The sequence below is a fragment of the Ruegeria sp. HKCCSP351 genome, from assembly GCF_017872535.1.
Taxonomy (GTDB): domain Bacteria; phylum Pseudomonadota; class Alphaproteobacteria; order Rhodobacterales; family Rhodobacteraceae; genus Ruegeria.
Genome location: NZ_JAEDOV010000013.1, coordinates 1 through 56,062 on the forward strand (window position 1 = coordinate 1; position 56,062 = coordinate 56,062).

At 54.8% G+C, this 56,062-nt stretch carries 54 protein-coding genes and 6 pseudogenes; 22 read left to right on the top strand and 38 right to left on the bottom strand.

The window, feature by feature from the left end:
• Nucleotides 1–24: 24 nt before the first annotated feature.
• Nucleotides 25–681: a transposase gene (locus tag I9182_RS19120; protein ID WP_209599312.1), complete on the bottom strand. Its 657-nt coding sequence runs from the start codon at nt 679–681 to the stop codon at nt 25–27.
• 63 nt (nt 682–744) lie between these two features.
• Complete coding sequence (locus tag I9182_RS19125) at nt 745–975, bottom strand: hypothetical protein (RefSeq protein ID WP_209599313.1); 231 nt, start codon at nt 973–975, stop codon at nt 745–747.
• Nucleotides 976–1,017: 42 nt separating this feature from the next.
• Here I9182_RS19125 and I9182_RS19130 point away from each other — a divergent pair.
• Nucleotides 1,018–1,772: pseudogene (locus I9182_RS19130) on the top strand (IS6 family transposase).
• A gap of 94 nt (nt 1,773–1,866) precedes the next feature.
• On the opposite strand, the gene I9182_RS19135 reads toward I9182_RS19130, so the two are convergent.
• Nucleotides 1,867–3,684, bottom strand: coding sequence for an amidohydrolase (locus tag I9182_RS19135; RefSeq protein WP_209599314.1), 1,818 nt, complete (start codon nt 3,682–3,684; stop codon nt 1,867–1,869).
• 457 nt (nt 3,685–4,141) lie between these two features.
• On the opposite strand from I9182_RS19135, the gene I9182_RS19140 reads away from it, so the two are divergent.
• Both I9182_RS19140 and I9182_RS19145 read left to right on the top strand, forming a co-directional pair.
• Complete coding sequence (locus tag I9182_RS19140; RefSeq protein WP_209599315.1) at nt 4,142–5,515, top strand: aspartate aminotransferase family protein; 1,374 nt, start codon at nt 4,142–4,144, stop codon at nt 5,513–5,515.
• A 329-nt stretch (nt 5,516–5,844) separates the two neighbouring features.
• Nucleotides 5,845–6,545, top strand: a pseudogene (locus I9182_RS19145) (IS6 family transposase).
• A 310-nt stretch (nt 6,546–6,855) separates the two neighbouring features.
• On the opposite strand, the gene I9182_RS19150 reads toward I9182_RS19145, so the two are convergent.
• From I9182_RS19150 to I9182_RS19230, 17 genes are all read right to left on the bottom strand, one after another.
• Nucleotides 6,856–8,121 carry a TAXI family TRAP transporter solute-binding subunit gene (locus tag I9182_RS19150; RefSeq protein ID WP_209599316.1) on the bottom strand — a complete coding sequence of 422 codons (1,266 nt, stop codon included), beginning with the start codon at nt 8,119–8,121 and terminating at the stop codon, nt 6,856–6,858.
• Between the two features lie 480 nt (nt 8,122–8,601).
• Nucleotides 8,602–9,285, bottom strand: a complete 684-nt coding sequence (locus I9182_RS19155; RefSeq protein WP_171181095.1) for an IS6 family transposase — start codon at nt 9,283–9,285, stop codon at nt 8,602–8,604.
• A 429-nt stretch (nt 9,286–9,714) separates the two neighbouring features.
• Complete coding sequence (locus tag I9182_RS19160) at nt 9,715–10,410, bottom strand: RraA family protein (RefSeq protein WP_209599317.1); 696 nt, start codon at nt 10,408–10,410, stop codon at nt 9,715–9,717.
• Nucleotides 10,407–11,102 (bottom strand): alpha/beta hydrolase, encoded by a 696-nt coding sequence (locus I9182_RS19165; protein WP_209599318.1) that lies wholly within the window; start codon nt 11,100–11,102, stop codon nt 10,407–10,409. The genes I9182_RS19160 and I9182_RS19165 overlap by 4 nt, the downstream gene beginning before the upstream one ends.
• Complete coding sequence (locus I9182_RS19170; protein WP_209599319.1) at nt 11,099–12,223, bottom strand: cobalamin-independent methionine synthase II family protein; 1,125 nt, start codon at nt 12,221–12,223, stop codon at nt 11,099–11,101. The genes I9182_RS19165 and I9182_RS19170 overlap by 4 nt, the downstream gene beginning before the upstream one ends.
• A gap of 102 nt (nt 12,224–12,325) precedes the next feature.
• Nucleotides 12,326–13,288 (bottom strand): cupin, encoded by a 963-nt coding sequence (locus I9182_RS19175; RefSeq protein WP_209599320.1) that lies wholly within the window; start codon nt 13,286–13,288, stop codon nt 12,326–12,328.
• Nucleotides 13,289–13,439: 151 nt separating this feature from the next.
• Entirely contained in the window at nt 13,440–14,414 is a 975-nt protein-coding gene (locus I9182_RS19180; RefSeq protein WP_209599321.1) for an ester cyclase, read from the bottom strand.
• Nucleotides 14,411–15,430, bottom strand: coding sequence for a LacI family DNA-binding transcriptional regulator (locus I9182_RS19185; protein WP_209599322.1), 1,020 nt, complete (start codon nt 15,428–15,430; stop codon nt 14,411–14,413). The genes I9182_RS19180 and I9182_RS19185 overlap by 4 nt, the downstream gene beginning before the upstream one ends.
• Nucleotides 15,430–16,197: an SDR family oxidoreductase gene (locus tag I9182_RS19190; protein WP_209599323.1), complete on the bottom strand. Its 768-nt coding sequence runs from the start codon at nt 16,195–16,197 to the stop codon at nt 15,430–15,432. Before I9182_RS19190 ends, I9182_RS19185 begins: the two co-directional genes overlap by 1 nt.
• A gap of 1 nt (nt 16,198) precedes the next feature.
• Nucleotides 16,199–17,248 (bottom strand): ester cyclase, encoded by a 1,050-nt coding sequence (locus I9182_RS19195; RefSeq protein WP_245222747.1) that lies wholly within the window; start codon nt 17,246–17,248, stop codon nt 16,199–16,201.
• A gap of 83 nt (nt 17,249–17,331) precedes the next feature.
• Complete coding sequence (gene hisD, locus I9182_RS19200; protein ID WP_209599325.1) at nt 17,332–18,672, bottom strand: histidinol dehydrogenase; 1,341 nt, start codon at nt 18,670–18,672, stop codon at nt 17,332–17,334.
• 11 nt (nt 18,673–18,683) lie between these two features.
• Nucleotides 18,684–19,214: an ester cyclase gene (locus I9182_RS19205; protein WP_209599326.1), complete on the bottom strand. Its 531-nt coding sequence runs from the start codon at nt 19,212–19,214 to the stop codon at nt 18,684–18,686.
• 132 nt (nt 19,215–19,346) lie between these two features.
• Nucleotides 19,347–20,375 carry an ester cyclase gene (locus I9182_RS19210; RefSeq protein WP_209599327.1) on the bottom strand — a complete coding sequence of 343 codons (1,029 nt, stop codon included), beginning with the start codon at nt 20,373–20,375 and terminating at the stop codon, nt 19,347–19,349.
• 179 nt (nt 20,376–20,554) lie between these two features.
• Nucleotides 20,555–21,436: a carbohydrate ABC transporter permease gene (locus tag I9182_RS19215; RefSeq protein ID WP_209507350.1), complete on the bottom strand. Its 882-nt coding sequence runs from the start codon at nt 21,434–21,436 to the stop codon at nt 20,555–20,557.
• A 1-nt stretch (nt 21,437) separates the two neighbouring features.
• Complete coding sequence (locus I9182_RS19220) at nt 21,438–22,466, bottom strand: sugar ABC transporter permease (RefSeq protein WP_209599328.1); 1,029 nt, start codon at nt 22,464–22,466, stop codon at nt 21,438–21,440.
• A 65-nt stretch (nt 22,467–22,531) separates the two neighbouring features.
• Nucleotides 22,532–23,758, bottom strand: coding sequence for an extracellular solute-binding protein (locus I9182_RS19225; protein ID WP_209507352.1), 1,227 nt, complete (start codon nt 23,756–23,758; stop codon nt 22,532–22,534).
• 82 nt (nt 23,759–23,840) lie between these two features.
• Nucleotides 23,841–24,890 carry an ABC transporter ATP-binding protein gene (locus tag I9182_RS19230; protein ID WP_209599329.1) on the bottom strand — a complete coding sequence of 350 codons (1,050 nt, stop codon included), beginning with the start codon at nt 24,888–24,890 and terminating at the stop codon, nt 23,841–23,843.
• Nucleotides 24,891–25,050: 160 nt separating this feature from the next.
• Here I9182_RS19230 and I9182_RS19235 point away from each other — a divergent pair, with 160 nt between their 5' ends.
• Both I9182_RS19235 and I9182_RS19240 read left to right on the top strand, forming a co-directional pair.
• A complete protein-coding gene (locus tag I9182_RS19235) occupies nt 25,051–26,052 on the top strand; it encodes an ester cyclase (protein ID WP_209599330.1) in 1,002 nt (333 codons plus the stop codon).
• Nucleotides 26,049–26,933, top strand: a complete 885-nt coding sequence (locus I9182_RS19240; protein ID WP_209599331.1) for an amidohydrolase family protein — start codon at nt 26,049–26,051, stop codon at nt 26,931–26,933. Before I9182_RS19235 ends, I9182_RS19240 begins: the two co-directional genes overlap by 4 nt.
• 75 nt (nt 26,934–27,008) lie before the next feature.
• On the opposite strand, the pseudogene I9182_RS19245 reads toward I9182_RS19240, so the two are convergent.
• A pseudogene (locus I9182_RS19245) lies at nt 27,009–28,149 on the bottom strand (IS3 family transposase).
• A 64-nt stretch (nt 28,150–28,213) separates the two neighbouring features.
• On the opposite strand from I9182_RS19245, the pseudogene I9182_RS19250 reads away from it, so the two are divergent.
• Both I9182_RS19250 and I9182_RS19255 read left to right on the top strand, forming a co-directional pair.
• Nucleotides 28,214–28,756 (top strand): annotated as a pseudogene (locus I9182_RS19250) (IS110 family transposase); the annotation flags it as partial.
• A gap of 270 nt (nt 28,757–29,026) precedes the next feature.
• Nucleotides 29,027–29,341: pseudogene (locus tag I9182_RS19255) on the top strand (transposase); the annotation flags it as partial.
• A 189-nt stretch (nt 29,342–29,530) separates the two neighbouring features.
• Here I9182_RS19255 and I9182_RS19260 read toward each other — a convergent pair.
• The 5 genes from I9182_RS19260 to I9182_RS19280 all read right to left on the bottom strand — a co-directional run bounded on the left by I9182_RS19260 (nt 29,531) and on the right by I9182_RS19280 (nt 33,965).
• The gene (locus tag I9182_RS19260; RefSeq protein WP_209599332.1) at nt 29,531–30,769 is read right to left on the bottom strand and encodes a DUF2254 domain-containing protein; all 1,239 of its coding nucleotides are present in this window, start codon (nt 30,767–30,769) and stop codon (nt 29,531–29,533) included.
• A gap of 67 nt (nt 30,770–30,836) precedes the next feature.
• Nucleotides 30,837–32,087 (bottom strand): cation:proton antiporter, encoded by a 1,251-nt coding sequence (locus I9182_RS19265; protein ID WP_209507357.1) that lies wholly within the window; start codon nt 32,085–32,087, stop codon nt 30,837–30,839.
• A gap of 99 nt (nt 32,088–32,186) precedes the next feature.
• Nucleotides 32,187–32,912: a Crp/Fnr family transcriptional regulator gene (locus I9182_RS19270; RefSeq protein WP_209599333.1), complete on the bottom strand. Its 726-nt coding sequence runs from the start codon at nt 32,910–32,912 to the stop codon at nt 32,187–32,189.
• A gap of 416 nt (nt 32,913–33,328) precedes the next feature.
• On the bottom strand, nt 33,329–33,655 hold the full coding sequence (locus tag I9182_RS19275) for a hypothetical protein (RefSeq protein ID WP_209599334.1): 327 nt from the start codon (nt 33,653–33,655) through the stop codon (nt 33,329–33,331).
• 16 nt (nt 33,656–33,671) lie between these two features.
• On the bottom strand, nt 33,672–33,965 hold the full coding sequence (locus I9182_RS19280) for a DUF883 C-terminal domain-containing protein (RefSeq protein ID WP_209599335.1): 294 nt from the start codon (nt 33,963–33,965) through the stop codon (nt 33,672–33,674).
• A 337-nt stretch (nt 33,966–34,302) separates the two neighbouring features.
• Here I9182_RS19280 and I9182_RS19285 point away from each other — a divergent pair, with 337 nt between their 5' ends.
• The 4 genes from I9182_RS19285 (at nt 34,303) to I9182_RS19300 (ending at nt 36,312) form a co-directional block, all read left to right on the top strand.
• On the top strand, nt 34,303–34,788 hold the full coding sequence (locus I9182_RS19285; RefSeq protein WP_209599336.1) for a hypothetical protein: 486 nt from the start codon (nt 34,303–34,305) through the stop codon (nt 34,786–34,788).
• Between the two features lie 10 nt (nt 34,789–34,798).
• Nucleotides 34,799–34,924: an entericidin A/B family lipoprotein gene (locus tag I9182_RS19290; protein WP_209599337.1), complete on the top strand. Its 126-nt coding sequence runs from the start codon at nt 34,799–34,801 to the stop codon at nt 34,922–34,924.
• 150 nt (nt 34,925–35,074) lie between these two features.
• Nucleotides 35,075–35,266, top strand: coding sequence for a PLDc N-terminal domain-containing protein (locus I9182_RS19295; RefSeq protein WP_209599338.1), 192 nt, complete (start codon nt 35,075–35,077; stop codon nt 35,264–35,266).
• Nucleotides 35,267–35,304: 38 nt separating this feature from the next.
• Nucleotides 35,305–36,312 (top strand): AI-2E family transporter, encoded by a 1,008-nt coding sequence (locus I9182_RS19300; RefSeq protein WP_209599339.1) that lies wholly within the window; start codon nt 35,305–35,307, stop codon nt 36,310–36,312.
• Nucleotides 36,313–36,316: 4 nt separating this feature from the next.
• Here I9182_RS19300 and I9182_RS19305 read toward each other — a convergent pair whose 3' ends face one another.
• From I9182_RS19305 to I9182_RS19320, 4 genes are all read right to left on the bottom strand, one after another.
• The gene (locus I9182_RS19305; RefSeq protein ID WP_245222748.1) at nt 36,317–37,828 is read right to left on the bottom strand and encodes a phospholipase D family protein; all 1,512 of its coding nucleotides are present in this window, start codon (nt 37,826–37,828) and stop codon (nt 36,317–36,319) included.
• 11 nt (nt 37,829–37,839) lie between these two features.
• On the bottom strand, nt 37,840–39,477 hold the full coding sequence (locus I9182_RS19310) for a sensor histidine kinase (protein ID WP_245222749.1): 1,638 nt from the start codon (nt 39,475–39,477) through the stop codon (nt 37,840–37,842).
• Nucleotides 39,478–39,557: 80 nt separating this feature from the next.
• Nucleotides 39,558–40,115 carry an RNA polymerase sigma factor gene (locus I9182_RS19315; RefSeq protein WP_209599341.1) on the bottom strand — a complete coding sequence of 186 codons (558 nt, stop codon included), beginning with the start codon at nt 40,113–40,115 and terminating at the stop codon, nt 39,558–39,560.
• On the bottom strand, nt 40,108–40,296 hold the full coding sequence (locus I9182_RS19320; RefSeq protein WP_209599342.1) for a NepR family anti-sigma factor: 189 nt from the start codon (nt 40,294–40,296) through the stop codon (nt 40,108–40,110). The genes I9182_RS19315 and I9182_RS19320 overlap by 8 nt, the downstream gene beginning before the upstream one ends.
• A gap of 93 nt (nt 40,297–40,389) precedes the next feature.
• Here I9182_RS19320 and I9182_RS19325 point away from each other — a divergent pair, with 93 nt between their 5' ends.
• A complete protein-coding gene (locus I9182_RS19325; RefSeq protein ID WP_209599343.1) occupies nt 40,390–41,205 on the top strand; it encodes a response regulator in 816 nt (271 codons plus the stop codon).
• A gap of 338 nt (nt 41,206–41,543) precedes the next feature.
• Here I9182_RS19325 and I9182_RS19330 read toward each other — a convergent pair whose 3' ends face one another.
• Both I9182_RS19330 and I9182_RS19340 read right to left on the bottom strand, forming a co-directional pair.
• Nucleotides 41,544–41,705: a DUF1328 domain-containing protein gene (locus I9182_RS19330; protein WP_209599344.1), complete on the bottom strand. Its 162-nt coding sequence runs from the start codon at nt 41,703–41,705 to the stop codon at nt 41,544–41,546.
• Between the two features lie 678 nt (nt 41,706–42,383).
• Nucleotides 42,384–42,584 (bottom strand): hypothetical protein, encoded by a 201-nt coding sequence (locus tag I9182_RS19340; RefSeq protein WP_209599345.1) that lies wholly within the window; start codon nt 42,582–42,584, stop codon nt 42,384–42,386.
• Nucleotides 42,585–42,804: 220 nt separating this feature from the next.
• Between I9182_RS19340 and I9182_RS19345 the strand changes: the two genes are divergently transcribed.
• Nucleotides 42,805–43,005 carry a hypothetical protein gene (locus tag I9182_RS19345; protein WP_245222750.1) on the top strand — a complete coding sequence of 67 codons (201 nt, stop codon included), beginning with the start codon at nt 42,805–42,807 and terminating at the stop codon, nt 43,003–43,005.
• A gap of 10 nt (nt 43,006–43,015) precedes the next feature.
• Nucleotides 43,016–44,026, top strand: coding sequence for a sterol desaturase family protein (locus I9182_RS19350; protein ID WP_245222751.1), 1,011 nt, complete (start codon nt 43,016–43,018; stop codon nt 44,024–44,026).
• Nucleotides 44,027–44,228: 202 nt separating this feature from the next.
• Here the strand turns inward: I9182_RS19350 and I9182_RS19355 are convergent.
• A pseudogene (locus I9182_RS19355) lies at nt 44,229–44,414 on the bottom strand (DDE-type integrase/transposase/recombinase); the annotation flags it as partial.
• A gap of 69 nt (nt 44,415–44,483) precedes the next feature.
• Here I9182_RS19355 and I9182_RS19360 point away from each other — a divergent pair.
• Nucleotides 44,484–44,891, top strand: a complete 408-nt coding sequence (locus I9182_RS19360; protein ID WP_245222753.1) for a GFA family protein — start codon at nt 44,484–44,486, stop codon at nt 44,889–44,891.
• 263 nt (nt 44,892–45,154) lie between these two features.
• Here the strand turns inward: I9182_RS19360 and I9182_RS19365 are convergent, their stop codons facing one another.
• A complete protein-coding gene (locus I9182_RS19365; RefSeq protein ID WP_348540412.1) occupies nt 45,155–45,922 on the bottom strand; it encodes a helix-turn-helix transcriptional regulator in 768 nt (255 codons plus the stop codon).
• 153 nt (nt 45,923–46,075) lie between these two features.
• Here I9182_RS19365 and I9182_RS19370 point away from each other — a divergent pair, with 153 nt between their 5' ends.
• From I9182_RS19370 to I9182_RS19390, 5 genes are read left to right on the top strand one after another with little or no spacing between them, the layout of a single operon-like run.
• On the top strand, nt 46,076–47,176 hold the full coding sequence (locus tag I9182_RS19370) for an ABC transporter ATP-binding protein (RefSeq protein ID WP_245222752.1): 1,101 nt from the start codon (nt 46,076–46,078) through the stop codon (nt 47,174–47,176).
• A 34-nt stretch (nt 47,177–47,210) separates the two neighbouring features.
• The gene (locus I9182_RS19375; RefSeq protein WP_209506289.1) at nt 47,211–48,374 is read left to right on the top strand and encodes a spermidine/putrescine ABC transporter substrate-binding protein; all 1,164 of its coding nucleotides are present in this window, start codon (nt 47,211–47,213) and stop codon (nt 48,372–48,374) included.
• Between the two features lie 38 nt (nt 48,375–48,412).
• The gene (locus tag I9182_RS19380) at nt 48,413–49,264 is read left to right on the top strand and encodes an ABC transporter permease (protein WP_209506287.1); all 852 of its coding nucleotides are present in this window, start codon (nt 48,413–48,415) and stop codon (nt 49,262–49,264) included.
• Nucleotides 49,265–49,271: 7 nt separating this feature from the next.
• Nucleotides 49,272–50,093, top strand: a complete 822-nt coding sequence (locus tag I9182_RS19385) for an ABC transporter permease (RefSeq protein WP_209599349.1) — start codon at nt 49,272–49,274, stop codon at nt 50,091–50,093.
• A gap of 18 nt (nt 50,094–50,111) precedes the next feature.
• Complete coding sequence (locus I9182_RS19390) at nt 50,112–50,870, top strand: SDR family NAD(P)-dependent oxidoreductase (RefSeq protein ID WP_209599350.1); 759 nt, start codon at nt 50,112–50,114, stop codon at nt 50,868–50,870.
• Between the two features lie 322 nt (nt 50,871–51,192).
• Here I9182_RS19390 and I9182_RS19395 read toward each other — a convergent pair whose 3' ends face one another.
• The 3 genes from I9182_RS19395 to I9182_RS19405 form a co-directional block, all read right to left on the bottom strand.
• Nucleotides 51,193–51,459, bottom strand: a complete 267-nt coding sequence (locus I9182_RS19395) for a hypothetical protein (RefSeq protein ID WP_209599351.1) — start codon at nt 51,457–51,459, stop codon at nt 51,193–51,195.
• Nucleotides 51,460–51,555: 96 nt separating this feature from the next.
• Nucleotides 51,556–52,326, bottom strand: a complete 771-nt coding sequence (locus tag I9182_RS19400; protein WP_209599352.1) for a nuclear transport factor 2 family protein — start codon at nt 52,324–52,326, stop codon at nt 51,556–51,558.
• Between the two features lie 36 nt (nt 52,327–52,362).
• Complete coding sequence (locus I9182_RS19405; RefSeq protein ID WP_209599353.1) at nt 52,363–53,157, bottom strand: VOC family protein; 795 nt, start codon at nt 53,155–53,157, stop codon at nt 52,363–52,365.
• 104 nt (nt 53,158–53,261) lie between these two features.
• On the opposite strand from I9182_RS19405, the gene I9182_RS19410 reads away from it, so the two are divergent.
• Complete coding sequence (locus I9182_RS19410) at nt 53,262–54,143, top strand: LysR family transcriptional regulator (RefSeq protein WP_209599354.1); 882 nt, start codon at nt 53,262–53,264, stop codon at nt 54,141–54,143.
• A gap of 578 nt (nt 54,144–54,721) precedes the next feature.
• Nucleotides 54,722–55,006 carry a glycine zipper domain-containing protein gene (locus I9182_RS19415; protein ID WP_209599355.1) on the top strand — a complete coding sequence of 95 codons (285 nt, stop codon included), beginning with the start codon at nt 54,722–54,724 and terminating at the stop codon, nt 55,004–55,006.
• A gap of 114 nt (nt 55,007–55,120) precedes the next feature.
• On the opposite strand, the gene I9182_RS19420 is transcribed toward I9182_RS19415, so the two are convergent.
• Nucleotides 55,121–56,062: AraC family transcriptional regulator (locus tag I9182_RS19420; protein ID WP_209599356.1), on the bottom strand; the 942-nt coding region annotated here is incomplete at its 5' end.

Here is a 56,062-nt window from a genome sequence, read left to right on the forward strand (position 1 = left end):
CAGAGCCTCCGTTACGAAATCGCCTCAGCATTCCGAAAAACTCTGAAGACGGACACGCAGTTTTGATCCGATGACTTGTTTGCAACGCCCGATCTGGACCTCGCCGCGTGATCTTTGGCCACAGCCAGTGGCCTTCTGCCAGGCCATACGACCTTCATTGGCGATCATGTCGATATGGGCGTTGCACGCGGCGCACTCTCCGGGAACGGCGTTCTTCGGCGGCGGAATGATCAGCTCGACATCAGCACCGAAAGTTTGCCGGATCGTTGCGGCGGATGGTGTACCGTCATAAGCACCGTCCGCGATGAAACGGTGAACAAGGCCGGCCATTTCGGCGAGAAGATCAGGCAATGCACCGGGATCTCCGACATGCTCGGATTCTAGACGTGACGCGACGAGCTCGCCGTTCTCCGGGCCTAACCCGATATTCAGTTTGCGCCATGCCTTGCGGGCCTTTGGCAGCCCGTGCTTCTCCCGCATCCAGTCTCGGCCACCGTGGACACGCAGCCCGGTGCTGTCTGCAACCAGCGTGATCGGTCCACCGACCGTGCGGATGTCAGACACGATCAGAAGTGTTTGCGCACGCAGGCGGAGCGCCTCATTGTATTCGGCCCAGTTCGTCACACGGTACTTTGCCTTCGCAAACCTATCCCGCCGCGACGCATTGAATTTGATTGGCATCCCAGCATCCCGCAGTCAATTCGAAGGACCAGCTACGCATCGGAAACGATTTGTGCAACACGCTCAGGTTTGTGCATCATTAGGATCGACCGACAGGGAAAAGTGCTGATCCAGCGCGGCGCCAAACTTGATCTTGGTTTCTTTCAGAAGCGGTCCTGAGACTACTTTGGTGGCCGTATCCTGAAGATCCTGCAGCAGTTGCTTTTGTTTTTTGCCGGAAAGGGCAGGGTGCTCGGGGTCACGTGCGTCCTCGAAACCGAGCTGAGCCCGGTCGAGAGACAGATCCACGGGCATTGTCAGGTTGTTGAAGCGGTCTCGTCGTTGTAGCGCGCTGCCATGTTGTATCTGTCTGATCTTTCGCGCCTCAAGGGTTTTCGTTTCCCGCGCTCGGTCATTGGCTACGCAGTCTGGGCGTACCATCGGTTAGCACTCAGCCTGCGTGATGTTGAGAATCTTTTGGCCTCTCGCGGGATCGCGGTTTCTTACGAAACTGTCCGGGACTGGGTGGCACGCTTTGGGGCTCAGTTTGCCGTAAAGGTCCGACGGGATCGACCGCGTCCTGCTGGTAAATGGCATCTCGATGAGGTCGTGGTGCCAATCAAGGGGCGTAAACACTGGCTCTGGCGCGCGGTTGATGTCAATGGTGACTTCTGGACGTTTTGGTTCAATCCCGCCGGAACAAAGCTGCCGCAAAGCGCTTCTTCAGGAAACTATTCAAGGTTTGGGGCCGACCAAGGGTAGTTATCACCGACAAGCTGCGCTCCTACGGGGCGGCAATAGCGGAACTGGCCCCAGGGATTGAGTTTCGCCAGCACAGGGGGTTAAACAATTGCGCCGAGGCTTCTCACAGACATACGCGACGGTGAGAGAAAGTAATGGGCTGGTTTAAGTCGTCCGGTCAGGCGCAACGGTTCTTGTCGGTCCACGATCAAACCGCCGCACTATTCCGCCCCAAACGACACCGTCTTTCAGCCCGTTCCTACCGCCACGCCCGAACCGATGCATTCGAGCTTTGGACCGAGTATGCAAACGACTTGGCCGCTTTAAACCAGCATTCCACCCCGCTCTTGCCCGGCGCAAAAACAACCTGACAATACCCTATTAAGCGTTCCGGTCAGGGCGCAGGCTGTACGGAGAGAGTAGCGCCGCCAGGCCGTATCCGACCCGGCGACCACCGTAATGCGCCTAGAACTCGTGGCTATGCTCGCTCATCGCTTCGTACATGGCATGAAGGAACTCGTGCGCCATGCCCGGATCCCTCGGGAAGAATGAACGGTCGAGACGGCCCTCACGCACGCCCGGCTCTGCCTGATAGACGATATCACCCTCCTTGATCGTCACCATGACCTGAAGATCGGCCAGAGTTTCAGGGTCAACTGCGGTCGGATCGTCGGAAAGGATGACGAAATCCGCCAGCTTGCCAATTTCGATGCTGCCCTTGTCGTCTTCCTCAAAGTGCTGCCAGGCGGGCCAGATCGTCATTGCCCTGAGCGCGGTCATCACGTCAACGCGCTGATGTGGGCCGAGTATGTCGCCTGATCGCGTGCGGCGCGTGACCGTTGCCGCAAGTACCCGCATGCTGTCGGGGAAAGCGACCGGAGCGTCATGATGCGTACCAAACATCATACCACGCTGGTGGACCCAGCCGGTGGGCGAAATGTTCTCGGCATTGACCGGACCCACAGTATGATCGCGGTGCCAATCTCCCCAGTAAAAGGTATGCATGGGAAACAGCGAAGGGAAAACACCGAGTTGGTTAAGTGCGTCGACCTGATCCTCGCGAAGGAACTGGCCGTGTATCAGGACGGGTCGATTGCCCGGATCGCCAAGACGCTCCTGCGCCGAGCCGAGTGCGGCTATCAGCATGTCCGATGCGCCTTCTCCGTTGGAATGGGTGAGGATCTGCAGCCCGTTCTCGAAACAGAAATCGATGGCCTGCTGCGTCTGTTCCATGGTGATGGCGGAATAGCCCAGGTAGCCCGGCGGATAATCCCCGACCGGATCGTAATATGGGCGGTCGCGCAGCGCCGTAAAGCCCTGAGGCGAACCGTCGATTGTCAACTTGCAGCCACCGACCCGTACGCCATCCACGTAATCCCGAGAGGTGTTTTCGGAGATATAGTCCGCGGCCTCCAAAACGTCGGGAAAGATCACCACATCGACCGGCAGGCCGTCCTCGGCGGCAACGCGTCTGGCCACCTCGACCACCTCCGGCGTCGCGCGTCCTTCCTGCGCAGTCGTGTACCCGAAACTCGCCCATAGGTCTGCGCCGGCTCGGGCAAACGCCTCGAGCGCCTCATCGCCCAGCCCGGCCATCAATGGCGCGAACACCGTGAAGAATGCGTACTCTTCGAGGACGCCGTTCGGCTCGCCGTTTGCATCCCGGCGGATGACGCCGCCGGGCGGTGCCTCGGTCTGTGCGGTAACGCCGCCAATTTCGAGCGCCTTCGAATTGGCAACGCCGATATGGCCAGATTGGTGCACGATCATGATCGGGAGTTCGGCCGAGACCGCGTCGAGCTCCTCACGCGTGGGATGGCGCAGCTCGGCGAGTTGGGCATTGTCGTATCCGAAACCGACGATCACTTGCACCTGGTCCACGATGCCCCGATTGTCCTCGACCCATTGGGATAGGGCCGATTGCAGGCTGGGTATGTCCGTCACCGGCCCGTCGGGAGGTGCGAGCAGGTTGGCCGACAGCGCCTGCAGCCCTCCCATGATGACATGGCCATGGCTGTCCACGAAGCCCGGGAGCATGGCGCGTCCACCTAGATCAAAGACCTCGGTTTCATCGCCGCGATGCGCCATAACATCGGACGCGGTCCCCACGGCGATGATACGGCCATCCCGAACGGCCACGGCTTCGGTATTGGTTCCGGCATCATCAATCGTCAGGATCGGCCCGCCTGTGTAGATCGTGTCGGCGATCTCCTGCGTCCATGCCGTTCCAGTCGCCAGTAAAGTGCCGGCCAATAGGGTTGCTGAAAAAGTGCTCTTGAACATGCTTGTTTCCAATTTGGTTGCTTCGACTCAGGCGTCCTCCCCGCCGGCCTTATTCGAGCCCTGCGCAGGCCTTGATTCGCCTGCCACCAGTCTTTCCGAAAATCACAATTCAGTCTTGTTCAAGAACCCGGAAACTTGGACAATATTTGCGCAAGGATATTGGCTGGAGTGGGCTCATGGCTGACACAGGAGCGCTTGCAGAATTCTGTGATACATTGCTTCGGTCAACGTTGGGTTGTCGTTTTGACCGATGCTGCCCTACGAAGGAATGATGGCTTCCCGCAGATGCAAAACATGTTATAAATGATGTGCTCAGCAATAAAGGCATTGCGCGCTGCTGTTGGGATGAACGGAGCCCTCCGTTTGTGATCCGGCAAAGTGTCAGCTGACCGCGCAAACCATAGCTCCATAGCTTCAAACAGACGGCGCGCCGTCTTGACCAAAAAAGGGGAGCCAAATGCTGAAAAATGATCAACTCGAACAATGGGACCGTGAAGCTTTCTTTCACCCGTCCACACATCTGGCACAACACGCACGGGGTGATAGTCCCGGTCGCGTCATAAAGACCGCTTCTGGAGTTCATATCGAAGACCGAGATGGTCAACGACTACTCGATGCTTTTGCCGGGCTTTACTGCGTTAATGTCGGCTACGGCCGCAGCGAGATCGCCGAAGCGATTGCCGATCAGGCACATGAACTGGCCTACTACCATTCCTATGTCGGCCACGGGACGGAAGCCTCAATCACGCTGGCAAAAATGATCCTTGACCGCGCGCCCACAAGCATGTCCAAGGTCTATTTCGGGCTGGGCGGATCGGACGCCAATGAAACCAATGTGAAGCTGGTCTGGTACTACAACAACATCCTTGGTCGCCCTGAAAAGAAGAAGATCATATCGCGCTGGCGCGGGTATCATGGGTCGGGTCTCGTGACCGGATCTCTGACGGGGCTTGAGCTGTTCCACAAGAATTTTGATCTGCCTGTCGAACAGGTGATCCATACAGAAGCGCCATTTTTCTTCCGGCGGGAAGACCAATCACAATCCGAAGAGCAATTCGTCGCCCACTGCGTTGCCGAACTAGAGGCGTTGATTGAGCGCGAAGGCGCAGAAACGATTGCGGCGTTCATCGGGGAACCGATCCTTGGTACAGGTGGCATCGTTCCCCCGCCCGCAGGTTATTGGGGGGCGATCCAAGCTGTTTTGCGCAAGCATGACATTCTTCTCATTGCGGATGAGGTCGTGACCGGTTTTGGCCGTTTGGGCACCATGTTTGGCTCGAACCATTACGGGATCACGCCCGACATTATCACCATCGCCAAGGGGCTGACCTCGGCCTATGCGCCTTTGTCGGGATCGATTGTCGGAGACAAAGTCTGGCAGGTCCTGGAACAAGGTACCGACGAAAACGGCTCCATTGGCCACGGCTGGACCTATTCCGCCCACCCCATCGGCGCTGCAGCTGGCGTCGCAAATCTGAAGCTGATTGATGAACTGGGTTTGGTCGAGAATGCAGGCAAGGTCGGCGCTTATTTGAACCAGGCCATGTCAGACGTGTTGTCCGACCACCCGAATGTGGGAGATGTGCGGGGTGATGGGTTACTCTGCGCGGTCGAGTTTGTGAAAGACAAAAACAATCGGACCTTCTTTGATCCCGCCGACAAGATTGGGCCGCAGCTATCAGCACAGATGCTAGAGCAAAGCAAGGTCATCGCCCGCGCCATGCCGCAAGGTGACATTCTGGGTTTTGCGCCGCCGTTTTGTCTGACCACCGCAGAAGCAGACGAGATCGTTGCCGCCACGGCGAAAGCGGTCGGCGCAGTTTTAGGTTAATCGTTACCACCCGGAACCGGACATTCATTTCGCCGATTTGAATGTCCGGTTCGTCCCGCGTAGCGGTCGCTCACTGAATTTTGCCGAATGACCGCGCTGATGAAGATTTTCTGATGCGGGCCAGGGTGTGAGGTTTCGGCTTGGCTCGACTGTGGCCCGCGTTGGAAAATCTCTCAGGGAGGAAGCCGCGGGGTCTGGGCGCCACTTATGGGGAAAGAGCGTTTTCGGCTGACTTTGTGACGGCGATGGACGCGGAGGTGTTGGAGGGGTGTTGTCACGTTAATTGACGTTCGGTTGCCGATGATATGACTTGGGGGTAGGTGACATCGATAAAGTCATCATCAATCTGCTACAAGCGTCACCGATTTCCTCCTCAGTTCATCGCGCACTCGGTGTGACTGTACGTTCGCTTTAATCTGAGCTTGCGGGAAGTTGAAGAGATGCTGCTGCAGCGCGGGATCGATGTATCATACGAAACTGTCCGGTGTTGGGTCATCAAATTCGGGTCGGCGGTAGCTCGAAATCTGCGGCAGAGACTGAACCGTCCAGGTGATGTCTGGCATCTGGATGAAGTTGCCGTGAGAATCGCGGGGCGCAAGTATTGGCTTTGGCGTGCGGTTGATCAGCATGGTGTCGTGCTGGAGGAAATCCTCCAACCCAGGTGGGACAAATGGGCGGCAAAACGGCTGTTGCGCCGCCTGATAAAGTGTCTTGGTTTCATTCCCAAGCGGGTCATTACGGACAAACTACGCTCGTATGGTGCCGCCAAGCGAGAGGTCGCGCAAGGTTTGGATCATTGGTCGCACTAAGGCCTCAACAATCGAGCTGAAAACAGTCATCTCCCTTTCCGAAAGCGGGAAAGGACGATGCAACGCATCGCTCTCCAGGATGGTTGCAAAGGTTCGTGGCGGCCCACTCAGCAATCCGCAATTGCTTCAGCGTCCCCGCTCGCCGCCGCTCCGCCTTAACAGTCCGATATCACCGTCTCCTGGCATTTGACGCCTGGAATGCTGCCACTCAAGCAGCTTGAATTTCATAAAACTGTATTCCTTGGCGGTCCGGGAATTAACGTGACAACACCGTCAAAATAGATGCTAAACGGAACATTTCGTAATCTCATATTTTGTTCAAACCTTACAACGCTCAATATCAATACAAGTAACTATGACGCATAATCTGAACTCTATTCGTCCAGCACAGCCGCCGCTCAACAAATCTCTGCGAACGATGGCTGCGACCCCAAAGCGGCGTACACGCGATAACTAAAGCACAGGCATCTATCGAAGTCTCAAATCAAAAAGGTATTCTAGCGTGGTTTGCTTGCGAACGTTGAGGTTTCATCAATTTTTTGCAGTTTGACGACGTGCAATCTCCTGTCGAATTAGGTCTATGTGCAAACGTGCATCATATGCTCCCTGGCGGTATGCAAGCGGCAGATTCAGATTTGCAAGGGCGGTGTCCACGTCTTCGATATTTTTGGCGACTTCGTCTACTTCAGTTGTTGTCTGTGCCTTGCTGAGTTCCTCCTCAAGCGCCGTGATACGCTGATAAAAACGCCAGACCCGCCGCTTTTGAAACCACACGTAACTGGACGGGACGATCCGCAAAAACGGTACTAAGAACAACAAAGGCAACAGCAATAACAGTACGCTGCCAAACTGCGCTGCGATCCAATATGGCAAGACGCCATGCAAAAAGTTTGGCCCGGAGTTTATGAGTTCTGTGGCAATTTTGTTCAGTGGTACAGGCGGTGAAGCCGTGTTTGGATACTCGCGCGCACTTTGCAAAATATTAGGTTCGCTATGAATGTTCTTTGCTGCATTCACTAACCTATCGGTTACTGCAGGGTGCAGATCGGATGCGGCGATAAGTGAAGCTCGCAATGCCAAGATCTTGACATCCTCTGGTGGTCTCGGAGGGTCAAGTGTGATTGATCCTGCCGGTAAAGTTACCGAATTCGCTCCGGAAAGTTTCAATGCAAGGGCATCGACCAAAGCCATAGGGACGAAAATGATTTCTGGATCAAAAATTGCATCCATAAGGTAAGGCGCATCGAGTGGAGCGACAAACAACGCTGCATCCGCTTCGTTGGCATTTAACGCCTCTATCGCATCATTGCCCCCGACATCGACAAGGTTTATGCCGACATTTTGCAACTCGGCGGCCTCAATTAGCGCTAAAGCGGCGGCGCGAGTACCGGACGCCTTGGTTCCTGCAGCTAATCGAATGTCTCCCCATTCTCCTGCATTGGCCCCGACTGGACTAGACTTTCCGCGGAACACCACCAATGGTTCAAGAAAAATGGCGCCCAAAGACTGTAAGTTTTCGTCCTGAGGTATTTCCAGGCCACCCTGAACAAATGCGGCATCCACTTCGCCAGAAACAAGTTTCTGAATGTTCTCAACGGACCCCTCGGTTTCAACTAAATTCACCTGAACGCCGTCACGTGCAAGTTCTGCTTTGTAGAGTTGTCCAACTTGCCAATATCCGCCGCCGCTTATGCCAGCAGCCAGCTTGATACTGTTGGGCGGTTTCAAGCCAATGATCAGAAAAACAAGCAACCCGATAAACATAATCGGAAAGAGAATGAAAAGAGCTAAGCGCATTTATTCTCACATTCAGATGATCGGAATCGATAATTCGTTCTCATTTGATAGCAATCTTTTTGCCAACGAGAAACCGATCACAGTGGGTAGCACTTGAAAGTTCGAGTTCTTCGGTTCAAGTATCCCTGAAGATTAAGTGGGTAGCGCAATAAACGAAGAGCGCTTGAACCAGGTTGAATTCAAAAACCGGCCGTCTAAGCAACGGTTTGCCCTATCATAAACTAGAATTTTGGTTTTGTCTTTCTCGTCGGTAAAGTCCGCAGTGCACTCGTTCATGCCTTGTGAAGCGAATGTCGACTTCGAGCCCAATTTCTACCTATGCCGCGTGAAGCAGCAACGGTTGGTTTGGCTTCGCAGTAGTTGGCTAACATCTGTGAAGAGCTAAATGTATGCAGCTCATTTCGACAGACACAATGGACGTTTAGGGGGTTGTGTCGCAAACTTTTTTAACGACCGCGGCCGGCGCTATGCTAGATGCAGCTATCCTGCGATCTCTGCGAACATCCGAAAGCCGGAAGTCTTATTGCTAGAGAATTGCTTCTTGCGGATCATGTTAGCTACCTCAATGCCATCCAATGTTGCGGAAGCTGATCCGAAAGATTTGAACCCGCACATGTGCCGTACGCGCCGTTTGATGAATCTGTGATCCTGTTCAATCATGTTGTTCAAGTATTTGGACCTGATCGTCTGTACTTTGGCTTGACAGCCGAAACGCTTCAGGATTCTGTTCACTTCTCGAATGCCAGCTGCATTGGCGCCACTCTTGTCTATGACGATTTTAGTCGGGATCCCGTTTGAGGAGAGTGCTTTGGCAAAGAACCTGGTGGCTGCTGGTCGATTACGTCGCTGAGACAGCATGAAATCAAGTGTGTTTCCCGCTTTGTCCACTGCTCGATAGAGATACATCCACTTCCCGCGCACACGAATGTAGGTTTCGTCCATTCTCCAAGAACTCTGAGTTGCGCGCTTCTTTGAATGCGCACGAGCAGCGACTATCGGCGAGTATTTCACAACCCACCTATTCAGTGTGGCGTGGTCAACTCGCACACCGCGTTCAGCCATGATCTCTTCTAAATCACGATAGGAAACTGTGTACCGCAGATAGAAGTAAACAGCGTACAAAACCGCATCTTTGGGGAAATGGCAGCCTTTCAAGGAAATCATGCTGAAACCTTTTGGAGAACAATACGCGGACAGCAAACGTCGAATTCTACATGCTCGTCAATCCAGACCCAAAGTTTGCGACACAACCAGAACGCGTGCTGAATGGTGAGACCATCATCGGCCTTTATCCGGCGACCTGTAAAGATAACTTGAAAGAGTTCCAGATTTGGCGAAAAGCCAACGGGCGCTGAGGCGTATTTCTATAGACCACGTCGCATGGGTAGCGGTTGGGCCGCAATTGCCCCTTTTGGACGTGATGGAATGGACATCCTTTTTGTCATGAAGCTAATTCGGCTCTGTTGCAAACTTTTGACTGTTGACGCTCATAAGTGCTTCGAGTGAATGGATATCGAAATATTGAAGTCGAAAGTTTGCAACAGATCCCAGCGGGGTCTACACCTTCAGAACCGGGGAATACAGATCGCAAGTTTAAGTCCGAGAGGCTTCAAACGCCGCCCATGCTTTTTCGAAGGCGTCGAAATCGAACCCTGCTGCGCGGGCGGGATCCAGAACCAATTTTTCGGTTTCAAGCAACCTGATGATCGCCTGTTCAAGCTTGCCCACGACTTCAGGCGGGATCACCAGCGCGCCATGCCGGTCCGCGTGCACGAGATCGCCATCCTTGATTACAAGGCCGAAGACTGTCACCGGTGTGCCAATCTCTTTTACGTACACAAATCCGTGGCTTGGCCCGACAGACCCGGCAACCACCGGGAATCCATCCGGCAGGTCGCCGAGGTCCCTCATCACGCCGTTGGTCAGCGCACCATTTATGCCAAAACCTTTGTGGACCGTCGTATTGATCTCGCCCCAATAGGCGCCGATGCAATCAGGATAATCCAAATCCTCAACCACGGTGACAGCCGGGCCGCTCCCGGCTGCCATATGCCTGTAATAGTCCATCCGACGTTGTCGGATCTCCTCAGGCGGTTCTGACGGCGGGTTCACGGCGGCAATCTTCGCGGTACGGGCATACCCCACCATCGCTCCCGCATCGGGATCAGAGCATAACATCGTGCCCCGGGTGAATTCATTGAATCCGCGTTTGCCCTGCGCCACTTCGATTGCGTTACAAACAGTCGGAGTGTCGACCTTTTTCAGCAGGTCCAGAAGGGATTGGTTCATATCATCTCCAGCCAGCGGGTCAGGGCCGCCGTTGTTTGTTGCGGTTGTTCCAATGTCGGCAAGTGGCCGGCGTTTTCTATGATTTCCAATCGGCTCTGTGGCATCAGATCGTGCATCAACTCATGCCTTGAGACGGAGCACAGGGCGTCGTCGCGCCCACAGAGAATGAGTGCTGCGCCGGTGAAGTTGCGCAGAGTGTTGCTCTGGTCAGGGCGATCACGCAGAGCTTTGGATTGATTGACGAAAACGTCCGGCCCAAGATCCATGGCCATGTCCATGCACAAATCCAGAATGGCGGCGCGACGCGGACCGTCCGCCAGGTAGTTCGGTTTCATCTCTTCGGCCATGACTTTGCGCAGGTTGCCACGTCCGACCGCATCGATCTGAGGGCCGCGCCTGGCTTTGACCTCGTCCAGTTCAGCAAGTGGGTTCGTGTCCATCAACGCCAGACCAGCCACACGGTCCGGGGTCTGCCGCAGAATTTCCATCGCCACGATACCGCCCATCGAGAGTCCCACCAGAGCAAAGCGTTCGGGCGCATAGGCCAAAACATTGGCGGCCAGCGCCTGCATCGTTTCATGGCCTCCGATTGGTGCGCACAGGATCGGGTACTTGCCTGACAAAGCATCGATCTGCGGAGTGAACAACCGCGCATCGCACATCATGCCGGGCAGGAGGATAAGCGGCGTCATTTGACCAGGGCAGCCCCTTCGGCAAGCGCGCCCAACTTGGCATAGGCGATATCCGGATCTACTGCACCAAAGCCGGCAAAGGTGCCAAAGCCGCAATCTGATCCGGCGATTACACGCTCATTTCCAACGATGTTCGTAAACCGCTCGGTACGCTGAGCAATCAGTTCGGGGTGTTCGACAAAATTCGTCGTGGTGTCCACCACACCGGGCACAAGAACCTTGTCATCCGGAATTTCGCCCTTGCGGTCACGGAACACCGTCCATTCATGCGCGTGTCGCGGGTTAGAGGTTTCAAAAAGCACGTAGCGCGATTTGGTCGACATCAGCGTCGAAAACACCTTGTCCATGCCGATGTCGCAGCAATGTGGCCCCTCGTAATTGCCCCAGCAAATATGGACACGCACTTTGTCAGCTGGGACATTTTGCAATGCGTGGTTCAATGCCTCAACATGCATGTTGGCGATTTTCACGAACTCGTCGTCGGACAGATCGGTGAACAGCATATGGCGCGACAGGGCCAGATCCGGGCAATCCAGCTGCAAATCCAGACCCGCACCAACGATGGTTTCATATTCTTCCTTCATCGCGTCGGCCAGCGCGGCCAGATAGGCCTCGCGCGTCGGATAGAAGTCATTCTGCAGAAACAGAGAAATCACCCCAGGGCTTGCTGCGTTCATAAAACCGCGCCCGACCCCGTGTTCGACCATGCCAGCCTTGAGGTTGTCGATGTCCTTCTGCAGCTCACCCTGCCCTTTTGAGCGCACCTCGCCAACGCACATGGGTCGCGCATATTGGGGCGTTCCACCGTCATCGGCCAATCGTTGCAGAAAGCCCGGAAACATCTTGAGGTCCGCCGGCGCATTGCGCGGGCTGTCACCAGCAAAGCCGGTATAGCGATCTTTCACATAAGTGGCATAGGAGATCTTTGAGGTTTCACCGTCCGAGACGATATCTACCCCAGCCTTGACTTGTTTCCGCACGGTCTCGGACACGGCCGCGGTCATGCAGGCGTCAAATGCAGCCTGATCGAACGGTTCCTCTCGCTCGCGAGCGAAGATGAAGTCAACGACCTCCTGATTTCGTGGCAAACTTCCCACATGGGTGGTTGAAACGCGGGTCATGTTAGGATCTCCATTCAAATCTAGGTCCATCGCCGGGCCGGAAAGCCGGCGATGGATGTGCTGCGCGCGCCCCGATTGAAACCGGGACGTGTAATTTCGGCGTTATGCTCCTGTCCAAGTCGCCCCAGCAGGGTCGTCGGTTGCGGTGATCCGGTACAGACCCGCTTGCCCGGTCATAGACGGTTCAGCGCTGTAGCTTTCACCGGGCAGAACCAGAGCGGTATCGCCGTTGGACAGGGTAACCTCGACCTCATTGATCTTGATGCGCCAATGGCCGCTCGCCGGCATCAGAACCACGGGTTTGTCCGCCTTGACCAGTTCAGCCACTGCCGAACCGCGCGTCATAAAATCAACCTCGAAACCGGGCTTGTCTTTGATCAGGCCATTTTCACCGATCACAACCGCAGGCTTGTCCGCTGCCAGCGCCATCAGGTCCCAGTAGCGAGCGACGTATTTGCCGATCACTGCATCAATGGGAACCTCGGGGAAGGCTTTCAGATCTTCCTCGGTCAGTAGCGGCATCGGCTGCACATTGTGTGGCAGTTCCTCGCCCTTTTTGCTATCGTACAAGACGCCGTTATTGCCCAACATCAGGCCATGGGCCTGCGCATCCTGAATGACTTGCGGAGCCCAGGTCACGCCGCCACCGGCATCGTCGCCACCCAGCATCGACATGATCATGCCATAGTCCTGGCCGACATTCTCGAAGCCGCGGAAGATCCCGGTCGGAATGTTGAAGATGTCGCCTTCTTCAGCGATGAACTCGCCTGCCGTGCCATAACGACCCCAGAAGAACCGCCATCGACCTTTAGCAACAAAGAACACCTCGGCGGTGGTGTGGCTGTGCAGCGAGTTGCGGCATTTCGGCGGTTGACCCGCTGCGCCGATGTTGAACCCGATCTTGTCGGTGATGTGGACGTGCTGATCCGGGCTTTCGCTGACCCCACCGCCAATGATTGTAAAGTTCTCCTTCTGGTCCGAGCCCGGCGTGTGCGCGTCGATGAACGCGGTTTTACAAGGCTTCAATTCGCCATAACGGACGATGCGGCTTTCGATGGTACTCATATCTTTTCTCCTTTTGATTTGGGTTTGATCGGATCAAACCAAACCACCCGGCGGACGATTGTTCAGTCGCCGGGCGCGCAGGCTGGCGCGATGGGCGTGGTACCGCCGCAACGCCTGCCCGGCATCCAGATTTGAGATACGGTGCGACACTCTAGAGATCGCCGGTTTTCAGTAGAATCTGTTTCCAGATCGAGGTTTCGTCAAACAAGGTGTATTCCTTGCGCAGACCCCATGGACCGAACTCGGCCTGGCTGATGCCCAGCACAAAGACTTCGGCCCCTGTGGGCACGCCGAACACGCCCCAGCCGTCATGTGTGCCATGCAAAGACCAGCGGATCGCGGCGCGCGGCGGCATCATCGGGTCGTCACGGCCGATCTGGTGGTGGATCTTAAATTCGGCACGTGGGAACGCTGCGCGCAGGCCCATCCAGAACCGATCAACCGGCCCCCAACTGTGGCCGGTCGTGCCGCCGGGATATTCTGACAGAACAGCGCGGTCGTATTCAGCCTCGATCACCCTCATATCGGCATTCATGATCCGGGTCAGGATATCCGCGTATTTCTGGCCCCATTCATTGTCATTGCCACGGCCTTTATAGGGGCCGGGCTGATCGTTCGCCGGTGTGAAAGGTTGCACGCAGGCGTCAGCCCCACCCTCGCGCGCGATCAGATCGCGGGCGTATTCCTTGGGGTCCCAACCCATCTGCTGTACGATCGCGCTCTGGTCGCGGATGAGCCACTCATCGTTGATCTGGTTGTTGATGGCGTGGCAGTCGGCTAAAATGCGGTAGACCAGTTTCTTGCCGGTCGCCTTGCCATACACACCGTCACCCAGATGGGTCGCTGTGGACAAAAGGCGATGCGACGACAGCATGCCCTCTTCCGGCCTTCCCGACCAGATCACATCCTCGCCCAACAGCGTTCGATCAGGGAATTCTGCCAGAGTTGCCATAGTGGCAGCAATGACATTCTGGTTTCCGACAACCACCGACCCAGGTGAACGTACGACGATGTCCGTGGCATAATAGTCGTGCAGTGTGGCAATGCCACGATCTTCCCAGATTTCCTTGGTAATCCCGATTATGTAGTCGGGGAAATCTTTGAACTTGGGATCAAATCCCTTCATGTCTTCCATCCTTCAGGTATGCGGGCGGAGCCGCGTACAATTAGCGGTCCGTCAATCTCGACCCGACGCGGGCCGGCATCGGGGTCCTCGATCTTGCCGAGCAGAATATCGACAGTTTCGGTGACCATGCGATTGGCGGGCTGTCGGATGGTGGTCAGGTTGTAGGCTGGCCATGAGGCGACAGTGACATCGTCATACCCGATGACCGAAACGTCGCCCGGAACATTCAGCCCCAATTCGAACCGCAGCGTGTCCATCACGGAAACAGCCATGTGATCGTTGGCGACAAACACCGCATCAGGCGGGTCGGCTTCGAACATCCGCAGCGTGGCTTGCCGGGCTTCTTCCGTCGAAAAGTTTCCTACTTCGCGGGCGTGCAGCGTAACCCCGGCTTTCTGCAAGGTCGCAACAAACCCTGTTTCGCGGTCACGCTGGGTCGAAGCTCCTTCCCACCCGGCGATATATCCGATCTTTTGGTGCCCAGCTGCCAACAGGAACTCGGCAGCCTTTCGACCACCGGCAACGTTGTCAGATGTAACTGACGACATCGCCGTGTCGTCTTGTGCCCGATTGAACAATACCATCGGTATTCCGGCCGTTCGGCAGCGGTCTGACAAATCCGAGGACAAAGCCACCGAAGCGGCGATAATCCCTTCGACCTGAAAGTCGAGTATTTCCTCTACCACATTGTCGATGTTTCCAGATTCATGCGAGGCCATGAATATCAGCACGTGGTATCCACGTTCCTGTAACGTGTTTGTCAGCTTCTCCAGCGCCTCGGGATAGAACTGGTTGTTCAGATAGGCCACGACAAGCCCAATGATCCGGCTTTTCCCGGACACTACAGCGCGGGCCAGAACGTTCGGGCGATAGCCCAGTTCCTTGGCCGCTTTGCGCACCTTTTCAACAGTTTTTTTTGAGGCAGACGCGCCGGGGGTGAACACACGGCTGACCGCAGATTGGCTGACCCCGGCGAGACGGGCAACTTCCAGTGATGTAACTTTTTGTGTCGCCATCAGTCTGCCGTCCAACCTCCGTCAACCATCAATGCCGTGCCCGTCACCAGCGACGATGCATCCGAGGCCAGATAAACCACCGCCCCCATTATGTCCTCAATCTCTCCGGGGCGACCCAGTTTAATCTTGTCCAGAATCCAGGCCCGCTTGTCCGGGTCGTCGAAAGTCGATTTTGTCAGATCCGTCAGAATGAAGGTGGGGCAAATCGTGTTAACCCGGATCTTTGACGGTCCGAACTCAAGCGCCATCGCCTTGGTGAAGCCTTCGACAGCGAATTTCGACGCACAATAAACCGCGCGTTCGCGACCACCAACATGGCCCATCTGGCTAGAGATATTGATCAGCGAACCGGGGCGGCCAGCGTCGAGAAGGCCTTTGGCAACAGCCTGGGTCAGGAAATAAGCACCTTTGACATTGACGCCTATCACCGCATCGAAATCTTCCGGCTGTGTTTCCACGGCCTTGCTGTGTCGGGCAAGCCCGGCTGAGTTCAGCAGAATATCGAACGGCCCATTTTGCGCCACGGCTTCAGCGGTTGCCGCCACATCCGAAACATCCAGTTCCAGAACTCTGGCAGACCATCCCTGCGCCGACATATCTTTTGCAATATCCTGAAGCGCACCAGCACGGCGCGCCGCCAAAGTGACCTCAGCACCATGTTCCGCCAGCGCCACAGCGCAAGCCATGCCTATGCCCGACGAGGCTCCGGCGACCAAAGCTCGCTTGCCGCTCAGGTCGAAACTGGGGGTGCTGGGAAAATGTGGCATATCAGACCTCGCCGACCGGGAATGGGATGGTGCCGGGTACACGTGCCTTATTGAACTCACGCAGTCGGGCAAAAACATCTACGCCCAATTGCCGATACACATCCAGCAGATCGACCAACACCCAATTCTCGCGGATCAGCCCACTTTCCAGACGCCAGAAATCAAGTGACTTCAAAGTGATCCGTTCGCCCGAAGGCGCAATCCCCATCCAGCCGTCATGGGTGACGGTCTGGATCATGTTCGGCCAGCCGGTCACAGCGGCGTAGTCGCCATCACCAAAAAAGTGAAAGGCGATCTCGTCGGCGTGCTGGCCGCGATCGGGCATTCCGTTGAGGAAGGGAATCTGGTGCCAGTTGCGGAATCCCGCGATACCGCGCGCTGTCCCGATCCCTGCGGGACCGTACCAGTTCATGCGCGGATGCCAGAACCGCTCCATCTCCATCACTTCGGGCCCACCCTGGCTGGGGTGTTTCTCAAGATGTTTCAGCATGTCGACGATATGATTGCACGAGGCCAGAGATTTCGCCTCATCCCACGGTCCGGACACAACGCCATCCAGAGTCGCCGGGCCGGGAATGCAGAACTCCAGCCCCAGAGACGGGGCCATTGGCCAGGCATTCGCCTGCATCATGACTTCGGGAACGTCCCAGAGTGTCTGGATCTCGACAACCTTGCCATTTTCGAAGCGGTAGAATTCGTGGAACCGCATGTGGGTCAGATGCCCGGTCGGCGGGATGTCCAGCCAGGGGGCGACGAAGGTGCCGAAGTAGTGGCCGCCGCAGCCAACCCAATCGTTGCCCTGTTCTGTCCGACCACCCATGACGATCCAGTCGCGACGCTCAAGATCGGGCATGGATTTCAGAAGTGGCGCATAACAGATGTCATAGAGTTCCTGCGGGCAGGTCAGATCTCCGAATGGATACAACATGTGGAGGGCGGCATCGGGCGCGATCACCGCCTCCAGCGCCGCTCGTACCTCAGCTTCGTCGAATTTATACATGGCCTCGCGCAGGGGCGCGATCAGGGCCTTGTGGGTAGAGTGAGTATCCATTGCGAAATCTCGCATTATTTTAACTTCTTATCCAAAAAATTCTGTAGGGCCCCGGTCGAATCCCTGTGCAAGATTCGTCACGCTTACGAAGTCGCATCGGCCGTCTCGCGATATGGTGCGCCTTCACCATAGGGCACGTTGATGCCCCCATAACGCCGGACACGGATGTTGCATTGTTCGGCATGGCCGACAAAGCCTTCCAGCATACACAGACGTGAGCCGTATTCGCCGATCATCGCCGCTGCCTCATCAGTGACGACTTTCTGATAGCTATGGGTTTTCATGAATTTGCCGACCCAGAGCCCGCCGGTATAGCGCCCGGCCTTTTTGGTCGGCAGTGTATGATTGGTTCCGATCACCTTGTCGCCGTTGGCTACGTTGGTGCGTGGACCAAGGAACAGCGCACCGTAACAAGTCATGTTTTCCAGGAACCAGTCGTCGCGATCTGTCATGACTTGAACGTGCTCGGACGCGATGTCATCGGCCACTTGAAGCATCTCGTCATAGGTGTCGCAGACGATGACCTCGCCGTATTCCTCCCAACTGACCTTGGCAGTGCCGGCGGTGGGTAGGATCCCGAGGATACGGTCGATCTCGCTCAGTGTTTCTTGGGCCAGCTTGTACGAGTTGGTGACCAGAACGCAGGGGCTGTTATAGCCATGCTCAGCCTGTCCCAGCAAATCGGTCGCACAAAGCTCGGCGTCCGCAGCAGTTTCATCTGCGATGACCATCGTCTCGGTCGGACCCGCGAAAAGATCGATACCGACGCGGCCAAACAGCTGGCGCTTGGCTTCGGCCACAAAGGCGTTGCCGGGGCCAACCAGCATGTGAACCGGATCAATGGTCTCAGTCCCTATCGCCATGGCACCGATGGCCTGGATACCGCCCATGACATAGACTTCATGCGCACCGCCTAGATGCATCGCTGCGATCACGGCCGCATTGGGTTTGCCCAGGAAGGGCGGGGTACAAGCTATGATGCGCGGAACACCGGCGACCTTGGCAGTTGCCACTGACATATGCGCCGAAGCCACCATCGGGAATTTGCCACCGGGGACATAGCATCCCACTGACTGTACCGGAATGTTCTTGTGACCAAGGATCACTCCTGGCAGAGTTTCAACCTCGATATCCAGCATCGAGTCGCGTTGTGCCTGCGCAAAGTTCGTCACCTGCTTCTGCGCGAATTTGATATCGGCCAGTTCGCGTTCAGTCAGCGAGTTGATCAACTCGTCGATCTGATCCTGGCTCAGGCGGAAGCTTTCCGGCGAGTAATTGTCGAACTTCTCAGACAGCTCGCGCACGGCGGTATCGCCGCGGGTTTCGATATCCGCCAGCGTTGCTTCGACAACAGCTCGGGTATTGGCATCGTCTTCCGCCCGATCAGCTTCAGGTTTGCCGTGTTTCAGGTATTCAATAGCCATTGTCTCTATCCTCAGTTTTCGGGCCGGGGTGGAGTTTTTTCTCCCCGGTCAAATGCTTCCCAGCCTTCGCCGTTGAACAGATCAACGCCAAGCTGCGCGGCGACATGGGCGAAATCGACGTTCACCCAGTTGTCAACGATCTTGCCATCGACGACTTTCCAGAAATCCATGTATCGGATCTCGACCCGCTTGCCGGTGGGCGCGATGCCCAGAAACTCGCCCGAGTGGGTTGCCTTCTGACGGCCAAAGGCCGCAGCCCATTCGCCCATAAAAAGCCGGGCCTCATCAATGCAGGTCTTGTCCGAGAACGCCGCCTGAAACGGGCGTTGCCAGTTTTCCTGAAACTCCTTGAGCCCAGTTTTGGTGCCGCAGCCCCGGTTGCCGATCCAGCGGAACCCTTCTGCGAAGAATTCGCCGATATCGTCGATGCGGTGATCGTTCAAACCATCGACCATCCCCTCGATCACGGCGCGGGTCTCGTCGGTTTTTCTCATGTCCGTGTCACGTGTCAGCACGGCCTGTTCGGGGCGGGAGCCCTTCATGTGTCTGTTCCTTTTATGGTTACCAAGGGGTTTTCTGTCTGGACGGGGAGGGTTGGTCGGCCGTCAGAAAATCCCTTGGCATCCGGTTGAGCGCCGGGTGGCGCGCAATGGCGTTATGTCTGGCGGAACAGCTCATTGGGTCTGTTCAGAAATTTGGGCAAAAAGGTCGTAACCCAGTTGCAACAGCAGATGTGGAATATCGAGCATGCACCAGTTCTCGATGATCTTGCCGTCTGCGCAGCGCCACCAGTCGCAGTCACGCATAAAAACGCGCTTTCCCGTTGGCTCCAGGCCCAGGAAGGATTTGACGTGGACGCCGGTGATCTGCGGCCAGCCGCACAGGAATGCATAGTCGCCATCCCCGACCTTGCAATTCGAACCGACGCCGGTGACGCCTGCGTCCTTGCCGTCGCCCCAGCCTTCGAACGTGTCCTCGAAGGGGGATTGGAATTCGGCGAAGGCATCGACCGTGGCATAGGATCCCAGCCCGCCGGGACCGTACCACACCATTCGGTCATCCCAATAAGGCCGCCAGCTTTGGTCCTCAGTCGTTAGCTGTTTTAGCATGTCCTCGACCAGATCTGCTGTGGAGCGTGACTGCGCTGGGTCTGAAGGCCCAATGACGATGCCGTCATGCGTTGCCGGACCTGGCACGACACCTTCATAGCCCTGCAGTTCCAGCGGCCAGAGGCCAAGCGCGATGATCAACTCGGCAAAGCCGAGGAAGACATAGGATTCGACGATCTTGCCATCTTCCATTCGGTGGAATTCACCAAATCGCAGAAATGCCAGTTTGCCGCTGGGTGGAATACCACAAAGCGGTCGCTTGAAATGACCGTGGAAATACCCGGTCGAGGTGACCCACTCGCTTCCCAGGTATTCGCCACCTGTGACCACATAGTTCTGACGGGTGAGCCCCTCGAATGCCTCTGAAATCGGTAAGATGACAGAGCTGATGTAGCCGTTGCCATCAGGGGCTGCATTGATCGGATGGCTCGCTTCGGTAGTGGCCGTTGCGGCGAAGATCTCGCTGGCGGCCGTCTCCATGGTCTCGCCGAGGCCCTTGTCAAAGCTTTCGAGAAACTGACGATAAAGCTGTTTGTTTTCAAACGTGGTTTCGGTAGCGATGCCCATGGCGGGGCGGTTTGAGCGTGCGTTCATGCCGCTGTCCTTTTTCAAACGGATTCCAATTTGCGTTGATGCTGTGCGGGCACGAGGCCCCGCGCGCATCAAGGCAAAGGGAATTCGCCCTGGCCGCCGCGCCCGGCGCGCAGCCAAGTTCAGGCTGGCTGCATGCGCATGGGCAGATACGGACTGAGGATGCGTGGGGCCCATTCGTGTCAGCCTTTCACCGCCCCTGCAGTCAGGCCGCCGACGATCTGGCGCTGGAAGAACATCACCAGGATGAACAGTGGAACAGTGGCAGAAACCACGGCTGCAACAGCGAACATCACGTTGCCCTCGGTTTGCGTTGTACCGAGAAACGCGGCAATGGCAGGCACCATAGTACGGTTGCTTTCAGACAGCAGCATCGCCCCCACGGCAAAGTCGTTATAGGCCAGAAGGAAGGAGAACAGCCCGGTCGTGATGACGCCTGGCCACATCACCGGAATGATCACACGTCGGAAAGCCTGAAACTGGTTGCATCCGTCGACCTTGGCACTTTCATCCAACTCGCTCGGGATGTTCTTGAAGAAGGAATGCAGCATCCAAAGAGTGAAAGGCTGGTTGATCGCCACGAGCACGATAATGGTGGTTGGAAGAATTCCCCAAACATTCCATTCAAAGAAGGGTAACAGATAACCTGAGACCAGAGTGATTGGCGGCATTGCACGGAAAATCAACGCCGTGATCAAAAGCCAGAATGTGTAGTTGTAAGTAGACCGCGAAAGGGCATAGCCCCCTAACGTCCCGATAGTCAGTGAGATGGTAACAACAAAGAAACAGACGATCCCGGTGTTCAGAACATTGCGCCAGAACTCTTCCTGAATCCATGCGCCCTCATATCCGGTGGTGGTGAACGGCGAGCCATAAACCGCTTCGGTTCGGGCACCGGTCAGGGCGTTGGTCCAGTCAGCGATCGAGAAGAAATCCAGCTCGACCTTGAACGACCCCCAAACCGTCCAGAGGAACGGAAAGGCGGCCAGGATAAACCATAGGAGCACAAACAGGGATGAGGCGATCCGAAGGCTTGTAGGCATTCTTTGCGCGCGGCTGGCCATATTATCTTGCTCCTTTGAAATCGCGCCAGGTGCGGACAAGCACGGGCGACAGAAGAATTGCGACCCCAAAAATCGTCATCACAGAGGTAGCTGCAGCGGAAGACAGTTGCCGAGTCTCGCCACCGAGATCGTAAAAGATGAAGGTGCTGAGTGATTGCGCATGCGCTTGTGCACTGAAGCCGATGATAGGTTCAAACACCTTGAAATTGTCCATCAACTGGATCAGTGCAACAAATGTGACCAGGGGCATGAGATGGGGAACAACCACGAATTTGACCTGCTGCCAGCGCGTCGCCCCGTCTATCTGGGCGGCCTCAATCTGGTCTTGGGGCAAGGTTTGCAGGCCAGCATAGAACACGACAAAGGCAAAAGGCGCAGCGTGCCAAACACCATAGACCATCAGCGCTACCCACATCAGCCCTGTTGATGCTTTCAGGCTGAAATCCGGATCTCCAGCAAGATATACGAGGGCGTTGCCGATCACCCCGCGACTGTCAATCATCCAAAACAGGATGAGCGAGCCGATCAGCGGGGTCACGATCATGGGCAGAAGAGAGAAAAAGATCATCAGACCTTTGAGTTGCCTGTGCAGGGAGTTTACTGCCAGCGCAATCACCAGCCCCAAAATAATTGTGAGCGGTGTCACGACAGCAACGAAGGTCAGCGTGAATGCCATCGCCCGGTAGAAGGGCAGATTACCAAGCTCGGTGAAGAAGCCGCCCCATGTTTCATTCGCGGCCCAGATTTGACCAATTTCCTGAATCGCCAGATGGCCTCGGTTAAAGTAAATGTCCAGTCCCACAAACCGGCCCAGAGGTTTCTCGGCGCGAAGCGCCGCGGTGGCCTCTTGATCAACAGTGGTCTCAGTTGTGCATCCGATAAGCGGGGTACAGTTTTCGACCTCTAACAGAACGGCCGGGTGGGGCGCGAAGATCGATTGAGTCACCACCGAGACAATTGGCATTGCAATGAACAGCAGCATCGCGAGTCCTGTGGGCAGGAAGAACCAAAGGAATGTCTTATGGCGCATGTTGCAATCCTCGTGTCAGTGGGATTGCGCGGGCGGTTATCAAAGGCACCCGCGCAATAGACTTCTTATTGCAGATAGCCTTGCTCGATGGCGGCGGCACGATAGGCGGCTTCTACATCAGCCAACGCTTGTTCCGCGCTTTCCTTGCCCTGCATGAAATCAGCAAGTTCGTTGCCAAGTGCGCTGTGCATGAGCCCCATGTACGGCAACATCGGATACGGTGGCGTGCCCATTTTGGCCGCAGCAAACACGCCCTCGGCATCTTTTCCCGGCTGGTAGCCTTCAATCAGCCAGACCGCCAACGGCGTGGTTTCATCGTTCAGCATGTCAGGACGGATGCCATGTTTCATTGCAATGAATGTGGCCTCGGCCTCTTCATCTGAGATGTTCTTTCCGACAGTCCAACCGTCCCACCACAAGGTCGTTGCAGGGATATCTCCGCCACCAACTGTCAGCGGCGCGCCAATCGCATGGCCGTCGATTACCTCCTGCAACACACCTTCGGTGGTGGTTTGCTGCGATGCGCGCGAACCCCACATATTCATGATTGCAACGTTGCCAGCACGGTATTCGGCATTGGTGGCGTTGGAGTCATGAGTCAGGAAGTCGGGGTTCATGTATTCCGACAAAGCCTTCATCATATTCAGGGCGTTGACACCAGCCTCAGAATTCACGTTGGGTTCGGCCGTACCGGGTTTAAAATGGCTGCCGCCATAACCAAGGAACATATTGTTGAATTCCTGCGCCAGGTTCCAACCCGATGCATAGGCTCCACCAACCGGGTTTTGCATAATACCCTGCGCACGAATGGCCTCGGCCACCTCGAGCATTTCCTCATAGGTAGTCGGGACTTCCACACCGGCTTGCTCAAGGATATCCTTGCGGTACATCAGATGCTGCGCGTTCGCCATGAAGGCGATAGCCATGATGTTGTCGCCAATCTTGATCAGCTGCCCAGGCTGCAGGTCCTGACCATACTTTTCCACCAGATCATTGAGCGGACGAATTACGTCTTCGTTCATCAGTGCCACAACCGAACTATTGGCGATGATTGCGGTCGTGTATTCCGACGGATTGCCCGACAGGCCAGCCACGTTGATGGTCTGGTGCTCGGATGTCAGGTTGGATTCTACCGACGCCCCGGTGCATTCCTTCGCTCCGGCTGCGACGGCCTGGATGGCCGCAAATTCATTGCCGACTATGTTGACACGTGCGCCGATTTCGCAGGCATATCCCGCGCTTGCGGCAAAGGCGGCTACCGAGCCGGCCAATGCAATTTTCTTCAGAAACATCAATATTCCTCCCTAGATGGATGGTGCATCTTCGAAGTCTGCACCCAGATTACCCCGTCCCAACGGGTGTTGTTTGCGGTTCTCAGCCTTCCAGGCGAGCCCCGGTTTTCGCATCAAACAGATGGCAGTGATCAGTATGGATATGAATCGAGACCTGATCGTCGATTTCGGCCCGATAGGTTTTGTCGGCCTTGACCGAGACCAGCGCACCACCGATCCGAACCGAAACCATGGTGCTGTCGCCCAACAGCTCTTGCGTATAGATCGGCGCGTTGATCTCGCCGCCACTTTCCACAACATTTGCGTCCTCGGCGCGAAACCCCAGCGTGATAGGACCGTCCGGCGCGTTCAACCCGTGCACCTCTGTGCTTTGGGCGCGGAACACGCCACCCTGAACCTCGCCATCGACAAGGTTCATTGCCGGGTTGCCGATGAAGCTGGCCACAAATGTATTTGCAGGTTCATCGTAAATATCGGTTGGGGAGCCAACCTGCTGAACCACACCTTGTTTCATGATCACCACCCGATCAGCCAAGGTCATTGCCTCGATCTGGTCGTGGGTCACATAGATCGTGGTGACCGCCAATTCGTGGCTCAGGTTCTTGATCTGCGCGCGGGTGGAAACGCGCAGTTTTGCGTCAAGGTTGGATAGTGGCTCGTCCATCAGGAACACGTTCGGCTCGCGCACAATGGCACGAGCCAGGGCAACCCTCTGACGCTGACCGCCAGACAGTTCCGCCGGTTTGCGGTGCAGGAAGTCATCCAGCTCGACCATCGCCGAAGCGCGCCGCACTTTTTCGTCATGGGTAGCAGGGTCAATACCGCGAACTTTCAGCGGGAAGCGAATGTTCTCATATACATTCATATTCGGATACAGCGCGTATGACTGGAACACCATCGCGACATCGCGGTCTTTGGGCTCCATGTCATTTACTCGGGCGCCATCGATCAGGATATCGCCCTCAGACGCGTCCTCGAGACCAGCAATCATGCGCATTGTCGTCGTCTTTCCGCAACCTGACGGCCCAAGAAGCACCAGAAATTCCTTGTCGGCTATTGTCAGGTCAAAATTGTCAACTCCAACAAACGATCCCCAACGCTTTCCAACATTGCGAAGTTGAATTTCGGCCATTCTGTCCTCCCTGCTGCACGTATCGTGCATACGCTTGCAAAACCATAGACAACAAAAGAAACATCTGGCAAGTTTTTTTTGCATGCGTGTGCAAACGTCGACTTCATCTTCTTCGCAATTCGCCCCATGACAGCGACCAAAGAACTGAAAGAAAGTAATAATGTCCTATGAAATCCAAAAAGCGATCATCTTGGATTACTACTCGGCGCTCAGCAGCGTAAAAGAATCGGATATCGCTAACACGTTGTCTGAGTTCTGCGCAGAAGACTACCTGTGGCGCGGTTTCCACCCGTTTGATGAGCTTCGGGGCACCCATGACGTAGCGCAGGCATTCTGGCGTCCCCTGAAGCAAAGCCTAGGGAATATGCAGCGCCGGATGGACGTGTTCATGGCCGGAAAAAACGAGATGGACGGATTCACCTCGGTCTGGGTTGTTTCAATGGGGCACCTGATGGGCCTGTTCGATAATGCGTGGCTGGGCATCGCCCCCACAGGCAAGATGGCGTTTTTGCGCTATTGTGAGTTCAACAGGATCGAGAATGGGAAGATCGCCGAGACGGCGATGTATTTCGACATCCCGCATTTCATGATGCAAGTCGGGTTGCAGCCCTTCCCGCCCCAAACCGCAGCCCACCTGGTGCAACCCGGACCGATGACGCATGACGGGTTGATGTTCAACCCGCAGCCTGCCGAAGAAGGCGAGAAAACTCTCGGCACGATCAATGCTATGATTTCCGATCTCGGCCAATGGAACAGCGGCCTGAGCCTTGAGGAAGAATTGCGCCAGACATGGAGCGAAGACATGATCTGGTGGGGCCCTGCCGGGATCGGTGCGACCTATACGATCGAGCGCTATGCAAAGCAGCACTCAGGCCCGTTCCGCGCATCCTTCACGGACCGTTCAAAGACCAAACACATCTGCCGCATGGCTGAAGGCCACTATGGCGGCTTTTTTGGCTGGCCGAATTTCACGGCGCGACCGACCGGCGGGTTCATGGGCATGCCCGCCACCGACAAGGCCGGTGAATTCCGCGTGATCGACATCTATCGACGCGAAGGAGACAAACTGGCGGAGAACTGGATCTTCATCGATCTGCTGCATTTCTGGAAGCAACAGGGCGTCGATATATTGGGGCGCATGGCGAAAGTACCGCGAACATGACCGGCTGGATCGACGCCCATCACCACCTTTGGGACCTTGAAGCCGTGAACTACCCCTGGCTGATGGCGCGCGGGGTGGAAAGGTTCTTTGGCGACCCGACGCCGATTCAACGGAATTACCTGCTGCGCGAGTTCCGGTCCGAAGCCGCGCCCTGCGGAGTCGGTGCCTCGATCCATATCCAGGTGGGAGCCAAAAACGGTCTGGACGAAGCCCGGTGGGTTCAAGCTGTCGCCGATACCAATCCAGACTGGCCAATGGCGCAGGTTGTGTTCTGTGACCTGACCTCGGCTGACCTACCCGCCCGGCTTGATACGTTTCAGGCCCTTCCAACTGTACGCGGTGTGCGCCAGATCGTCGGGCGCGCACCCGGAGAGGACGCGCAGACGGGCACAAATTCTCTGCTGGATGATCCGCGATTTCTGGATGGACTGAAGGAGGCTGGACGGCGCGATCTCAGCTTTGATCTCCAGCTCATTCCCGAATTGATCGGAAAAACTACCCGAATTCTTGCGCAAGCCTCGAATACACGAGTCGCTCTATGCCATGCCGGATCACCACATGACCGTACCCGCGCGGGCCTGAAAAGCTGGGCTCAAAGACTGCGTGCGCTGTCCGATCTGCCGCATGTCTCGTGCAAACTCTCAGGCCTGGGCATGTTCGATCACAACTGGACGCCTGACAGCATTCGCCCGATCGTGGAGATTTGCCTTGAACAATTCGGACCCGAGAGGGTCATGTTTGGTTCGAATTTCCCGGTCGACAAGCTCTATGGCAATTATGCATCGCTGGTACAGGCTTACCGTGATTTGGTACCGGCTGAAGCACAATCGGCGGTTTTCAGAGAAACCGCCGCACACTTCTATGATCTCGAGGTGCCCTGAGAGTTATATTCACTGACTCGGCCCCTTGATCCGGGCCGATCGGATGTAGAATCTGTTCCCGTTTCTTTCTCGTGATTAGGTTGTGGTCAAGGCCTGCTGAGCGGAGCGGTTGCGTAGCTCAAGCGAAGCAGGCCGGGCGGTACGGTTAAGATTAGCGTAAACGGCTGGTGCCAGTCCGCCGAGAGAAGTGTGCGGTCGCTGTGTATTGAAATCGATCCTCCAGTTTTCGATGATCTTTCGGGCTTCGGCCAGGTTACCGAAGATATGTTCATTCAGGCACTCATCTCTCAGACGGCCATTAAAGCTTTCCACGAACGCGTTTTGCATTGGCTTGCCTGGTGCGATGTAATGCCAGCCAACACCAGTATCTTGGCACCATCGGAGAACGGCGTGAGATGTCATTTCCGTTCCATTGTCCTGACAATCATGTCCGGCTTGCCACGCTTGCGGATCAGATCATCCAGTTCACGGGTCATCCGCGCACCGGACAACGAACGATCTACGACTGTTGCCAGTGCCTCCCGGGTGCAATCGTCCACGATACATAGCACACGGAACCTCTGCCCATCTTCAAAGGCATCCGATACGAAGTCGAGCGACCATCTTTGATTGGCACGATCTGGCACAAGAATAGGCCTGCGCGTGCCCAAAGCCCGCTTGCGTGACCGCCTGCGGCGCACCGCCAGCCCTTCCTCGCGATAGAGCCTGAACAGTTTCTTGTGGTTCACCTCAAAACCCTCTCTGGCAAGCAGAATGCCCAAACGGCGATATCCAAACCGACGCCGTTCATTCGCCATTTCGTGCAGTCGTTTGCGCAGGACCTCATTACCCCGATCCTGCTTCTGATACTGAAAGACTGACCGGTGCAGATCAGCCAGCTCACACGCCCGACGCTCAGACAAACCATGCCGGTCCATGACGTCCGACACAGCCCTGCGTTTTACATCAGGCGTTAGTAATTTTTTGTCGCCAGATCCTTCAGAGCTGCATTATCAAGCATCGCGTCCGCGAGCATGCGCTTCAAGCGATTGTTCTCGTCCTCCAACGCCCGCAGCTTCTTTGCATCTGACACGTTCATCCCGCCAAACTTCGCTTTGTATTTATAGAACGTGGCATCACTGATCCCGTATTTCCGGCACAGCTCCTGAGCTTTAACCCCTGCCTCATATTCCTTGATCACACCAATGATCTGTTCGTCACAAAATCTGCGTTTCATAGTCCATTCTTTGCTTGGACGGATTACTAACACCTCAGTGGCCTGATTTCAGGGGGCTGGGTCACTTTTGGAGGATGAATCCGCGGATATGCCAACGCTGACCCGAGAGGAATGCAAGGAACTACTAGCGCAAATTGCCGAGAAAACAGCTCGTATTCTTGAAAGGAACAAGAAGCTTTCAACTCTGGCGTCCCAGTCGGACAGAGCTCGTCGGCTCCAGACCATGCCGGGTGTCGGTCCGATCACAGCCATCGCGGTAGAGGCATTCGGACCTGACATGTCCCAGTTCAAAACTGGGCGTGACTTTGCTGCGTGGCTGGGTCTTGTCCCGAAGCAGCACTCCTCCGGAGGCAAGGAGCGCCTGGGACGTATGACCAAGGCAGGCCAGGCAGATATCCGACGCCTTCTGATCATTGGCGCAATGTCGCGACTGAATTGGCTTGGAATGCGCTCGGTTGCTGAGGGTAGCTGGCTGTCACGTATGTTGGCGCGCAAGCCCAAGATGCTGGTCGCGATCGCACTGGCCAACAAAATGGCTCGGCAAATCTGGGCAATGCTCACGAAACACGAAGACTACATTGATCCGGAACTTGCAGGCGCGGCATGATGCTCATGTAAGACTGCGAGGACCGGTACCACGGGAGTGTGAGAAGACAATGACATGAATGGGCGCAACGATCGAACAGATCTGGATCAGGGAAACCAGTTAGTCGCTGCGAGTACAAAGCTCGAAAGTTAGATTTGGACCTGATCCGCTGATCACCATCCCGGCCCGCGGCTTCTGGGAATGCCGCCAAAAGAGGCCTTACAGAAGTTCGCACTCGATCACGCACCTTAAGAGTCAAAAACTCCTTGCACTTTGGGCGGCAACCACAGAAGCGACTACATCGGCGCGCGGGCGTTGTTCAGCAGCATCCCAAAAGTCGACTGGCTGCTCGGAGATCGCGGCTATGACGCCGACTGGTTTCGAGAAGCGTTAAAAGACAAAGGGATACGCGCCTTCATTCCCGGCCGTAAGCAACGCAAGACCCCGGTCAAATACGATAAGCGCAGGTACAAACGCCGCAACAGGATCGAGATCATGTTCGGCAGGCTCAAGGACTGGAGGCGGGTCGCAACCCGCTATGACCGATGCCCCAAAGTATTCCTTTCCGCTACCGCGCTCGCAGCAACCGTCATCTATTGGTTATGAATCCTGACCCTAGTGGATAGGCAGCGACACACTGACACAACAGTTACACGAGTATTATCAAAGTCTTGTCGCGGCATCGCTCCCGATAATACCGAGATCGAAATTCCATTCCCCTATCGCATTTTGACATTCAAAGGTGCATTGCCCGTCGAGCAGCAGGCACCGAAGGAGTGACACCGGGGCCATCTGTCATTGGTGGTCTTGCTGCAATGTGTCCAATTCATGCTTGACCGCATCAAACCGAGGCCCCGGAGGAAGCTGTCGCGCCAGTTCCTGCAACAACATCTCTGCATGTCGCTTTACCATTATGTCGCCCAAGATGTATTGGCGACTGTCGACGTGGGTGATGTGAAGCAGCTGATGGAACGTGACCGGCGGAATTTTTACGTGATGCGAAGGGCACCGCGCTATGGCTACTGTTTCTGACACCGCGAGTTCCTGAAGCGACGCATGCAGCCAGTTCAGACACGTGCAGGCAGTGTAGGGGTCGTTCACACTCGGAGACAAAGCGCGGGCGATGATCTCGACCAGTTGCTGCGCCACGAACATGACGTTCTGAGTGTCGGTTTTTCCCGCTCCGGTCGCAAAACAGGCCCGAAGCTGCGCCTCCGTCGACTCAGATAGCGGTTCCCCTGAATAGACTTTCAGGGCTGGGCGTTGCGGGTGAACAAATTGACCCGGCACAGCGAGAACTTCGATATTCAGGTCTTTTTCAGCGGCTGTTTTGGTGATTTGGTTGAAATCTACAGCTTGGACGTAACCGGCTGTCTTAAGGAACATCGGTTTGGGATCCTGACCTTCTGTTTCTTTCATCCAGTCAGACTCAATCTCATCGCCCAAGGGGGCTGAACCATTTGCCTGACACAACTCGATGAGCTGTGACTGCAGTTTGGAGCCGAGTTTATGGCAAAGGTTCTCAAGATTGATCATCTCGGGTACGTGGTGAATGAAATAGATCATCACGATCACCGATGCGAACGTCATGACCAATGCGAGAACAAGGGACAAAAGCGGCACGAACGTCAGCCCGTCAGCACCGAAATCCTGCACCGATCGCAGCGTCGCCAGTGCAAAAACAAAGGTGGAAATCAATACCCCAAGACTGATCTGGGTACCACGATCACGCATGAAATTGCCAATCAGGCGCGGACCGAAATTGGAGGACGCGAACGATACCGCGACAACAGTCATGGAAAACAGGACCCCGGTTACGGTGATTACCGATTGTGCAATGACCGACAACAGCGACCGGACAGCATCGGATTGCGTGGTCATCCAGTCCCGCAGCATGGGCGTGTACAGGTTCGAAAAATGGCGGTCCAATGCTTCGATTCCAATCGCCAGGAGGAAGGCCACCACCATCATCAGGCCGGGAACGAACCAATAGCTTGCGCGCATATCCTGCAGGAGTTTCGTTATCCGGGCCATATTCTCTAACCTTCCTGCTTTTCCGCACCGCTTTGCCGACAGGGCGTCAGCAGAATGTCCCCGAACCTCAATGAGCCGTATTGCTGCGAATGCCTTCCATCGCGCGCGCCACTGTGAACCCATGCAACACCGTTGACACTAGGATCACCAGCCCGACCAGTGACCATATCTGGATTTCATTCGCAAATTCGACGTGCCGACCAGCGTAACACAGGTAGTAGATCGAGCCGATGCCGCGCACGCCGTATATTGCTACGATGGCACGGTCCCTACCCCTGACATGGGTTCCGATCAACGAAAGCCACCCGGCAACAGGGCGGATTACGGCAACCAATGCCAAGGTCACAAAAAGATGTACCCATTGGAGATCGGCAAGCAGAACAGGCAAAACGTACCCAAGAGCGACCAGCAAAAGCGCCGTCAGCGCGTGTTCGATATTCTCGCAGAAGTCATGCAACCGCCTGTGAAACTGGTGTTGGCTTTCGACACGGCGCAGTGCCAGTCCCATCACTGCGACCGAGATGAATCCATACCCCTCTGCCAACTCGGTCGAGCCGTAGCACAGCAGTACACCCGCAAGAGCCAAAACCCCCGAGGCCGTGTCGGCAAGCGCGGATCGGCGCGGAAACTGGAAAAGTACCTGTCCCAGAACCCAGCCGCCTGCTCCGCCCATCAGGACACCGACCGTGATCCGGTACAGCACATCCACCAGGAACCATTCCATGACCCAGTCCGAGGGGTTCAACCCGTGCAGCGCAACCAGAAGACCCAGATAGACAAACGGGAAAGCAAGCCCGTCATTCAATGCAGCTTCGGTTGTCAGCGTGAACCGGACCCGATGCTCTTCTCCCTCGTGCGGCGGCCCGACCTGCACGTCCCCAGCAAGCACAGGGTCGGTCGGCGCAAGAACCGCGCCCAGAAGAATAGCCCCAGCCACGGTCATCCCGGCGACCCCTGCCCCGAGAACAGCCACTGCAAAAATCGTCAACGGCATCGCAATCGCCAGCATCCGCATGGTCGGAAACCAGCGCAGCGCCGGTCCAAGATTGTCGATCCGCAAACCGGCGGTGAACAGGGCAACAATGACTGTCAATTCGCTCGCAATCTCCCAAGGGTGCGGCGCAATCCTGGGGTCGGGAACGGCAGGCAGGCCGGGAACAAACCAATAGGCGCACATACCAAACAGGATCAACAGCGGTGCCGCAGCTGGTTCACGTGTAGAAATGAACCGCGGAAGCCATCTTGCCAATATCACGATGGCGCCTGTTACGGTCAGAGCGACGTGGTAAGGTTCAAAACTGAAGAATTCCGTTGTCATGCGATACTGTACTTTCTGAGGCTGATCAGAGGGTTGTCGTTTTACAGCACTATTCCGAAGGGGTTAGGCCAGTCGTGCAAACATGCGCACGCTTCGGAATCAGATTAGCGGTCGCTTCTCAAGATCAGCGTCGGTTCCCGCCAAGTCCGCAATCTTTGCCCGATCCATCAACTGCAACCGACCATCGCTCCAATCTGCAATGTTGTCGCTCCGCAATTTTGCAAGTGTTTTGTTTGTGTGAACCAGGGACAATCCCATCGCATCCGCTAGGTCCTGTTGGCGGAACGGCAAAGGCACTACGCCTGCCTCATCCGCAAGCCCGACGGCACAGGCACGGTTGTAAAGGCGCAGCAACGCCCATGATATCCGCTCCAGAGCGGTTTGCTGACCGACAGACGTTAGCGCTTCGGCGACCATATGCTCTTCAACAGCCGCCAACCACGTCAAATCAAACCCGCGTTCAGGGCTGGATTGGTAGATCTTCCACAACACTTTCCGGTCAAAGACGCACAGGTGCATGTCCGTCGTCGCTTCGACCGAGTGCTTCATTTCGTCCATCACGGCAGCCTGAAGACCTAGAAAATCCCCAGGATAAACAAAATTCACGACCTGTCGTTGTCCGTCCTCCAATGTCCGATAACGGACCCCCATACCTGAAAGCACAGTGAACAATTGCGGTGATTTTGCACCCTGAGCAAGCAGAGGTGTTCCCGCTTCAACCCGCATCTCGCCAGCTTTACAGGACTGCGTAAGCTCCACATCTTCCTGAGAAAACTCATCGAAATAGTCAAAACGGTGCAGCGGGCAGTTCTTGCACTTGTACATCCTAAAATCCCTCTTTCCCTATGTCACAGTTTAAAGCGGAAGATCGTCGGTTCGTTTATATCTGAACCGAGAAAGGGGGTCCGTTGACATGACCAACCCCGATAATCGCTTCATGTGGATCATCGAACCCGATATGGTCGTGTTTCAGGACCTGTCCGAGATCTTTCAAAACTATCTGCCGAGTTTCGAGCAGAAGTCATTTCACAAACCGGAGGATATTCTGTTTTCCTATCCGCTCCCGCACCTGGCGGCGATCAGATGCGGTTCCTTCGCACTAGCAGTCCAAGAGTTGGTTCACAGGTTATCCGCGTCGAAAGTGCCAACCATACTGATTGGAAACGGTAACAGAACGTTTGACCAGCCGTCGATTTATTCGATCAGCGTACCTTTTTCCGACACCCACATCCGCACGGTTCTCAACCAGATCGGTTACGCGACGCCATCGCCGCCCCTTCAGCCATACCGGCGGTGAACGCATCAGCCATCGGGGGCAAGGGCCGTTTTTCCATCGCCTGTTCTTGCATGTTGTGACCTTTGTTCAGGGTCGCCATCAACGCGGCAATTCCGGCAAACCCGAACCAAATACATCCCATGATGAACAGGCGGATTGGCAAGGACAAACCTGCCGCGGCCAGCGCCGCAAGGCTGGCAGCGGTTCCAAACCCCAGTGCGACGGCCATCGACAAGGCAGCAATAGTCCAGCAGACGGTCAACCACGCGGCCTGGCGCATGTTTGATTTCACGCGGGAAAACATGGCGTTATTTCCGGTTTGCCAAGTATCCGATTAGGAATCCGAGGCCTGCAGCGACCGCGGTTGCCGCGACCGGTTGTCTTCGCACGCTTTCTTCCGCCAGCGCACTGAACTGCGACGCGGTATCGGAAATCGAATGCACCTGTTCGTCGACGCGCTCCTTGACCGACGCAGCGGCACTTTCCGCTTTAGCCGTCGCAACCTGCGATACTATCTGCGTCAACTCCGCGACATCAGCGCGTAAAGTTTCGAGTTGTTCGACAATGTCTTCTGTCTTGGGTGTTGTGGCTGCTCTGGCCATATGAGGTCTCCTTTCGTTGAGATGTTCTCCTCCTCAACTCAAGCGGCCTTAAAAAGTTCCATGCCTGCCACCTTCAACCGTAAAGTACTCAATGCTCATATAATATCGAGGCCAATGCCAACAACTTCGGTTGCAGTCAGCAAACTCGCCCGGATGCGCCATAACTCATCTGTTTTTATATGATACACCGTGTTGCTCGACCGTTTTGCTTTTCTGAAGATCGAGTCAGCCATTTATTCCTACTTCACCAAATCTCTCAAAATTTTTTGGAACCATCTCTCGGTAGGTAAGTTTTCCAGATGCACCCGACTTGGGAACGCAAAAAAGGAGACTAACGATGAAACATCTTATCCGAAGCACTGCCTTGATCGCTGCGATGTCGACAGCGGTTGTGGCGGAAACTCAGGTTTCGAAAATTGATGTCACAGCCGATTTGTCCGCGATCGAAACATATGAGGCGGCCGGTGCGTGGAAAAATCTGGAGGCGGATCTCGAGACCGCGATAGCCGAGCGTTTGGTTTCTCAGATTGCGCCCGAAGACGTTGAAGGTGCCGAGATCGAGATCGACCTCGATGAAGTGACGCTTGCGAACAATTTCGAAACTTCGCTTGGGATCGGGGAATGGAAACTGGTGGGCGATGTGGACATCGACATGCCCGACGCCAGCAAGGACGAAAACTATACACTGACGGTCACCACCGATCAGCTTGGGGCGCTCTATCCCGAGGGTACTAACACTGATGAGCTGACGGTCGAAAGCGATGTGTTCTATCAAGCGATCGTCGCTGCATTCGCTGACAACATCGCGTCGAAACTGAAATAAGGAGACAAAAATGAGACTGTTGGCAACTCTTTTGTCCATAACCGCTCTGGCCGCATTCGAAACTGTCGAAGGCTTCGGCCGCGATGTATCGGCGGCTGGCAATGAGATCAGCGAAGAAGCCCAGGAAGCACAATAAAGTGCTGACTGAACTGAACATTCGGAAATCCGGGCGATGATTTTGCCCGGGTTTTCATTTTATTTTGAACTCAAAAAATGAAACCCTCTGACTCGTGGTATTTCTGGACTGAAACACGGCATGGGTGGAATGTCTTAGAAAGGGACCATAATGTTCGAAATTGCTGGCCTCGGCAGCCTGATCCTTCTGGTTCTTTGTCTCTGGGCAATCATTTCAATCTTGGGATCGTCAGCAACGACGGGAACGAAAGTTCTGTGGGTGCTGCTTGTCATCCTGCTACCGCTGATCGGATTTATTCTGTGGCTCTCGTTTGGTCCCAGGTCCACCGCCAGACAGACATAACTTGGCGACCTCCAGACATTTTATATTGAGATTGCACAATGCTCGCATCCCTTCTTTCGACAAAGTCCATACGGGTCATGCTTTTGATCCTGACCTCGCTCGCATCCTGCACTGCCCTGTACTTTGCCAAACCCTTCCTGGCGCCCGCGGTTTTTGCGCTGGTTATTGGAGTAGTCGTGTCGCCAGTCGCCGATCTTTTCAACCGGTATGGCGTCCCAAGAGTGCTTGTCGCGCTTGCGCTACTAGCCTTTGCAACACTGCTGTTGACGGCATTGCTCTTCTCAATCGACCCGTTGATTTCCACGTTGACCAATCAACTGCCTCGGCTGAAGCTCGAAATTCGCGGCTGGATCACTGGAATAGCCGATACGCTGCGCGGCTTGGAAGATATCGGAGAAGAAATTGAACAGACCGTGAGTGGTGAAAATTCGGACGACGATTCCAACTCTGCGAAACTGCCCACAATGATGGATGCGTTATGGATTGCCCCGAACTTCGGGGGCCAGGTGCTGATCTTTGTTGGTACATTGTTTCTATTTGTGCTGACCCGCAATGACCTTTACGCCAGTGCAGACCGACAGTGTGAAAGGTTGTTCCGTGCCGAACGCGCGGTTGCCCGCTATTTTGCCGCCGTAACGATCGTAAACATAGGACTGGGCGTGGCAACTGCGACCGCTCTTGCAGTAATCGGACTGAGCAACGCTTGGTTATGGGGTCTGGTCGCGGCTCTGCTGAACTTCATACCCTACCTTGGCCCCTTGATCGTAATATTTGGTCTGGCGATCGCGGGTTTGATGCAACTAGGTGGCGCAGCAGCAATCGTTCCGCCGCTGACGTTTCTGGCGCTGAATGTCACCGAGGGGCAATTTGTAACCCCGCTTTTTGTTGGCAGACAGCTTCAGCTGAACCCGCTGGTGGTTTTTCTTGCCATCATCTTCGGCCTGTGGCTGTGGGGGCCGATCGGAGCAATTGTCGCCCTGCCAGTATTACTTTGGTGTAGCAAGATGTTGGTTGTTCCATCAAATTTTGCGGATAAGGGCGTCTAGCCTTCTACACGATATTCTCTGTCGCGCCCGGCACAGGTTGATGGAGCTCTTCCATTTTGTCGGCTTCATGAGGCACCAGGTAACCAAGGCGCGCCTCCGGCCGTCTTACCCGATTGCGTGTGATCTCTTCCTTCCACGCCTGTAAGGCCAGTTTCGGGTCAAGCATCGTTTCGGTCAGATGATCCCGCCACCAATGGCGGGCCAGCGTTTCCCACAGCGTCGAAATCCGGCCGGGATCGGTAATGCGCAGGGCGGCTTCTGTATCCCAACGCATGGACCTTCCGTTCAGATTGGCCGAACCGACAAGCGCAAAGCTTTGATCGGTAATAAGCACCTTGCTGTGCAAATGGATGACGGGCGATCCCTGCAGTACCGAAGGGGCATCGCGTGCGGCAAAAACCTGTTTGACCGGGCTGGCGATACAAGACCGCTCACCGAATGCCGCCGTGATCTTTTTCAAGGCGTCGGCCTGCAGGCTCATACCATAGCGCGCATCGAGCCCCCGATTGCCGTCGAATGCAACATCCTCGGGCAGGGCCGGCAGCACCGTGATCAGAGTAAGATCCGGGTTCCGCTCGGCCGCGCGCACCAACCCGTCCGCTATCACGGTGGATCGCAGGAACTGACTTTCGATGTAGATAAGCTTTTGGGCCCGTTCGAACGCTGCCAGATGATCCTCTTCGATTTCCTTGATCAGCGTTTTCGGTGACACCGCCCAAAATCCAAATCGACGCGGCGCCGACAGAGTTCTGCTGATGTGGGGAAACTCGGTCTGGCAGTCGGCATTCTCGATTTCGAGCAGGAAACTGTCCAAGTGAGCCGCCGCTTCTTCAGCCTCCGGCCCGCGAACCACCACTTGGACGTCCGCCCAAGTCAAATGCGAAGGAAGATCATGATTCGGTGTATCATACCGCCGGGTGTTCAGGTCCAAACCACCGATATAGAGCACGTTTCGGTCAATAACAGCCAGTTTCTGGTGATGCGACACCGGATAGAGCGAAGGTGGCTTGGGACTGTCGTCGCTGCCGACTGCGGCCTCCCTACGCTTTCGCGACAATTTCTGTAGTTTGCGCCAAACAGCAGGAAAGAAGGCCAGTTGAGGCACAGCGCCAACCTTGGCAGGGTGCATCGCAACATGAACACGCAGTTTCCCTGCAAGATCGTCACCCAGGCTTTCCGAAAGTTCGTCGGCCTGACTTGCTGTTCGCATCGCGATCTCATGCAATTCTGCCGCCAGAATGGGATCGAAATCACTGACAACGATACGAACGGTGACACCACGCCGGACCGCATCCGCAACCAGATCGGCCCAGGTTTCCCCGACAGCTTTTGCGTTAGTGCTGATGAGTTGCGTACTGAAGTCAAAAATACGGAACGAAGCAATCACTTCATCCTGTGCCTCCAACACAAGGCGTTCCAGCGCTGGCCACGCATGTTCCGCCGTCACCAGAACCTCGAATTTCTGCCTATCGCTACTGTTGGAAGACGAAGGATAAATCATCCAATTACCCGCCATGTGACCGAGTTCTATGGTTCAGGCATCCCAGCCTCTATCGGGAAAGTTACCTTAAATCTGTATTTAGTGTCGGTCTCCGAAACCTCCAACCTACCGTCCAGTTGCATGGTGAATGCCTTGATCAGCTTATTGCCTATGCCGCTGCCACCTGTGTCATCTTCGGCCAGCATGGGCTGCCCCTTGGTATTGGTCATCTCCAAGATCAGATGACTGTCGTCTGCCTCTTTCAAACAAACTGATATCTCCGGACGGCCTCCTTCCGGCACGCCAACATACTTCATCGCGTTGGTCATGGCCTCGGAAACCAGCATTGACAGCGTAACCGCCTGATCTTGACTGAGCGCCACACTCACAAGGTCTTTCTCAATGAGTATGGTCTGCCCGCCGCCCGCGCTCATTGACCCAATCTCGTTGACCAGATTAGCGATCAGGTCCCGGCTGTCGACCGTCGTTATGTCTGGGTTCGTGTTAAGACTTCGGTGAATCGTCGCTAACCCGCGCACACGCCTCTGCAACTGTGACAGCATTCTACGCGCTTCCGGCGTTTGCGCACCGCGCGCCTGCATGTTCATGATAGATGCGATCAATTGTAGGTTATTCTTAACCCTGTGATGAACCTCGCGCAGCAAAATTGTCTTCTCCTCCAAATCCATTTCGCGCCGGCGTTCGGCTTCACTAAGGATGGCCACCATGCGGTTGAAGGATTGCCGCGCTTCTTCGAACTCTTTCGGGGGATGGATCAACTCAAGCGTGGCCTGCTCACGCTCGCCCAGTGCGTATCGCCGCATTGCGCTGCGCAGAGCATTCAGATGACGGATGACCAACCTCTGAATTCCGAATACAGCAACTGCAATACCCGAAGCCCACATCAAAACCGGAAATGCAAGGGTTACGACCGAAACTGCGTTCTCTTCAACCGAAAACGCATCTTCCGAAGGCCAGCTGCCCACAACAACAACTTGATCGGATATGATTTCACTCACCGCGAAAAACCGTTCGTCACCGGAGCGGGCATCCTCAAAGAACGTACTGCCCGTCAGGCCGACAAGTTCGCGCCGCGGAATCGAGACTGGAAGTGCCAGTGTGGCCTGATCCAAAGCCACGCTCGAAGACAGTATTTCTCCTTGGTTATCTACGGTTGTAAACTGAATACCATCCGCCGCCCACCGTTGTCCGGAAACCGTATCAATCAAGTTATGGCGCGTAACAACTGCAACATAGCCAACGACCTCGCCCGATTTGCGAACCGGCGCACTGGCCATCAGATTTTTCCCCGAGTAGCCTGGCCCACTTGCTACCAGAGCAAAAGACAAGTCCTGAAGCTCGGCCACCTTCAGAAAATGCCAGTCTTCGGACACGTCGCGGTTGGAGTGGTCAGACGAGCACTCTATCCACCCAGTAGGCGAGATATAGGCGGCGAAGAGGTATTCCTGCCTAGTCCAAACAAATTCTTCCATAGCTTCCGCGCATGCCTCGGCATCCTCAAGAACTGAAGGCGCCGCGGCAGCCAACCCCTGGGCAGCACCACCGGCTCGCTGTAGCAGTTCCCGTTCCCTTGCGGCCGCACTTTGTGTTCGCGATAACAACGAAGCATGGGACAGTCGGATAGCTTCGTTCACCACCGCATTGGTTTGATAAACCGCGATCAATCCCAACGGCAAAAGGGCAAATGTCATTAACAACGCCAGCCTGAAGATAAGACTACCGGACAAAAGCCATTTAAATCGGTTCATGCAACGCTCTGTTGTGCCACGATCCCTGCGGTCACAGAGTCTGTGAGTTCGATCTGGCTTTCGTCATCTATTTCCATAAGTTCGGCCAGTCTTGCGCGCGCTCGGTTCACACGACTTTTGATCGTGCCTGTCTTAACGCCGCACATCCCTGCTGCTTCTTCATAAGAAAATCCGCCGGCACCGACCAACACCAGTGCTTCACGCTGTTCATCGTTGAGCTGATCGAACGCTTCATAGAAATCACGCATGTTCAGCCGCCCGTCATGACACGGTTTTTTTGCAAGGCTTTCTGTATGGGCACCATTCACATCCTCAACCTCGCGCTTACGCTTGCGGTGAAGGGAGTAATAGGTGTTACGCAATATTGTAAACAGCCATGCTCTCATGTTCGAGCCGGGCTCGAAGCTACCAATATTAGTCCACGCCTTTACCAGGGTGTCCTGCACGATGTCGTCGGCGGTTGCCTGATTGCGCGTCAAACTGACTGCAAACGCGCGCAGGGCACCCAGATGTTCGACGAGTTCCTTGCGGGGGTCGGTGCTTTGCTCAGTCATTGCTGCCGCGCCCCGAGTCCGTTTTAGGATGCGCAGTACCTGATCTGAGCTGATCCAATAGCTCGGTGAACCGATCTGGGATCGGCTCGTTGGCCAATTCGTCGAAGGCTCGCTTCAGATTTTCGTCTATTTCGCGATCAATACGCTTGCTGCGTTTTCGCGATGATGCTTCTCTTGTCATGCTACCCAACAGTTTTTTGCACGGTATCTCGGAACCAAACGCATCACCGCGCGTATAGTTCCATATTTAGTTCAAAAAAAGGAACATCGCAAAATGACGGCTCAATCCGGAGACGCACTTGCCAGTCAGATCGGAGCAAACTTGCCCTACCTGCGGCGATATGCACGGGCTTTGACCGGCAGTCAGACGAGCGGCGACAAGTATGCTGTGGCCACACTCGAGGCTATTCTGGCGGGAACCGCGGATTATTCTGCTGAACCTTCGGCCAAAATCGCACTTTTTCGGGTGTTTCATGCCATTTGGTCCAGTTCAGGGTCGACCATCGCTGACACCGACGAGGGGTCCGGGTTGGCTCAAAAAGCACAAGCTCATCTCAGGCTGCTGACCCCGAATACGCGCGAAGCCCTATTGCTGCGCACGATTGAGGAAATCCCAACCGCCGAAATCGGCATGATTATGGGCATTGACGCGGATGAAGCCGAACAACTGATAGATGTTGCATACAACGAAATGAGCCGATTAACTGCGGGCAAAGTGATGATTATCGAAGATGAGGCGGTCATCGCCCTGGACCTGGAGGCTATCGTGTCCGAAATGGGACATCAGATCACGGGCATTGCCCGAACTGAATCAGGCGCCCGGACTCTCGCGAAACAGGAACATGCCGACCTCATCCTGTCAGACATTCAACTTGCAGATGGATCCAGCGGAATCGACGCCGTCAACCATATTCTCGCAGATGAAGGCGAGCGACCGGTGATATTCATCACCGCATATCCGGAACGGTTGCTAACGGGCGAAGGACCGGAGCCAGCTTTCCTGATCTCTAAGCCATATTCTGAAGACCAGGTTCGCTCGGCAGTAAGCCAGGCGATGTTCTTTGCATCGACAGAAACTCTCAAGGCCTGATTGATCAAGCAGTCTTGATGCAGTTGCCCCGCCGGACAGGGTCCGGCGGGGCTTACCTTCCCGGTTTTCATTAGGGGATGGACCCCGGGACGGCAGGACGTATCTTTTAGCACTCAGATTGTGGCCATGGATCAAATTATCACGCAGCCTGTTTTCGAAAGGCCTCAGACGCTATCACCAGATCTTCGGACATGATCTCACGCCGCTTACAAGCGGCTTGATAAGGGTCGCGTCGATATTTGAACGGATAACCGGCAAGTCGTTGCACTATTTCAGCCCCGCATTTCGGATAGCGCCGCATGAAACGCTCAGCGCGTTTTGCAACAACATGAAAAACACTACTTCCGAACTACACGAGCGACCAGGGTAACAACAAACAGTATCAGGAAAATAAAAAACAGTACCTGCGCGATACCGGCGGACGCGGAAGCGATGCCACCGAACCCGAAGACGCCAGCAATGATCGCTACGACAAAGAAGATAAGTGCCCAATACAGCATCGGAGTACCCTTTCAGTTATCAAAGTCTACGTAGTCAAAACTAGAAAGTTGGAAAAAAGTTCCGCCAAAATCGAAGAAGAGTGTGCCGTTGGATAAACTAAAGCGGCCCTTTGCAAGTTTCTGGTGCGATTCTGTCTTTGTGCCCAACAGTAGCGACCGCACCCAAAACGGCTCTGTTGCAAACTTTTTGCTGTTGACGTTCAAGAACGCAGGGATTGAATAGCGGCTGGTGTAATTCAGCCGAAAGTCAGTTCACGTTTTCTTTCAAGGGTGCGCAATATCCGAAGATATTTGATCCTATTGGCTGTCTTCTTCTACGTTCGATATGGTGTTTCATACCGTGACCTAGAAGAAATCATGGGTGAGCGCGGCGGTGTTGTCATTTGTGGACAGTCCCGTGCACATTGCCTTCCTGAATATGCAATTTAGGCGTCCGAGAGAGCCCAATGCTGTGCTCGATTAAGCCTGCTTTTAGATGTTCACTTTTTATGCCTTTTAGCTAATCGCACCCATTGTGTCTGCGCCACATCGCGGGATCGTGACCTTCCGGAAAAGGCGTGCATGGATCAGAAGCGTAACCGCGCAGGACGTTGTATTTCTTGATCTGATCGTCGGAAAAAGATCCGGGGTCGAGAGATGCGCGGACAGGTGGATCAGCCGCAATTCCTTGCGAGCAGCTTAGCTTTCGGAGAGCAGCTGCATCAAGACGTCATCGCCCAATTGACCGCTTGCAAACGCATCATCCAAAGCCGTTTCTGCAACAATGAATTTCTCGCCAGCGATCACCGCTGCATCGCGCATTCGCTTGAAAACTTCGGTGACCGCGCTGACTTGCTCAGCACTCAAACCCAGCTCTTCACGGAGTTCCAACACATGCAACGGTCCGGGGCGACCGTTGAGCTCCGCAGGAAGTGCTAGCCCCCATCCACGACCAGCACGAAGGTCAGCGATATCTTGCTCCGACAGACTCTTGATGTCCCGCGATTGCAGCCCGGCATAAGGAGAAGCACTGTGATCTCCGTGTGCATGCTGTGCAACTGTGCCATGCCCCAAAACCGCAAGCGCGAAAACGAAGGCGCATCACAAGCGCGATGACTTCGTGGCTGTCGGGTACGAACTGTTCGATGAGACTCGCGCGGCGCTGATCGACGGGACACTCTCCATGGTCATCTCACACCCAATGGAGACATTCGCCCGAGAAACGATTCGCACGTTGATCAAGGCCAAGAAAGCTGGAGCCGATGCCGGCGCACAGCGTGTCGCTCTCGGGTTCGAAATCTATACTCCCGAAAATGTTTGAGGTCCGGCTCATGGATGATCTGGAATATGGAACCCGTGACAAGCGCGGCAACTGGCGGCCTAATACCCCGCTTCTCGTCGGCCCGCTGCTCGATTTACCGTGGAGTCTTGTACGGATTCTGAAATGGATACCGGGCTATCTCCTGCCCTGGAATGCTCTGTTCTTCGTGTTGGCCACCGTCTTCTGGGTCTGGCTCACCCCGAGCCGTGAAACGCTTCAATCCTTCGAACTGGGTTGGATTGCCTTTCTCCTGATAAGGAACGCCGCATTGATCCTGATGCTTTTCGGTGTCCTCGAGTTCCGCCTCTACATCAAACGCAGACAGAGCAATCATTTTAAGTACAACGCGAGATTTCCGGCGGACCACCCGTCCGACGCCTTCTGGTTTCGCAGCCAAGGCATCGACAACGCTCTCCGAACTTTCCTAAGCGGCCTGCCAATCTGGGCAGCCTATGAGGCGATCCTACTTTGGACTTGGGCCAACAACATCGGGCCGTGGGGAGCTTGGAGCAGTGAACCGATCTGGCTGGCCGCCTTCGCACTTCTCCTGCCTCTTTTGCACGAAGGGCATTTCTTCTGCATCCATCGGCTGATACACATGCCGTTTCTCTACAAATGGGTGCACTCGGTCCATCATACCTCGATCAATCCAAGCCCGTGGTCGTCCCTGTCGATGCACCCGGTCGAGCATCTGCTGTATTGGTCAGGAACACTCATTCATCTGATCGTGCCCTCTCATCCTCTCCTGGTCCTCTATCACCTCCAGATCAGCGGAACCGGGGCGGTGATCGGTCATATCGGGTTTGACAAGATCGAGTTTGGCAACAAGTCGGCGATGGATACGCATGCCTACGCACATTACCTGCACCACAAGTACTTCGAAGTAAACTTTGCCGATGGCGCCCTGCCGTTCGACAAGTGGATGGGCACCTGGCATGATGGCACGCCGGATGGAGACAGGCTCATGAAAGAGCGGCTCAATCATAAGAAGTCTGAAGTGAATGGGAGAAAGTCCACCTGAGCAATCGGATTTCATTTACACACAAAAGCCGGAATGTCCGTCGTCAGAGTTTTCCGGAGAGCCGAGGCGATGTCATAACGGAGGCTCTGGTTCCGTTTCTGTTTGAGTCTAAGCGGCAGCGGCTTGGTGCTGCAACCTGCGTTTTCGGAGGATGTGTCGCAAAATTTTGGGACGGCCAAAGTCAGCGACTTACTGGACACATCTATCCTGCGATTTCTGCAAATAGCTGAAAGCCAGACGTCGTAGTGCTAGAGAATTGTCGCTTCCGGATCATGTTGGCGACTTCGATGCCGTCCAGAGTGGCCGATGCGGATCTGAATGATTTGAACCCGCACATGTGCCGTATGCGACGCTTGATGAACCGATGATCTTGTTCGATCAGGTTGTTATCGGGAAGCTGCGCTCCGTTTCGGTTTCATCCAAAAATGCGCTAAACACTACGATCTGGAGGCTTGTAATGGCGGCGGCAATTTGCACTGGTCAGTGTCTTTGTGGAAAAATAGAGGTTCGTATTTCGGCTTCTCCTGAATTTTCGGTTTTGTGTTTCTGTCTGGACTGTCAGAAAATTTCCGGTGGCGGCCATCTTCCACAGTCTGCGTATCTTGGGCAGCATGTGGAAATCAGCAGCGAGCCGAAGCTCTATAGCTGGGAGTCTGACGACGGGAACACTGTCAGCCTGGGTTATTGTTCTGACTGTGGTTCGCCGATCTACAAAGCGACGTCGAAGATGCCGGAGTTTCTATTCGTCGCGGTAGGTGTTTTGGGCGACCACTCTGGTTTCGAGAACCCCCATATGGCTTTCGTCGAAAACTGCCGGGATTGGGACAGGTCACGCGATCTCAAACTGAAGGGTCCTCTACAGTGAAGGCTGGTCCAAATTCAATTCGCCAAGACGGTCGCTTCTCTCAACGCGCCCGTGAATGTTCAGGCTTGTTTTTCGATCGCCGCAGTTTGTTCGGGTTCAAGACCCGCCGGAATTACCAGCAGGTGTAGCCTGCCCTGCCTCCCAAAGTTCCTGTATTGGGGGACGAGTTCGGCTCGGGGCATGATCGTATAAAAAATGCTGACCTTCGCTGCGCGCTGCATGAACCGTTAAAACGCGGACAAAGCGGGTATTCAAGGAACCTTCTAAAGAGCCTTTTCAATGAACTTTGAAAAAAGCTCACCCTGCGAGTTGATCCTAAGTTTCGCGTAAATGTTGCGTCTGTGGATGCGGACTGTGCCTGGAGAGATGCCGAGAATTGTGCCGACAGCTTCTGCCGAATGGCCCTTCAACGTGAACTCAACGACTTCTCTTTCTCGTGGTGTCAGAACGCCATCGCCAAATGCCTGGAATGCAAGATCGACGCGACGACTAACGCCATTCGCTGCGGTGCCGCGGGCCATCGTTGGAAAGCCACTCCAATGTTTGCAACAGACTGCCCGAACGAGCGGCAAAAGAGCGAGCAAATGACGAATTTCCTTGGCTGAAAAAGGCTTCTCTGCACGCATGAGGGAGACCACAACCATCCCAGTGCTTGGGATATCGATAAAGTAGCCAATCTCCTCTGCTAACCCAGTCCTTTTGTAATAGCTGCGATAGTATTCGCCCTGATAGAACCTGTCCGGTGCGATATCACGCATGCGGTACAGACCCGGTGTTATCGGTTTTGTCGCGGCCAAAAAAAATGGATCAAGCACGTAGGGTCCAGCTTGGTAGTCCTCAACAAAAATACGCCGCTTGCTTTTGGGAAAATCGTCGTGAAGGTCTATTGGTGCTTCGGTTCCGACATGGCCAAATACTACTGTAAAATCGAATGGTGCAACCTGCCGCAAGCCATCTGACAAAGCACATGGAAATTCCGGGGTTCCAATCTTCTCCACGACCCTGCCGGCCTCTTCCATCCAATCGTACACACGCTGCTCCAGATTTTCGAAAAGCAGCTCTATACCCCAATTGTGGTATATACAGCTAATCGGAGTTATTGTTACTTTTTCCCTGTTTGAGTGGTATGCCAATAAATGCCAAAAAATCAAGCAAAAGGAAAATGGCAGTATATGAGCTTTGACATGAGCGTCACCATGCAGACGATTGCAGAACTCCGCGGAGTGACCAAGACCTTCGGGAATGTGGTTGCTGCCAAAGACCTGAATCTTTCCATTAGGAAAGGAGAGTTCCTGTCGTTCTTAGGCCCATCTGGTTGCGGCAAAACCACTGCACTTAGAATGCTGGCGGGTTTCGAGAAACCAACCGAAGGTCAGGTGTTGCTCGATGGCGAAGTCGTCAACGACTTGGATGCGCACCATCGCCCAGTCAACATGGTGTTTCAGCACTACGCTCTTTTTCCTCACCTGAGTGTGTTCGACAACATCGCGTACGGCCTGCGCCAACAACGACCACGCGTAGACAAAAAAACAATAGCGACAAAGGTTGAGCAAGCGCTAGAAACTGTCCGTCTTGGTGGGTTTGGCCCACGTAGAATCTGGGAGATGTCTGGGGGTCAACAGCAACGTGTCGCTTTGGCGCGTGCGATCGTAAACGAGCCCAAGCTTTTGCTGCTCGATGAACCAATGGCTGCTCTGGATCGAAAGCTTCGAAAAGAAATGCAGTTTGAACTGCAGAACCTGCAGCGAAAACTGGGAATAACTTTTGTCCTCGTCACGCACGATCAGGAAGAAGCGCTTTCAATGTCCGATCGAATTTGTGTGATGGAAGGCGGCAGTATTGTGCAGGTAGGCAGCCCACGCGAACTCTATGACATGCCCCGCAGCCGCTATGTGGCAGGATTTGTTGGCACCTCGAATTTCTTTGATGCAACCGTAACTGACGCAGTAGCCGACCAAATCACTGTGCGTTTAGCAAGCGGCCAAAAGGTGCACGGAGATCCGGAGACCCCAATCGATGTAGGGCAGGAAGTGTGCGTCAGCATCCGTCCTGAACAGATCACGCTGACCCGCGCGCTACCCACAGCTGAAATTGCTCTGCCAGTTACCATTAAAAATCGGATCTTCCTTGGGGAGCACACAGAATACCTTGCGCGCAACGAAGCACTGGGTGATTTCCACGTGCTTGTGCCAAGGCAAGCGGAATTGAACGAGGGGACGTTCAATGCAGGAGAGCAAGCCTTTGTCTCATGGGGCGAAGGCGCACTGCTGATCCTTGAAAAATAACAAATCCCGCAATCCAACAAAAGAGAGGTTCACGATGACCAATGATAACGGGACTATTTCCAAGCAAAAGTTCATGGAAGAGCTTCGCCGGTACCAAAAGGGTTCGGTCACCCGGCGACATTTTTTGGGCGTGACAGGTCTTGGGATGGCAACGGCCGTTCTGGGCACGGCCATGCCTGGGTTGCGTCCACGCCCGGCATTTGCTGCCGGAGACGTTGGCGACCGAGTGATCCTCGCCACGTGGCCGAACTACCATGACGAGATGAACTTCGAAGCCTTCACGGAAGCCACCGGCGCCCATGTTCAGGTCAATGTTTTTGGCTCGAACGAAGAGATGTTGGCAAAGTTGCAGGCCGGAGGCTCTGGCTGGGACGTGTTCGTTCCAACCAATTACACGATCACTACGTATGTGGGCGAAGATCTGATCATTCCGCTCGATACGTCCAAACTGCCAAACTACGACGCAGGTTCATTCGAACAGCGCTTTTCAGATGCTGGTTCTGTCGGTGGCCAGCTTTACGCAGTGCCGAAAAACTGGGGCACGACCGGCTTTGCAGTGAATACCAGCAAGCTTGATGGCGCTCCGACTCCAACCACATGGAAAGAGTTCTGGGACCTGACTATGGCGGGTTACTCAGGGCGTACAATGGTGCACGATTACCAACTCACCACTATCGGTAATGCACTGAAGTATTTTGGCTATTCCTTCAACTCGGTCGATGAGAAGGAACTGGCGGATGCTGAGAAATTGTTGCTTGATGCTAAGCCGCATCTGTTCGCAATTTCGTCTGACTATCAGCCACCGATGCGCAACGGTGACGCCTGGATGACCATGTGCTGGACGGGTGACGGAAAGCAGATGAACGTCGACATGCCTGAAATCGCCTACGTTCTGGGTGCCGAGGGCGGTGAACTCTGGTCGGATTATTATGCCATTCCGAAGGGCGCGCCCCATTTGGATGCCGCCTATGCCTTGATCGACTTCCTGCTGAATCCGGAAGTTAATGCGAAAGAAGTCCTCGCTCATGGCTATCCATCGGCTGATGCTCGCACCAATGCGTTGCTGCCGAAGGAATTGCTGGAAGATCCGATCCTTTATCCGGCAGCTGACCTTCTGAATGCGCTCGAGTTTGGCGCGGCGGCTACGCTAACCGATCCAAACCGCGCCGAGTTGCTCGCCCGCTTCAAGTCGGCCTAAGCGGCAAGGCCGCCAATATCGGAAAAGACGAGGACAAAATGACCGAACGAGGCAGAAAAGCACTGTTGCTGGCTCCAGCAGGAATATGGCTTTTGGTAATGCTTGCCCTTCCTCTGCTGGTCGTCTTCGTCTTTTCCTTTGGCGAACGGGGTGCCGCCGGAGGCTACGTTCCAGCGTTCACGTTGGAACAATATGCCAACCTTCCTGCGCGATGGACGGCGTTTAAGAACACCTTGATCCTTGCACCTCTGGGGACTATCGCTGCGTTGGTAATTGCCTACCCGCTCGCCTACTTTCTTGCGGTGCGGTGTTCACCAAAGTGGAGAACTTCGCTGTTGATCCTGGTGATCGTGCCGTTCTGGACATCGATCTTGATCCGGTCATACGCATGGATTTTCATCCTTGGGGGGCGAGGCTTGCCCGCTTTACTGGAGTCGATCGGCATCGATGATATCCGCCTGATAAATACGCCGCTCGCTGTGCTTGTCGGGATTGTCTATGGGTATCTACCTCTGATGGTTTTCCCGATTTTTGTAAGCTTGGACAAACTGGATAAACGCCTTCTGGAAGCATCGGCTGATCTCGGCTCTACCCCATGGCGTACGTTCCGTCAGGTGACACTTCCTTTGTCGGTACCTGGTATCGCAACTGGCTGCATGCTGGTCTTCATCTTGCTAATGGGCGAGTTTCTGATCCCAGCGATCTTGGGCGGCGGAAAGGTCTTTTTCGTCGGAAATGCGCTGGTGGACCTGTTCCTGCAGTCTCGGAACTGGGCGTATGGATCGGCGGTCGCAATGACTCTGGTTGTCGTAATGCTTGTCACTGTCTCAATTTACATGAAATTCATCTCGCGCCTGGGTGGCCAGCGCGAAGATGTCTCGCTGATGTGAGGATCCGATGCGCTTATACGCAATTTGCGTCTACCTTTTTCTATATATTCCAATCGGCATCATCGCGCTTTTCAGCTTTAATGCCGGACGACACGCAAGCCAGTTCATGGGGTTCTCGACCCAATGGTATGGCAAAGCGCTGAACAACCCATTTGTAATGGACGCGCTCGAGACCAGTCTGCTTGCGGCATTCATAACTGCTTGCCTCGCATCCACTCTCGGAACCATGGCGGCCATCGCTTTACAAGGGGTTAAGGGATGGCTCCGAACTTTGTTTGATGCGATGATTTATATTGCGATAATGATACCCGGTATCGTCATCGGCATCGCGACACTCATTGCCCTGGTCACCGTGTTCGGCTGGCTTAACCCAGTTCTTGCCAGCCTATGGTCCGATGGAGCACCCCCCCCGCAACTTTCCATGGGGATGCCCACGCTTGTCGCCGCGCACACCATGTTCACAATGGCGCTGGTGATAATCATCGTTCGTGCAAGACTATCGGGTATGGACCGTGCGCTCATGGAAGCCTCGGCTGACCTCTTTGCGACGCCTTGGGGCACCTTTCGACAGGTGACCCTGCCGTTGATAGCACCGGCAATTTTGGCAGGCTTCCTGCTCAGCTTCACTTTCTCATTTGATGATTTCATCATTGCGTTCTTCGTAGCTGGATCAGAAACAACCCTGCCAATCTACATATTCTCATCCATCCGGCGCGGCGTAACACCCGAGATCAATGCCATCGGCACTATGGTTATGGGCGCGTCGCTCTTGTTGCTCGTAGCAGCGCAGCTGCTTTTGCGCCGAGGCGCCTCAAAATCGAATAAGTAAATAAAGGAGCCAAGTGACATGCGGCTTGCAGGTAAGGTCGCGCTCGTGACGGGCGCGGGATCAGGAATTGGTCGGGCGGGTTCAATGGCAATGGCACAAGAGGGTGCGCATGTTGTGGTAACCGATCGCGATGCAACACTTGCTGAAGCCACTGTGGCCGAGATCGTTGCGCAGGGAAATCAAGCATCAGCTTTACAGCTTGATGTGACCGATGACGATGCCCTTACCAAATCCATAGACGAAGCAGTTAAAAAATTCGGTCGGCTCGACGTGTTGCACTCTCATGCTGGGTTGCAGATCGAAGGAACACTGGAACAGGTGGAACCAGATGGAATGGATGCTTCATGGGCATTGAACGTCCGCGCCCACTTCATTGCCGCGCGTGCAGCCGTCCCCCATATGAAATCACAGGGTGGAGGTAGCGTGATCGTCACGGCCTCAAATTCTGGGGTTCAATACGACCGGGGTATGATTGCCTATGCGACCACAAAGCACGCAGCTGTTGCGATGGTTCGGCAGATGGCAGCCGACTACGCTGTCCATGCAATCCGTTTCAATGCCCTTTGTCCTGGATTTGTAGACACGCCCTTCAATGCAGGCTTCGAAAATCAGATGGGTGGCCGCGCCAAATTGGAAAGCTACATTGAGCAAGCGATCCCTATGAGCCGGTGGGCGACAGTTGAAGAGATTGGCCATGGGATCGTCTATTTAGCTTCAGATGAATCCGCTTTTATGACGGGGCAAGCCTTAGTTATCGATGGCGGTGAATGCATTTAGTGATGGGTTAGATTGCTTAATGGCACATTTTGTTTCGCACTGAATGGTTGTCGAGCATGTTGCATTCCGCTTTGGGCTCAGTGTCGCCGTTCTCTGCGGCTTGCTTGATTGGTTGGTCGCAGCCAAAGCGGTTCTTCATCGCCGAGCTTTGCAAACTCCCAGACGCGCAATATGGCTGCCTTTTGTGGCGCCAGCGGGCGTGTCCGGACGCGCTACTTTCTGATTATACAATGTGTTGATGCGAAAGTTTGCATTTGAAAAGGTCATGTTGACAAAGTGTACAGCACCCGTAAATCCCTCGGATGCTGTGGAGGTTTATTCGCTATCGCGCCAAGTCGTAGCGTGTCATCGACATTGTGGAAGCGTCGATCATGCTCATGAATTCCTCCGCTGCCGGGGCAGAAGCGAAGCTGTCCATGGACGCCTGCGCTGCTTCGGCGCTTTCCCAGTTTACGACGACGGCCCATTTGCCATCTGCAAAGGCGGCTTGACGTGAGATGAACCCGGGCTGTTTGCTGACGTGGCCATCTTCGATTGCCTTGTCGACTGGCTCGAACTCCTGAACTGTGACACCCTCTGCAAGATTCATTGTCACAATTTCAATTACTCCGAAGTCTTGTGCCATCGCGGTGCTCCCCACGAGCGTCATAAGGGTGATCAATAAAGTTTTCATGTCGATATCCGATCAGAACTTGCCATTGTCATGGGCCATCTTGGATGGAATTTCTGCGATCACATCCCAGTGCTCGACGATCTTTCCGTCCTCAACGCGGAACAGGTCATAGAACGCGGTCGGTACGCCGCCCAATGTGCCTTCAGATGCGGTGAATACAAAATTACCCTCGGCCACAACCATGTGCACATCGGTATAGATCATCTGGATGCCCTGATCCGCCATTGCCACCAAAGCGGCGCCCAGACCGTCCAAACCATCAGCGATCTGGCTGTTGTGCTGAATGTAGGTTTCGGTGGACAGGAAGTCGGTGATCCGATCAGTTTCACCACCTTTCAGGATGGTTTCAACGAAATCCGCGACCAGTGCTTTGTTCTCTTCTGTCCTGTCCAGATCAGTGATGTCGGTCGGGCCATCTGTTTGCGTGTGACCGGAAGGGTTTGGCGGGGCGAGCGGAGTCAGATTGTCCCAATGCTCTGCAACCTTTCCATCTTCCACGCGGAAGACGTCGAAGCCAACCAACGTATCTGCGCCAAAAGCCTGTGCATTGTTGTAGGTCGTGTGCAAGACAACCATGTCCCCTTCGGCGATCACACGGTGAATGTTCACTTCGATCCCGCTGTCCTTCAAGCCTGGAATGAAACCAAGAATGGGGGCTGCACCTGTCGGCACGGCGGGGTTGTGCTGGATGTAGTCCGGCGCCAGCATTTGCTGCGCTGCGGAAGGATCGAAATTGATAAAAATGGCTGCAACAGCCTCCAGTACGAGCTCTTTGGGGGTCATTGATTTTCTCCTCGTTTGAAGCGGTGGTGATAGGATTCACGCGGCGCGGGCTTGCATCGCGGTGATTTTGAATTCAGTTCCCCACGGGTCGATCAGGCGACCAGGGTTTAGGCTTTCAGATTCCGCCAGAAGTTCGACACTCGCGAGGCCTGTGCTCCATTCTGTGCGCTTCTTTACCCCTTTGGATTGCCATTCGTTGACAGCAAGGTGATGGTGGTAGCCGCCTGACCCGAACCAACGGGCCGATGGCAGTTGGAACGTCTGCACCATTCCAATGGCCTGAGTAACAAATCGCGCGGCCTCATCCACATCACCAACACGCAAATGGACATGTCCGATGACTGTGCCGCTAGGCGCGCCGTGCCATGGCGTGGCATTTTGTTTCAGCGAGTACAGGTCGAGCGGTTGCGTTGTCATTTGCACTTGGTCGCCACAGCGCTTCCAAGTCTCGCGCGGCAGGTCACGATAGATTTCGATGCCATTCCCCTCCGGATCACTCAAATAGAGAGCTTCGCTAACGCCGTGATGTGATGCGCCATCAAGTCGGATTCCGCGTTCTTCGGCATGGATTAACCAAGCGGCGAGGTCCTGCTGGGTTGGCAGCAAGAAGGCATTGTGAAACAGTCCGGCTTCGCGCGGGAAAGGTCTGGCATTGCGGTCTTGGCGAAGCTCGATCAGTGTCCCGTCGTCGGTGCCCAGACGGGCGGTATCACCGTTGCGTTCGATCAGGCCAAGACCAATCACCTCTTCATAAAACGCGGCCATGCCATCAAGGTCGCGCACAGTCAGGGCAACCTGACCAATCGAGATGGGCGCATGTGAACTTGCCATGTTCTTGTCTCCTGCGTTTGGGCTTGAGAAGAACTTAGCTGTGGCTTTTGCTCGCTGAAATGGCGATAATTGAGAGTATGTATCGTCATTCTGGAGATAAATGATTGGACCGGATTGATGCGATGCGAAGCTTTGTGGCTGTCGTAGAAACCGGTTCCTTCGCTGCTGCTGGGCAACGCTTGGGGATTTCGAACAAGTTGGTGAGCAAGCGCGTCGCCGGGCTCGAAAACCTGCTTGGGATGACGCTCCTTCACCGCACCACGCGCTCAATGTCTCTGTCTCACGAAGGAGAAAAATACCTGGAAGGGGCGCGACGTGTTCTTGCCGAGCTTGAACAGCTAGAAGCCGAATTCGATACTTCAGGTGGTTTGAAAGGTGTTATTCGCGTTGCCGCGCCCCTCACCTATGGCGACACTGCGGTGGCGGTAGCCGCAACACGTTTTGTTGAAAAACATCCAAGTGTCACGGTCGAGCTGGACCTGTCGGATCACTATGCTGATCTGGCCAAGGGTGGCTTTGACATTGCAATCAGGATTGGAAACCTTGATGATTCAAGCCTGATTGTCCGCAAGCTGGGCGAGACGCATATGAAGGTCGTGGCTGCACCGGCCTATCTTGCAGAGCATGGCACGCCTTCACATCCTGCTGAGCTTTCCGAACACATCTGTATCAGGGATGCGAACAACCCCGACCCGAACCGCTGGCCGTTTCAGGTCGAAGGCCAAACCATACATGTGCCCGTATCCGGGCCGTTCCTCGCCAATAGCCCCCCTGCCTGTCTTGTGCCAACACGCGCAGGGCGGGGTATCTTTATCTGCCCCGATGTATTCCTCGGGGATGACCTGGAAACAGGGCGGTTGGTCGAGCTGTTCTTTGGAATCCACTCCCGCACGCTCCCGATCCAAAGTGTCCATTTGCCATCAGCTTTTCGCAAACCGCGCGTGAAGGCCTTTGTTGAATTCATGAAGGCCGAAATCAGAGCGTAGCTTCGCCAAAGATTGCGTTCAGAGTTGTTGCACGAGCACCCACTTTTGATAGGCGAACACAGTGACACTACAAAACTTTCGACATACTGCCAGTGGGCACTTGTGGACTAAGCTATGTGTCGTTTCGCGCTCTATTCTACCTTACAAAGTGTCTGACGTCAGCGCCCATGGGACAGTTTAGGCCGATTTGATAAGAGAGGGTTTCTGGCTCATCGTAACCACCAAGGAGTGGAGATGAGAAAGAAACCCGGAACCAAGCAGAGCCACGGTGAGAGGGTCGTGAAGGACATTCGCCGTGCGACCCGCAAACAGTACTCCGCAGAAGAAAAGATCAGAATCTTCTGGTATCCTCACATTCTTTCCACTCGCCAGATCAACCTCGAATACCGTGCCTGCCGCATGACCGCGAAGACAAGAATTGGACAGCAAACCCGCGCAGGGCTACACGCTCAGTGTTTTCGGATGTCCCATATTCGCACACACTAGTCCCAGTATCGCAAGAAATTCTCCCGACCTTTCATCAAATTGAGTGTCAGAAGGCGGACACGAAGGACGCCATAGTCTGAAAGGTAGGAACCATGAAATACGTTGCTAAAACCACTCTTCTTTCCACTCTCACCGCCACAATGTTGCTGGCACTGCCTTTGTCGGCACAAGCCGACTATGTCGCGGAAAAAGCCGTCCGTGGTGCTGTTGCGGGTGCAGTTGTTGCCGAAGCGACTGGTGGAGATGCCGCAGAAGGCGCTGCTGTTGGTGCGACTGTCGGGGCAGTTGCCGGGGCCGTACAAAAGAACGATTTCGAAGATCGCCACGATGATTTCGACAATCACAAAGAAGGTAAAGGCCATCACAAGGACCACTGAGTTCACTACAATAACACTGGACAGGCTGACCCTTTCCAACCGGGTTGGAAAATTTCGGCCTACTGCCTCAATCCCGGACGGGCATGTCCCGCCGGGTTTGTCGCCATTTGTAACTCAGCGGTCTTTTTGAAAAGTACTGGGGCTTTGTCCAGCCCAACGGCGGAACGCCGTCGAGAATGCAGCATGATCGCCATATCCCAGAATAAACGCAATTTCAGAAATATTGAGCCCGTCTTTCAGATAGGTCTTAGCAAGATCGAAACGCATCTCTTCGACAAGTTGCCGAAAACCGGCCCCTTCCTGCGTCAGATGCCGGGTCAGAGTGCGACGGCTCATCCCCAATTCTGACGCGATCTCATCCGCTGTCAGGATGCGCCCCGGCAATCTGCCAATCACCAATGCCTCGACCTGTGCCCTGAAACTCTGTTTCACCTTCCCCACTTTGAGCAGGCGTTCGGCTCCAAGTTCATTCAGATACGCGACAAGGTCCTGATCGTAACCTGGAAGCGGTCGGTCCAGCGCCCCGGGCCTGAAGCGGATGCCATTGAACGGGCTGGCAAATATCACTGAGCAATTCGCTACTTTTTCAAAGCCACTCGCATCCGTACCACCCTCGTGACGCAGGCAAAGTTCTTCCGGATAAAACTCGGCCCCTACTATCGCACGCAGACGGGCCAACAGCCCAAAGACCCGAAACTCCTGAAACCGGTGATGCCGCATCAATGCACCTTCGGCGGTTACAACCTCCATGACATCGCTGCCGCTGTCCTGTTTCAGGATGAACTCAGTCGAATTGTCCGAAAGACTATAGAAACGTGCACCGTTTTCAATTGCTTGACGCAGTGTGGCCGAACTTCGGGCGATATAAGCCGTCAATGTGCTGGCTTGCCTGAATGAAATCCCGATCCGGGCAGCCAGAGTAATGTCATCTGCGGCCTGACACGCGTTGCGAAGCAAAGTGGCTTCTTGCATGGCACTGATCTGCGTGTCGCTCACCTGGACGTGTCGCGGTTTGATGCCGCTCCTTTGATAGCATTTATTGCAGCAAAGGAGATG

Bases quoted from the DNA above. Each gene is read 5' to 3' on its own strand.
- I9182_RS19285 (WP_209599336.1), top strand. From the start codon at position 34,303: ATGAAACATCTTATCCGAAGCACTGCCTTGATCGCTGCGATGTCGACA.
- I9182_RS19165 (WP_209599318.1), bottom strand. From the start codon at position 11,102: ATGACGCCGCTTATCCTCCTGCCCGGCATGATGTGCGATGCGCGGTTG.
- I9182_RS19290 (WP_209599337.1), top strand. From the start codon at position 34,799: ATGAGACTGTTGGCAACTCTTTTGTCCATAACCGCTCTGGCCGCATTC.
- I9182_RS19280 (WP_209599335.1), bottom strand. From the start codon at position 33,965: ATGGCCAGAGCAGCCACAACACCCAAGACAGAAGACATTGTCGAACAA.
- hisD (WP_209599325.1), bottom strand. From the start codon at position 18,672: ATGGCTATTGAATACCTGAAACACGGCAAACCTGAAGCTGATCGGGCG.
- I9182_RS19405 (WP_209599353.1), bottom strand. From the start codon at position 53,157: ATGGCAAGTTCACATGCGCCCATCTCGATTGGTCAGGTTGCCCTGACT.
- I9182_RS19235 (WP_209599330.1), top strand. From the start codon at position 25,051: ATGTCCTATGAAATCCAAAAAGCGATCATCTTGGATTACTACTCGGCG.
- I9182_RS19315 (WP_209599341.1), bottom strand. From the start codon at position 40,115: ATGACTGAGCAAAGCACCGACCCCCGCAAGGAACTCGTCGAACATCTG.
- I9182_RS19320 (WP_209599342.1), bottom strand. From the start codon at position 40,296: ATGACAAGAGAAGCATCATCGCGAAAACGCAGCAAGCGTATTGATCGC.
- I9182_RS19135 (WP_209599314.1), bottom strand. From the start codon at position 3,684: ATGTTCAAGAGCACTTTTTCAGCAACCCTATTGGCCGGCACTTTACTG.
- I9182_RS19220 (WP_209599328.1), bottom strand. From the start codon at position 22,466: ATGCGCCATAAGACATTCCTTTGGTTCTTCCTGCCCACAGGACTCGCG.
- I9182_RS19360 (WP_245222753.1), top strand. From the start codon at position 44,484: ATGGCGGCGGCAATTTGCACTGGTCAGTGTCTTTGTGGAAAAATAGAG.
- I9182_RS19330 (WP_209599344.1), bottom strand. From the start codon at position 41,705: ATGCTGTATTGGGCACTTATCTTCTTTGTCGTAGCGATCATTGCTGGC.
- I9182_RS19300 (WP_209599339.1), top strand. From the start codon at position 35,305: ATGCTCGCATCCCTTCTTTCGACAAAGTCCATACGGGTCATGCTTTTG.
- I9182_RS19170 (WP_209599319.1), bottom strand. From the start codon at position 12,223: ATGACCCGCGTTTCAACCACCCATGTGGGAAGTTTGCCACGAAATCAG.
- I9182_RS19140 (WP_209599315.1), top strand. From the start codon at position 4,142: ATGCTGAAAAATGATCAACTCGAACAATGGGACCGTGAAGCTTTCTTT.
- I9182_RS19185 (WP_209599322.1), bottom strand. From the start codon at position 15,430: ATGGCGACACAAAAAGTTACATCACTGGAAGTTGCCCGTCTCGCCGGG.
- I9182_RS19175 (WP_209599320.1), bottom strand. From the start codon at position 13,288: ATGAGTACCATCGAAAGCCGCATCGTCCGTTATGGCGAATTGAAGCCT.
- I9182_RS19195 (WP_245222747.1), bottom strand. From the start codon at position 17,248: ATGGATACTCACTCTACCCACAAGGCCCTGATCGCGCCCCTGCGCGAG.
- I9182_RS19380 (WP_209506287.1), top strand. From the start codon at position 48,413: ATGACCGAACGAGGCAGAAAAGCACTGTTGCTGGCTCCAGCAGGAATA.
- I9182_RS19225 (WP_209507352.1), bottom strand. From the start codon at position 23,758: ATGTTTCTGAAGAAAATTGCATTGGCCGGCTCGGTAGCCGCCTTTGCC.
- I9182_RS19155 (WP_171181095.1), bottom strand. From the start codon at position 9,285: ATGATTTCCTTGAAAGGCTGCCATTTCCCCAAAGATGCGGTTTTGTAC.
- I9182_RS19325 (WP_209599343.1), top strand. From the start codon at position 40,390: ATGACGGCTCAATCCGGAGACGCACTTGCCAGTCAGATCGGAGCAAAC.
- I9182_RS19125 (WP_209599313.1), bottom strand. From the start codon at position 975: ATGCCCGTGGATCTGTCTCTCGACCGGGCTCAGCTCGGTTTCGAGGAC.
- I9182_RS19260 (WP_209599332.1), bottom strand. From the start codon at position 30,769: ATGGCCCGGATAACGAAACTCCTGCAGGATATGCGCGCAAGCTATTGG.
- I9182_RS19190 (WP_209599323.1), bottom strand. From the start codon at position 16,197: ATGCCACATTTTCCCAGCACCCCCAGTTTCGACCTGAGCGGCAAGCGA.
- I9182_RS19120 (WP_209599312.1), bottom strand. From the start codon at position 681: ATGCCAATCAAATTCAATGCGTCGCGGCGGGATAGGTTTGCGAAGGCA.
- I9182_RS19270 (WP_209599333.1), bottom strand. From the start codon at position 32,912: ATGTACAAGTGCAAGAACTGCCCGCTGCACCGTTTTGACTATTTCGAT.
- I9182_RS19160 (WP_209599317.1), bottom strand. From the start codon at position 10,410: ATGAACCAATCCCTTCTGGACCTGCTGAAAAAGGTCGACACTCCGACT.
- I9182_RS19370 (WP_245222752.1), top strand. From the start codon at position 46,076: ATGAGCGTCACCATGCAGACGATTGCAGAACTCCGCGGAGTGACCAAG.
- I9182_RS19415 (WP_209599355.1), top strand. From the start codon at position 54,722: ATGAAATACGTTGCTAAAACCACTCTTCTTTCCACTCTCACCGCCACA.
- I9182_RS19350 (WP_245222751.1), top strand. From the start codon at position 43,016: ATGGATGATCTGGAATATGGAACCCGTGACAAGCGCGGCAACTGGCGG.
- I9182_RS19305 (WP_245222748.1), bottom strand. From the start codon at position 37,828: ATGGCGGGTAATTGGATGATTTATCCTTCGTCTTCCAACAGTAGCGAT.
- I9182_RS19205 (WP_209599326.1), bottom strand. From the start codon at position 19,214: ATGAAGGGCTCCCGCCCCGAACAGGCCGTGCTGACACGTGACACGGAC.
- I9182_RS19230 (WP_209599329.1), bottom strand. From the start codon at position 24,890: ATGGCCGAAATTCAACTTCGCAATGTTGGAAAGCGTTGGGGATCGTTT.
- I9182_RS19295 (WP_209599338.1), top strand. From the start codon at position 35,075: ATGTTCGAAATTGCTGGCCTCGGCAGCCTGATCCTTCTGGTTCTTTGT.
- I9182_RS19180 (WP_209599321.1), bottom strand. From the start codon at position 14,414: ATGAAGGGATTTGATCCCAAGTTCAAAGATTTCCCCGACTACATAATC.
- I9182_RS19375 (WP_209506289.1), top strand. From the start codon at position 47,211: ATGACCAATGATAACGGGACTATTTCCAAGCAAAAGTTCATGGAAGAG.
- I9182_RS19265 (WP_209507357.1), bottom strand. From the start codon at position 32,087: ATGACAACGGAATTCTTCAGTTTTGAACCTTACCACGTCGCTCTGACC.
- I9182_RS19210 (WP_209599327.1), bottom strand. From the start codon at position 20,375: ATGAACGCACGCTCAAACCGCCCCGCCATGGGCATCGCTACCGAAACC.
- I9182_RS19395 (WP_209599351.1), bottom strand. From the start codon at position 51,459: ATGAATCTTGCAGAGGGTGTCACAGTTCAGGAGTTCGAGCCAGTCGAC.
- I9182_RS19390 (WP_209599350.1), top strand. From the start codon at position 50,112: ATGCGGCTTGCAGGTAAGGTCGCGCTCGTGACGGGCGCGGGATCAGGA.
- I9182_RS19385 (WP_209599349.1), top strand. From the start codon at position 49,272: ATGCGCTTATACGCAATTTGCGTCTACCTTTTTCTATATATTCCAATC.
- I9182_RS19400 (WP_209599352.1), bottom strand. From the start codon at position 52,326: ATGACCCCCAAAGAGCTCGTACTGGAGGCTGTTGCAGCCATTTTTATC.
- I9182_RS19215 (WP_209507350.1), bottom strand. From the start codon at position 21,436: ATGGCCAGCCGCGCGCAAAGAATGCCTACAAGCCTTCGGATCGCCTCA.
- I9182_RS19150 (WP_209599316.1), bottom strand. From the start codon at position 8,121: ATGCGCTTAGCTCTTTTCATTCTCTTTCCGATTATGTTTATCGGGTTG.
- I9182_RS19240 (WP_209599331.1), top strand. From the start codon at position 26,049: ATGACCGGCTGGATCGACGCCCATCACCACCTTTGGGACCTTGAAGCC.